This window comes from Thermonema lapsum (assembly GCF_011761635.1).
In the GTDB taxonomy this organism is placed as follows: Bacteria; Bacteroidota; Bacteroidia; order Cytophagales; family Thermonemataceae; genus Thermonema; species Thermonema lapsum.
This window is the reverse complement of record NZ_JAASRN010000001.1, coordinates 928489-984928: the sequence shown is the minus strand read 5'-3', so window position 1 is coordinate 984928 and position 56440 is coordinate 928489. Positions and strand designations below refer to the sequence as shown.

Genomic DNA, 56440 nt, shown 5'->3' with positions numbered 1-56440 from the left:
CTGCACACGGCTTACCAAGAGAGGTTGTTCATTGCCGGGACCAAAAGGTGCCAACTCGCTCATGATGCGCTCGGTGGTTTGGTCTAAGTCGCTTAAAGACACAAAAGCGTCCACTTCCAGTGTGGGCTCGGCTTGCACTTGTTTCAGTTGTTCGCGGGCTACCTGTTCAAAGCGTTCTCGGAAGGCAGCTATTTTGTCTAAGCTGAGGGTCAAGCCGGCAGCATGGGCATGCCCTCCGTAGCTATCGAGTAAGTCGCTGCAGGCATCGATGGCGCGATACAGGTCGAAGCCTTCGATAGAGCGTGCCGAGCCGGTGGCTTTGCCGTTGGATTCGGTCAGGATGACCGTGGGGCGATAAACACGCTCAACACAGCGAGAAGCCACAATGCCTATGATGCCTTTGTGCCAATGTTTATGAAAGAGCACATGACTTTCATAGCCCTGCATGCGTAGTTTCTCTATCATGTGCAGCGCTTCTTCGGTTACTTTTTCATCCAGCTGTTTACGCTCTTGGTTGAGGCGGTGAATATAAAGTGCTTTATCGTAGGCATCGGTAGGCTCATTGCTCAAAAGCAGCTCGATGGCGAGGCGTGCATGTTCCAGCCGCCCGGCAGCATTGATGCGTGGACCGACACCAAACACCAAGTCGCTGATGGTGTAGTCGCGGTCTGTGGCAAAGCCGGCTATTTGAAGCAGCTCTTTGATGCCCGGCAATGGGTTTCTTTTTAGTTTTTTTAAACCGAAATATGCCAGCATGCGATTTTCGCCTCTGATGGGCACGATATCACAAGCAATGCTCAGGGTTACCAAGTCTAAGCTGGCATAGAGGTGTTGTTCATCTATGCCGTAAGCTTGCGCATATGCCTGCATAAGTTTGAATGCTACGCCACAGCCCGACAGTTCTTTGTAAGGATAATGGCAATCGCTTCGCTTGGGGTTGAGGATGGCTTTGGCTGTTGGCAGGCGTTCGTCCGGCAGGTGGTGGTCGCAAACAATCACGTCGATGCCTTTTTTACGGGCATACTCTATAGCTTTGAAGTCTTTAATGCCACAATCGAGTGTAATCATGAGCTTGCAGCTGTGTTTGCTGGCGTAATCGACGCCCTGCAGAGAGACACCGTAGCCTTCTGCGTGCCGGTCGGGTGTATAGTAGTGAAGCGCCTTGTGAAAGAGCTTTAAAAAACGGTACATCATAGCAGTGGCGGTGGTGCCATCCACGTCGTAGTCGCCATAAAGCAAAATAGGTTCTTGGTGGCGTATAGCCCAGTGCAGGCGCTCCACAGCGACATACATGTCGCGCATCAGGAAGGGGTCATGCAGGTCGCTGAGCTTGGGGCGGCAAAAAGCGCGGGCTTGTGTGGGGGTTTCTATGCCTCGTTGAGCAAAAAGGATAGCCGGCAGGCGTTTGAGTTGCAATTGTTGCATGACTGCCTGCAACTGGCGGGCAGAGGGTTGGGGTTTTAATATCCACTGCATGTGTTTTTAACATTAGGGGTGTTCTACGCGACTCACCTGCACGCTGCTCTGTAGATGCCTGCTCACTTCGAAGCGCCCGTGTGTAGAAGGAGCTTGTTGGAAAGCATGCTGCAGCAAGCAAGCCACCGCTTCTTGGTCGCCTTCAAAATAGGCAGTAAGTAGGGGGATGATTTGTCGGTTGAGTACTCGCAGGAAGTTGAAGTTTTGATTGGTTTGAAGGAAAAAGGTATGTCCTATCAAAAACGCTTCTCCTTTCTTGCGCAGCAGCTCCTGATTGAGCGCCCACAGGAAATCGTTGTATGCCACGCTGCTCAAATCGTAACGGGGGGTAAGCTCTACCAATTCGAAATAGCGGGCATACAAAGCCATTTGTTGCCATGCTTTGCGCATGTCTTCGATGGTGGCAACCAAATAGAGGTTAGGGGGCAGTCCTACATATTCTCCTGAGGGAAGAGCTATCTTCAGCGGATTGGCTTGCCCGATACGTTTGTCCGGGTCGAAAAGCAGCAGCATCTCTCCAAACAAATCTTCTATGGGTGCGCGCTCAATGCCCTCTAAAAGCAAAACAAATGATTTATTGGGCTCTTTCTCTGCTCGGCGAGCCAGCCGCAGCAAAAAGCCGTCTTCCCACGATTGGGTGTGGGTTGAAAAACGAATGACCATTTGCGCGTAACCAATGCCTTTGTGTAGTGCCAAAAATTCTATCTGTTCACCTAAAAAGTGTTGCAACTGCATTTGTTCCCTTTCGCTTTTGCTCAGGTGCTTGCCCGCCAGCTCTACTGCCAACTTGATGGCTTCTCTGGTCTTGCCGGTGGCTATGGCACCATAGAAGAGGGTGTTGAGGTTGTGCATACTGGGCAGGCGAGGGCTTAAACGGCGCACTACCTTCGGTTTGTTGGGTATGAGCTGCCCTTCTGGGCTCACGCCAACAGAACCAAGCTCTTGTCGCCGGCTGCGTAGTGCCAAACGCACCTTTTGAATCAAAGCACTGCTGTCTTCTTTGAAGCCTTCCCCTTTGGGTGTAAGCATCCATTGTGGCAATACGTGGGTGGTGCGTTGCGCCAGCTCTGCTATGCACAGGTGTGCGAAGGCTTTGCGTATTTTGTTCTTTACTTGAAGGCGTAAACCGTGGTTCCACCATTCCGGCGCTACCGAGTCGGCAATATGCATGCGACTGATGACCTGCTGCACAATCACCGAGGGGCGTTGCAAAGAACGCCTGTCTTGCATGATGCGAAGAATCGGATAGTAAAAGTCTTCGATTTTATAGCCGGTGTTCATCTCCATGGCACCACTTGTCTTCCTATGAGTTTAAAAATAGCTAAATATTTTGAAGTTGTCATGTGCGGATTCTCAGAATTATGGAAACAAATTGGCAATACGGCGTAGGATGCGCTCTTCTTTTTCCTTTTGTCGTTCGTAGTGTTCCAATGGAAAAGGCAGCTGTTTGCCCTCTTCAGCCGAGCGTAAGTCGTTACAAGTACGTCGGTAACACTCTATCCTCCATTGCCATTCTTGCTGCACAGCGCGCAGCATCTGCAGCTGCTTTTTCTTCTGGGCGGCGTCTATTGAGGCTTCTAAAAGCTGCCGGCGAGCGGCTTCTATTTTAGCACTTATCTCTTGTATGAGTGATTGCATTTCATCCATAGTCTTCTTTTTGTTTGTCCTAATGAGTCGGAAAATACAACATAGGCACCGTTTTTAATAACGGCATTGATGAAAATCATTGGCTGGTGGTTTCCTTTCGCCTACCTTTGAGATAGACTAACACAATAAGCATGGCAAAGCTACGATTTTTAGTTGCAACAGATTTTTCTGCCGTAGCACAGAACGCCCTGCGCTATGCCTTGGAGCTGGCTAAGTTCTTGCGGGCAGAGGTGAGTGTGCTCCATGTTTGGCATGTGCCAGTGGCGGCATTGAGCGAGGGCATGGCTTTTGACCCGATGACCATAGACGAGCTGCAAGAAACAGCCCGGCAGAAAATGGAGCAAGAGGTGAAACGTATGTGTGCTGAATATCCGACAGTCAATACATCTTTCGTTGTGTGGCGTGGCTTTGTGGTAGAGGCAGTCAAAGACTTTGTTTTGGAACAACCCCACGACCTCTTGATTGTAGGCACGCGCAGCGGCAGTGCTTTAGAGCGCTGGCTGGGAAGCGTAACCACCGCTCTCATCGAAGAAATTCAAGACATGCCGGTCTTGGCTGTTCCGCCTGATGCCTCTTTCCATGGTATTTTTCATATCGCCTTTGCCACGGATTGTCGTTCAGTGGATATCAACAAAGCAGGCATGCGGCTGATAAAATACATAGCTGAGCGTTTCGACGCCTCTATTCACATCATTCACGTAAAAAAAGCCGAAAAAGCACTGGAACCCGAAAAGGAGGAGGTACTCTTGTCGTTGGACCGTTACTTTCAGAAGTACCGCCACGACTACCATTTAGAAGAAGCAGCGTCGCCCGAAGACGCTATCGAAAGTTATGTGCTGGCACATAATATAGACTGGCTGGTGATGATTCCGCATCAACAATCTGTGTTTAAACGCTTATTCGATAAAAGTCATACGCGTCGGATGCTCTTCAAAACACGCGTGCCTTTACTGAGCATTCATGCGTAGGGCAAAGACTCAATAGCACTTTCCATATAGTGAGGATACATGAAACAACGGAGGCACTTTGTGCTTCTGCTGTTTTTTTATTGGGTATTGAACCACTGCTCGAAGTCCGCCACCGGAGGGGTAGGGTCAAAATGGGCATATAGCTGTCCTGTATGGATTTCCAAAGGCAAGGGCAAGTTGTTGTGATAAAGCTGTCCGGTGCCCAGCCCTTGCGGAAGTTTCGGTGCCCAAGTAGCCGTCCACTGACTGATGGCGTTGAGTCCTACGTTGGACTCTAAGGCAGAAGTAGCCCACCAACCAATATCCATGCTTTCGGCAAGGCGTATCCATTCGTTGGCAGCTTCAAGCCCTCCGGTCAGTGTGGGCTTCAGTATGATGTAGTGCGGATGTATGTGCTCTAACAGCTGGCGTTTCTCTTCCCGGGTATGTATGCCAATCAACTCTTCATCTAAGGCTATAGGCGTGGGACTTTCTTGACACAGCCGCGCCATGGCATCCCACTGACCGGGGCGAATCGGCTGTTCTATAGAGTGCACCTCCAGCTGGGCTAACGCTTCCAACACAGGCATGGCTTGTTTTGAATCAAAGGCACCGTTGGCATCGACACGCAGCGTAAGGGCGTCGGCAGAGAAGCGCTGCCGCAACTTGCGTAGCAAATCCAATTCTTTTTCCACTTCCAAGGCGCCTATTTTCATTTTAATACAGCGGAAGCCCTGTTGTAGCTTCTCCTCTATTTGTTCTTGCATGAAATCGAGGTTGCCCATCCATACCAAGCCGTTGATAGGAATTCCCTGTTTGCCTTGCACAAAGGGGCTGTCGAACAGTACCAAAGGGTGTGAAGCCCAAAAGCTGCGCAAGGCAGTTTCCACCCCAAAGCGCAAAGAAGGAAAGCCGTGGGGACAGTGGGCAGCTACCCACTGCAGCGCCTCATCGAGGCTGTCGAAAGTCTGACGACATAGCTCGCCCAGCAGTTGATGTGCCTGTTTGGGCAAATGGGGGTGGTCATCGGGGCTCAATCCCGGCACAGGCGCAGCCTCACCAATGCCCTGGCGTCCGTGTGCATCGTTAAGTATGATGAAGTAGGATGTTTTTTGGGTGAGATAGCCGCGCGAGGTGCCCGCTTTGAATTTGAAATGCAGCGTGTAGGGAATAAGTCGGTAGTTCATGAGTGTGTTTTTTGAACGAAAGCAAAGTTGCGAAATGATAAAAAAACAGCCAAGGGAGGAAAGAAAGCATGAAAAAATTGATTTTTTTTAATAAAACTTTGCATATTAGCCCTATTAAAACAAGCAAGCATCATGATAGACAAAACCGTACACGATTTAGATGCCCTGATTGCGCAAATTCCCAATGGAGCCACTATCATGTTAGGTGGCTTTGGCTTGTGTGGTATCCCAGAGCATTGTATTGCTGCTTTGGCGCGTAGTGGAGTGAAAGACTTGGTTTGCATATCGAACAACGCCGGCGTAGATGACTTTGGCATAGGTATCCTGCTGAAAAACAGGCAGGTACGTAAAATGATTTCTTCCTATGTGGGTGAAAACAAAGAGTTTGAACGCCAACTGTTGAGTGGCGAGCTCGAAGTGGAGTTGATTCCACAAGGCACCTTAGCAGAGCGCATTCGCGCTGGGGGGGCGGGCATCCCTGCTTTCTTTACCCCCGCAGGGGTGGGCACCGAAGTGGCAGAAGGGAAGGAGGTGCGCGAGTTCGACGGCAAGCTCTATTTGATGGAGCGCTGGCTGCGTGCCGACTATGCGCTGGTCAAGGCTTGGAAGGGCGATACCATGGGGAACCTCATTTATCGGGGCACTGCCCGCAACTTTAACCCCATGATGGCGGCAGCAGGCAAAATCACCATTGCCGAAGTGGAAGAGTTGGTGCCTGCCGGTGAATTAGACCCCAACGAAATACATACCCCCGGCATCTATGTTCAACATATCTATCACGGTAAGCACTACGAAAAGCGTATCGAGCGCCGAACAGTACGTCCGCGCAATGCATAAACCCAAAAATCAGTGAAATTATGGCTCTGACAAAAGAACAAATAGCTCAAAGAATAGCCCGAGAACTACAAGACGGTTTTTACGTGAATTTAGGCATTGGCATTCCTACTCTGGTTGCCAATTACATTCCCGAAGGCATCCACGTGGTACTGCAATCAGAAAATGGCTTGCTGGGGATGGGACCCTATCCCTATGAAGGAGAAGAAGACCCCGACCTTATCAATGCCGGTAAAGAGACGGTTACTATGGAACCCGGTGCTGCCCTGTTCAGCTCGGCAGAGAGTTTTGCTATGATTCGAGGGGGACATATCGACTTGACCGTACTGGGAGCCATGGAGGTATCTGAAAATGGTGATATTGCCAACTGGAAGATTCCCGGCAAAATGGTGAAGGGCATGGGGGGCGCTATGGACTTGGTCGCTTCTGCCAAAAACATCATCGTAGCCATGCAGCACACTACCAAAACCGGCGAGTCGAAGCTGTTGAAAAAATGTACCTTGCCACTCACCGGTGTGCGCTGCGTGAAAAAGGTGGTAACTGACCTTGCCGTATTGGATATTCTACCTGAGGGGGGCTTCCTTTTGAAGGAGCGTGCCCCCGGAGTAAGCGTCGATTACATACGACAAGCCACCGAAGGAAAGCTTATCGTAGAGGGAGAAGTACCAGAAATGCAGTTTTAAAGGAAGCAGTATGCTTTGCTGAAAGAAAAACTTACATGCCGGTGACTTCTTCACCGGCTTAGTTTTTATCAGCTGCTTGCTACGGTTGTCATCATCTTGTCAGGCGAAAGGGGCTTGGCTATGTATCCTTTTACCCGCTTATACGTTTCGGCTTTGCGTTGGTCTTCTATGTCTATGGAAGAACTCAACATATAAATTTGAAGCATGTCCTTGATGGCGTCGGGCAGTGTTTCGAGGGCTTCTAAAAATTCCCAGCCGTTCATTTCGGGCATATTGATGTCCAGAAAAATGGCGTCGGGCAGCCGTTCGGTGTGCTGCAAGTACTCAAGGGCTTCGCTTGCACGGGTGAAGGTAACTACTTGGGCATTGGTTACTTTTTGGATAATGGTAGCGCTAATCAGATTGCTGATTTCGTCGTCATCAATAAGGCAATACAAAGGAAATGAGCTCATAGAAGTGAGGTTTTTGAGTCATGAGTGATTGGTTTTCAAAAAAACAAAATTTTTACTTCATTTATCCTGAAAAAACCATGTGAAATATTACAGAAGTAATTGGGTTTTTTAAAAAAATTTGAAAATGTCATGGAAGATAGGTTCCTCCAAGGGCGGGGCGGGGTAAAGCCATCGGCGTGGTTCCCAACTGTCTTTAAGGCGGCTGAGGTCTAAGTCGGGAGGAAAATAGAGGGTGCTGGGGCGCCCATTGAGGGTTACATACACCTCGGCGCGTATGATGGGGTCGCTAATGCCTTGCTTTTCATAGTAATCATGGAGGTAATGAGCATATTCAAGGATTAAGTCAGGCTGCATAGCCATCTGCTTTTCTTGGTGGGTATTTAGAAACTCCCGATTGTCAACCACCCATTCGTGCCCACTTTGCCTATCTTTGACAAAAAAAGTAGCACTGCCTGCCTTTTCTATGAGCATGACCCGCCAAGAGAAACGAAAGCCGTCTTCAGTCCAAAATAAATTACCGGGATAGAACAGGTAGCGCCAAGGGAACAGTATCTGAAAAGCCAAAAACAAAGCCCAGAAAGCGTACTGAATGTGCGGATAGGAAGCCGGTCGGAAGTCATGGACGGGCACATGCCAGCCGGCTAACCATTGCTTCCAGCGTCTTTCGTGCCATTCAGAAGAGAAGAATACCAGCACCGAAGCGCTCATGATGAGTGGGAACATGCCTATCTGAAACAGGTAGCCGGTGACGCCATGAAAGAACAATACTACCCCGTAAGCAAAAGGGCGTGTGCGTCTGTGAAGCAAAAAGAAAGGAATGAGTGTATCATACACCATACCTGCCCAGCTGAACAGATAAGCAGTGAGTGGATAGTTGAATGCCGGACCCAACAAGGGCATGTCGTTATGGGCTGGCAACCAAATACGTAGCGGAAGAGCATGTAACAGCCACTCATCGTTTATCTTGGCAATGCCGGCATAGAAGTACACGATTGCCAGCAGCAAACGAATAATGCCCACTTGCCAGCGCTCCACATACTGTGCGGCTTGTACAATGCCCCAGCGTGCGTCCAAAGAATAGTTGACATGCGCCGGCAGGAATATCATCACAAAAGAAACGATGCTGACAAAGTAGTAATGATTTAGGTAGTAGGTGATGTCGATGAGCTCGGTATAAGTGAAGCAGAGAAAAAACAAAAGGGCAGACAGCCGGTAGCGATAGCCGGCAGCAATACCCAAAGACGCCGCCAACATGAGCCCATGGATGGCATACAGTGCCCAAGCAGGGGCAGGTTCTATCCACTCAAAACCAAAATAGTGAAAATGAAGCTTGGGCGCTATGTAGTGGTCCTGCACCCAGCCCATCCATAAAAAACGCAGGGTGCTTATGAACATGGCAATGCCAAAGATGAAACGGAAAGTAGCCAAGGGGGCTACCGACACAGGTTTGGTAATAGAATACATCAGCTGTTTTAGATGCATAGCGTGCTTGCTTTTATTCCACACAAGGTTCTGCCAGTGCAGCAGCCAAGCTGTCGAGTTTGCGGTAAGCGTCTGGGTTCAAGGCTTCGCTGCCCAAGCTATTTTGCAGCTCTATGGCATGGTCCAAGCGTTCTTCTTCCAAGACTTGCAATACTTGCCACAAACTGTCGGCTTGCTGGGGTGGGGCAGCAGCAAATAATTTGAGTGTGCGGCTGTAGCGGCACTGCCAGTCTGCCCATGCCTCGGCAGCATGTTGCTGCGAAGAACAGGCACAAAGTAGGGAAATCAACACCAAGCTGCCAATGACTTTTATCATGTGGTTATTCATTTTCTTCTTGCAAAAAGCTGCGTATTTTTTTTACCAACGCTTCGTTGATACGTACATAAGACTCGCGGGTCCACCCGGCTACATGGGGGGTAAATAAAACCTGCGGCATGGAAAAAAGCAATTCAAGCGTTTGGCTTTGCTCTGGCTGGAGGCGTTCGAACTTTTCGCACTCTAATACATCAAGACAGGCGCCCTTTACGATGCCTTCTTGCAGGGCTTTGAGTAAATCTTTCAGCACTACGATTTCACCTCGCGCACTATTTACAAAGTAAATGGGCTTGCGGAAGCGCTTCAGGTAATCGTAGGTTATCAGTTGTCGGGTTTTGGGCGTCAGAGGTAAATGGATACTCACGATGTCGGCTTGGTCCCATACCTCTTCCATGCTTACTTCCATGGCATACTTGTCGGCATAGGCGGTGAGTTTGTGGTCATAGCAGATAACCCGGCACTCAAAACCACTTAGCTTTTTGGCAAGGGCTCGTCCGGTATTGCCATAGCCGATGATAGCAACGGTTTTGCCGCGTATTTCTTCGCCACGGTTGGCTTCCCGTTGCCATATCCATTGCCTTACTTCTTGGTTGGCTTGGCATACTTTATTCATCAAAGCCAAGAGCATACCTATGACATGCTCGGCAACGGCGTCGCGATTGCCTTCTGGCGCATTGATGACTTGTATATTGCGGCGGCGGGCAGCCACCAGGTCTATGTTGTCCAAGCCCGAGCCTGCACGTGCAATGAGGCGCAGTCGTGTGCTGGCTTCGAGAAAGCCCGCATCTACGAAGAATTTACTGCGTATAATCAAACCCTCATAAGCACTAATGAGGGCTTTGGCTTGGCGGTAATCTATGTTCGGTTGATAATCTGCTTCTATGCCCAAGTCGGCAAGTAGGGGCAGAATAGAAGGGTGCATCTCATCCACAATCAAAAAGCGCATAAAAAATCTTTTTTGAGAATAGGGAGCAGTGCAGCTCTTGTGTGATTGAGATGCAAATTACAAACTTTTGACCACCTTTGCCTAAAAGGCGGGCTTAAACTTCCTGACCACCCAGAAAGGGCATCCATGCATCGACGACCCCTCCCGAAAGATTGCGTAGAAACACAACAAAGGAAGGACGATAGGGGCGGCGGCGCAAAGGCATGCCGGCTTCTTCGGGGGTGAGGTCGCCTTTTTTGCTGTTACAGCGTTTGCAGGCTGTTACCAAGTTGGTCCAAGAAGATTTGCCGCCTCGGGAGCGGGGCAATACGTGGTCGAGCGTCAGGTCGTGTTTTGAGCCACAGTACTGACAGCTATAGCCATCGCGGCGGAAAATATTTTGCCGGCTGAGCATCACCCCTTTGTAAGGGATGTTTACATAACGATGCAGCCGTATGACCAACGGCATGGGGTAAGCTTGGTTTACAGTACATAACTTTTGGCGTGGGTTTTCTTTTACCAGTTCGGCTTTTTGTAAATACAACAAGATGAATGCCTTTTGTGCCGAACAGACGGTCAATGCACTGTAGTCTTGGTTCAAAATGAGTACTTTGCCCATGGCTTTGCGTTTTTAGGTGCTCACTATCCGGCTTATATGGGATAAGCGGTGTGAGTAGGTTTGGGTTTGTATGTCCAGAATACCTGTGTTGTCGAGTAGGTCGATGCGCACACAGCCGCGTGCATGAATGATTTTATGGTCTTCGAGCAGGATGCCTACGTGTACAATGCGCTTGTTGCGCTCAAAGAAGGCTAAGTCGCCGGGCTCGGCTTGTGATAAACCGTCGAGCATACGTCCTTGTTCGGCTTGTTGGTAGGCATCGCGCAGCAAACGATAACCTGCCATCTTGAACACCATCTGCACAAAGCCTGAACAGTCAATACCAAAGGGGCTGCGTCCGCCCCATTGGTAGGGGGCATGAAGCCACTGGCGGGCAGCTTGCAGAACAAAGCCGCGACTTTTAGGATAGCGGGTATCGTAAATTTCACCTTGAAAATGATAATATTCGCCGGCGAGTTGAAGTTTGCCATGTTCATAGAAAGGCAAGGAGCTGCCCATAGTGATGGGCTGCCGGCGCTGGCTATTATGCAGGAAATGGCTGATATTGGCTACTACGGGGGCTTGGTGCAATTGCAGTTGCAGGTACTCTTCTTCGGAGATGGCAGACAGTTGCAGTAAGTCTATCCATCCCTCATAGCTGTCAAAGGCATGTTGGACGTAGAGCCACTTCTCGTCTTCCGACAGTTCCAACACAGAGACAAAATCACCAAACAACAGCTGCGATACTTGTTCGCTTCTGTCAGAAGGCTCAGCTCTTAGAGGCACCACGCTGAGCGTGCAAGCTCCATATTTGAAAGGTGGCGTCTTGAATCTTTCTTCGGTTTAAAGCTTTATGAATCAAGTATAAAACTATTTTGCGAATGCTGCAAGTTCCTAATGTAAATTTTTTGTTAGCACAGGGTGAAGACAAAGACTTTTTTGAGATAGGGGAAAGGGAAATAATTTCTTGCATTGCTGGCTTTTTGTTTGCCTTTCTTTTTCCTTGCTCATTTTGGGAACCACGCTTTCCCCGTGCTATGTGAGAAGCAGCAAGCTTTGAAAATAAAAAGCTGCAAGGTCGCAACGACCTTGCAGGCGGGAGTAAAGGGTAGTGTCAAAGAAAGAGCTACTTACCACCCCAGCACATAAGCAAAGATGAGCGGGGCTACGATGGTAGCATCCGACTCTATCATGAAACGGGGGGTATCTACTGCCAATTTGCCCCAAGTGATTTTTTCGTTGGGCACAGCTCCCGAGTAGGAGCCGTAGCTGGTAGTAGAATCAGAAATCTGGCAGAAATACGACCATACCGGTATGTTTTCCATTTGCAGGTCTTGATGCAGCATAGGCACCACGCAAATGGGGAAGTCTCCGGCAATGCCACCGCCTATTTGGAAGAAGCCTACGCCCTTGCCACTACTGTTCTTTTGGTACCAGTCAGCCAAGAACATCATATACTCAATGCCCGACTTCACCACATCGGGGCGTACATCGCCTTGAATACAGTGGGCTGCAAAGATATTGCCGAGGGTAGAGTCTTCCCAACCGGGCACTACGATGGGCAGGTTCTTTTCGGCAGCTGCCACCATCCAACTGTCTTTGGGGTCTATTTCATAGTCGGCTTTCAGGTCGCCGCTCAAAATCAGCTGGTAAAAGTATTCGTGAGGGAAGTAGCGTTTGCCTTCGGCTTGTGCCTTTTGCCACAGCTTCAAAATACGGTGCTCTAACTTACGGAAAGCTTCTTCTTCGGGAATGCAGGTGTCGGTTACGCGGTTCATGCCTCTTTCAAGCAAGGCTTGTTCTTCTTGTGGGGTGAGGTCGCGCCAGTTGGGTATGCGCTCATAGTGGTTATGAGCTACCAAGTTCATTACGTCTTCTTCGAGGTTGGCGCCAGTGCAGGAGATAATGGCTACTTTGTCTTGCCGTATCATTTCAGCCAAAGACTTGCCCAACTCTGCCGTACTCATGGCACCGGCAAGGGAAATGAGCATTTTGCCGCCCTCTTCGATATGTTTCTTGTATGCGCGGGCAGCATCTTTTAAAGCTGCGGCATTGAAATGCAAATAGTGCTTTTCGATAAAATCGGTAATTGCTCCCATAGTGTTTCTTTTTTTAGGTAAAGTATGTATTTGTTAAAAGCAAAGATTGAGCTAAGCAGACAGAGAAAGCAAGAAACGCATGGTGTCCACACCGTCGGCGTAGTCATTCAGTTTTGGGGTTTGGGCTTGCCCAAAAGGAATGCTTGCGTGAAAAGTGCCCTCTCGGCTTACAATACACTGGATAGCTTGAGCATTTTTTTGCAGTTCATTCTGCAAAGCGTTTTTGTCGTCATAATATTCATAATGCAGGACAGCTACGGGCGAGGCTATTTCGGGCGCTTCGCGCAGCAACAAAAAGCCATTGTCCAGATGAGCTACGGGCTTTACCAAAAAAACTGCTTTGTTGTATTCGTAGTTGTTGGCGTATTTGTGGTGATTGATGATGTCGCCGTAAGGCGCTATGCCCTCGAAGAAGGCTTGAAAATCATAACCCTTTGGCACATACAGCTTCGATACGTTGCGGCACCCTAAGCCGAAGTAGCGGAAGATGTCTTTGCCCAATTCGAGGAAATCCCTGTCGGTTTCTTTACCATCGAGCACGGCTACGGCGTTGCGGTGTCCGCGCAAGATGTGTGGTTTTTTGCCAAAGTAATGTTTAAAATAACGATTAGAGTGGTTGCTGCCAGTGGCGATGTAGGCAGCCGCCTGATTGATGAACTCGGGCAGTTCTATAAAATCTTTGAAAGCGGGCTCTATGTGGCACAGTTGGTCGATAAGGTAGCGCATGAGTACTTCGTCATCACTGCTAAGCTTAGCCAGCAGCTTATGCCCACTTATCAATACACACAGCAAATCATGGAAGCCTACAGCCGGTATGTTGCCTGCCATTACCACGCCTACGGGCAGGACAGCACGTGCCTCTTCAAGCTGCGACACATAGGGGTGTAGCCACTGTTGTAAACTATCGGCATCAAGATATTGCCCCAAGGCATCCAAAGCAAAAGATAAATTTTCGGTAGTGAACCAAGGGTTGCGGGCTTCTGCGCTTTGAAACAGCATGTTTTTCTCGTGCTCGGGCAGGTTTTTTAGCTTTTGCCCCAACTGCACGAAGGCTTCTATCCGGTGATGTAGGCTAAGGGTTGCTTCTTTTGTATTCATGCTCATGAAAAGATAGGTGAGGTATTGTCAACGACAAAGTTACAGCATTCTTCTTAGAAAAAGCGTGTTTGATGTATTGAAAAAAGCATTTACAAACAAAAAGCGCTCTCCTTTTGTAAGGAGAGCGCTGGCTTTGGTGACCCGTACGGGACTCGAACCCGTGTTTCCACCGTGAAAGGGTGGCGTCCTAGACCGCTAGACGAACGGGCCATTGCCCTGATTGACGATGCAAATATACGGCAGGCAGTTTCAATAATCCAAACAAAAAAGCAAAAAATTTTTTATGCCTGCATTCTGTTTGAGCAGTATTTGGTAGATTATCAGCTAATTGTGCGAGTAAAAGTGAAGGGGTGCGAGAATGGGCAATGAATTTCAGCAGTGAGAAATTGATTTGATGAAATAGAGGGAAAGCACTTTCCTTTTATTCAAAGGGAGCAGTAGGCTCCTTTTTTTCTATTGTTTTTCCTCCACAACCCCTTCAATACATAGCAGTTGTTCAGGCGGAAAGGCATCGCTTATTACAAGCAAATGGCGGCGGAAAGGACCTGTTGGCAGCCCTTCACTTTGTATGCTTACCTGTATGTAAGCGCTGTCGCCGGGGGCTATGGCTTGTGTCGGTTTTTTGCTTACAACACAATAGCAGCTACTTTGCACCTGCCAGATGACGACGGGCGCATCGCCTGTGTTGGTGCATTGCAGCAATACCTCTGCTGTTTGCCCTTTTTTCAGTGGGTGGGGTAGCTGGTAGGTACTGTCAGAGAAGACCAGCCGCCCTTGTGCTTTTGCATGGAACAACAAGCCCCACAAACCTCCTATGGCAAGCAATAAAATTCTCATACGTTTATAGTCGTTTGATTTTAGCACCTATGGCATTGAGGCGTCCGTCTATATTTTCGTAGCCGCGGTCTATCTGTTCCACGTTGTCTATGATGCTTGTACCTTCGGCAGAAAGAGCTGCGATGAGCAGCGCTACGCCTGCCCGTATGTCGGGGGAGGTCATACGTATGCCTCGCAGGGGCATTTTTTTGTCTAAACCAATGACTGTGGCGCGGTGTGGGTCGCACAAGATGATTTGTGCCCCCATGTCGATGAGTTTGTCCACGAAGAATAAGCGGCTTTCAAACATCTTTTGATGCACCAGTAGGGTACCCCTTGCTTGTATAGCCGTAACCAGCACGATACTGAGCAGGTCGGGCGTAAAGCCGGGCCAAGGCGCATCCGAGATGGTCAAGATGGAGCCATCCATGAAGGTGTCTATTTCATAATGTGATTGGGCAGGGATATAGATATCATCGCCGCGAAATTCCATTGCTATGCCCATGCGCTGGAAGGTGCGCGGGATGCAGCCCAACTGGTCGATATGGCAATTGGGAATGGTGATTTCAGAGCCGGTCATGGCTGCTAAGCCTATAAAACTACCGATTTCTATCATATCGGGCAGAATGCTGTGCTCTGTGCCACCCAGCGCTTCCACTCCTTCGATGGTGAGTAGGTTGGAGCCGATGCCAGAGATGCGTGCGCCCATGCGTACGAGCATATGGCACAGCTGTTGGATATAAGGCTCGCAGGCAGCGTGATAGATGGTAGTGGTGCCTTTGGCTAAAACTGCCGCCATAATAATGTTGGCGGTGCCAGTTACCGAGGCTTCGTCTAAGAGCATATAGGTGCCCCGTAGGTTCCGTGCTTGTATGCTGTAGTAACCGGTGGCAGGGTCATATTGAAAATCGGCACCTAAGTTCTGTAGCCCTAAGAAGTGGGTATCGAGGCGGCGGCGTCCGATTTTGTCGCCTCCGGGCTTAGGGATGCGTGCATACCCGAAGCGCGCCAATAGCGGTCCCAAAATCATTACCGAGCCACGAAGGGCTGCTGCTTTTTGCGCAAAGGCGGGGGTTTCTAAATATTCAAGATTGATATTCTTGGCTTGGAAGCGGTAACTCCCCTTGGCAAGCCGTTCCACGCGCACGCCCAAGTCTTGCAGTATTTCAATTAGCTTGTTGACGTCGCGTATGTTGGGTATATTGTGGATGGTTACTTCTTCTTCGGTAAGCAAAGTAGCGCAAAGCACCTGCAATGCTTCGTTTTTTGCCCCTTGGGGGCGCAGTGTTCCTTTCAGGGGATGTCCTCCTTCTACTTGTATGGATGCCATAGTGTAAAAAGTTTCGCCATGTTTTGCTTTGAAAGCCTAAAAATAGGGATTCCTTGCCGATGGTGCACGGGCGCAGGACAAAGAACCCCCTTAAGGTTTGTTGGTAGATGTGTTTATTCTTTGTCTCTTTTGTTTTTATCGTTTGTAGCGTTTTTTTCTTCGCGGCAATGCTCTAGGTCTTCCTGTAAACGGGCAATGCGCATCTCATAGACTTCTTCGCGCAGTACAAAGGCAGTAATATCCATTGCCATCTGCACGATGCGCTCTACTTTGCCTGCCTCGTTTTTTACTGGTATGTACGTCGATATCAGATAAATAGGCTCGCCATAGCGGGTGATGCGCTTGTATTGCCCGTGCTGACTGATGCCTTTGCGCAAGTTGCGCCAGAGGTTGAGGTATTCTATTGAATTTTGTGTTTCGGCATCGACCAGTTTATTGTGGTGCATATGTAGCAGCTCTTCTTTTTCGTATTGAAAAAGGTTGCAGAAGGTCTGGTTGGCTTCGAGTATGTTGCCTTCAATATCCATTTCTATTTTGGCAATGGCGCTGCTGTCGATGGCTGCTTCTTTGGCTTCGAGTTCTTCTTGTTTTTCTTTGATGGCTTGTTGGGCTTGGGTCAGCTCTTCGAGGCGACGTTGCAGCTCCCTGTCTTTTTCTATGATGGTGCGGTTGGTTTCTTTTAGCTCTTGCTCTTGCAATACCTTTTCGGTGATGTTGCGGGCAAACATGGACACACCAGCGGGCTTGTCGTCTTTGCTTTTGATGGGGTTAAAGGTATATTCCCAGTATTCAGTAGTGCCTGCCGGGGTTTGTATGGGTTCCGTCTCCGAAAAACGCTCACCCAGCAGCGCACGGTCAAAGTATTCTTTAAACTTCTCGCTTTGTTCTACGGTCAACATGTTGATGACGTTGGCGCCGTTGCTGAGGTGTACGCCGTTTTGCTCAAAGAACCAGTCTTTGGCTGCTTTGTTAAATATAGTAATGGTGTACTTGTCATCAATAGCCACGATAAGGTCTTGGGTGTTGTTGATGAGTGAGCTGAGCAACTCCTCTTTTCGCTGCGCCTCACTAACAATGACTTGCAGTTGCTTCTGGCTGCGCTCCATCTCTTCTTGGGTGGCTTGCAGCTCTTCGAGGTTCTGTCGCATTTCTTCTTCTTGGGCGCGCAGTTGCTCTGTGAGCTCCTGCTGTTCTTGCAGAAGCTTTTGTGTACGGGTGGTGTTTTTTACTGTAAAGAAAGTAGCAGCAATACTTTGGGCTACCTTCTCAGCCAGGGCTATTTGCTCTTCGCTGAAGGGCGTGAGGCTTGCCAGCTCCAGCACACCAATGGTGATGTCGTTGGTTTTGAGTGGTACGATGAGTATGTTGCGAGCTTCTGTTTCGCCCCATCCAGAAGACAACAGCAGGTAGTTTTCTGGTATTTCCCGTAGGTTGACGGTGTCGCCTTCCAGATACACCTGCCCAACAAGCCCTTCGCCGGGGCGTACTTCTCGCTGCAAGCGCTTGTGCCGATTATAGGCATAGCAGGCAACCATTTCGAGCTTTTGTTGTTCGACAGGCAGGGTTTCGTCATTGAGTAGGAACATGCCGCCTTGGATGGCACCCAACTCATGCACCACTTCTGCCAGTAGGCGGGAAGCAAAATCTTCTATGTTTTCGAACTGCTGGCGCAATACCTCGTTGAAGTGGTTGAGGTGTTCGTTCATCCACTCTTCTTTTTGTTTGCGCTGGTTGGCTTCTTTAATGCTGTCGCGCATGTCGAGCAAGGCTTTTCCCAGTATGTCTTCATCACTGAGCGGGGTGAATGAGGCATCGAGATTTCCTTTTTCTATTTCTTGGGCAAAGCGGGAATAGCGATTGAAGCCCTGGATGAGTCGATTGGCAGAGTTGGCAATGGCGCCTATTTCATCGTTTTGATGAAAAGAGACGGACTCTGCCGGGCGTCCCAGGGCAAGGTCTGAAATTACATCTGCTAAGCGCTGAATGGGCTTGAGTATATTGTCGCGTACTAACAGGGAAATACCTACGGAGCCGATAATAAGAGCAAGCAAGAAACTAACACCTAAGGACCGTCGCAGGTCTTTTAGTGGGAGTTCTATGGCTTCGGCACGGTCTATGTAAGCCCCTATGACCAAGTTGTAGGGGTCGTAGTAGGAGAAGTAAAGCAGTTGTTCCATGCCGTTTTGTTCGCGGCTATAGCGCCCACGTTCTTTTTGCTGCACAAACTCCAGAAAGTTGAGGTCTTTCTCCTGTTTGCTTTCGGCATAAGGGTGAACGATATACTCGCCGTCGTAGGTCATTACAAAGGGGTAGCCTGTATTGAAGTATTGAATGCTTTTGAGCTCTTGGCGCAAGTAACTGAGGTCTTTTTCGGGAAGGGCTACTGCCAACATTCCTTTGACTTCGTCAAAGAGCACCAGCGGCTGGTAGTAGGCAATGTACCACTCATCGAAGCGCTTGACTCTGGTTAAGTAAGATTTGCCCTGTTCTATGTTCAGGGCTATGGGCGATTCCGATGGTAGGTAATAGCCCTCCATACGTTTGCCGTCGGGGGTGCGCTCGGTGGTGCTGATGCGGACAAAGCCGAGTTTGGTTTTTTGGTAAATAGATATTTCGGCACCAGTTAAGTTATGTATGCTGTCGACAATGGCAATACTTCCTTGCACTTGTTGCCCGCCAATTTCCCAACGCGGCAGGTTAACAAGCGTTTTGGCTTGGGTTTGTTCGTTGGTGAGTGCCAGTGGTAAAGTTTCTTTCAGTTCCTGGAAGCGTCCTGCTTGTTGCATATGGAAGCGAAATACATCCATGCTTCGTTTTACGATTTCTTCGCGATAGCGAAATTCAAGCTTTACCAAGCGGCTGAGGTCATCCAGATGCTGATACATCTCGGCATCGGTGCGCTGTTCATAATAGCCCTGCTGATATTCATAGATATACACCGCCAGCCCCAAGAAAATAATCAACAGGGTGGATATGGTGAACAGCACAAATTTGGTATTAAGGCTAAGATTGGCAAAAAAGCGTTTCATGGGCTTTAGAGATATTAAGCTTCATGGTAAAACTAATGATTTTTTGTAAGAAATGGTAATGCCTTAATAGAATGAAAAAGCATCAAGAGGGGAAGGGGGGAAACTCATCGAGCGCTTCCACATTTTGTGTTTCTGTATTTACTGAAAAGAGATAAACTTCTTCGCCATTGGTAATTGCCCAATAGGGGGCTTTGAGCAGGGCATTATAACGTAAGACTTGCATCAGCGTATAGCGAGAAAGCGTAATGGTATGGCGCTTACATTCTACCACAAGGAACGGCTGCCCTTGACGGTCATATACCACCAGGTCGGCGCGCCACTTGCCCACGCTTTGCTCTACGGCGATGAGAGCGGCAGGGTAGTGTTGTTCTTCTATGAGCCAGCGTATGAATTGCTGACGTACCCACTCTTCGGGTAGTAAGCGCACCCACTTTTTGCGTATGGTATCGAAGATAAAAAGGGCACCTTTTGCACCTTTGCGAATGCGGTGCTGGTACTGCGGAATGCTCGTCTGCATTTGGCTTGCTTAGTTGTATTGCCTTTTGCCAAAAATGGCGCTACCAATGCGCACCATCGTAGAGCCTTCCTCTACGGCTATGGGATAGTCGCCACTCATCCCCATCGAGAGCTCTTGCATTTTTACGTTTTCCCGCTCGCAGCTTTTGTGCTCGTCGAAGAACTGTTTGAGTGTTCTGAACTCGCGCCGTATTTGCTCTTGGTCGTCGGTGAAGGTAGCCATGCCCATCAGACCCAACACACGCAAGTGGGGCAGTCCTTCCCAAATAGAAGAAGAGAGCAGCGCGTGTGCTTCTTCATAGCTTAAGCCATATTTGCTCTCTTCTTGGGCTATGTGTATTTGCAGCAGACAGTCGATAACCCTTTGGTTTTGTGCTGCTCGTTTGTTGATTTCCTGTAATAAGGCTTCGCTGTCCACCGAGTGGATGAGGTGCACGAAGGGGGCAATGTACTTTACTTTGTTGCGCTGAAGATGTCCAATCAAGTGCCAGCGGATGTCTTTGGGTAGGGCTTCGTATTTGGGCAGCATCTCTTGCACTTTGTTTTCTCCAAAATCACGGCAACCAGCTTCATAAGCTTGCATAATGACCTCGGGCGGATAGGTCTTGCTTACTGCAATTAAACGCACATGCTCACCTAACTCCCTTTTGATTTTATCTATTGTGTTTTTCATAGTTTTAATCTTCAAAACTCCCTTAATTGTTGTATTTTACAAATAAATGCGTATTTTGTTCGTGTAATCTGTGTTAGGAACAAAGGAAAAATTTAACTTTGCATAGTTAAACAAAGAGGAGGTAATTATGGCTATTTTAGGTACATTGCTCAAGCAGGGTATAAAGTTACGAAAAAGCATAGAGCAAGAGAAACATGCGCCCTTTGCTTTGCAAAAGCGTGAGCTTTTGAAGTTGCTGTCGGCTGCCCGGCATACTGCTTTTGGCTTGCGCTACAACTTCGAAGACCTGATTCGCCAGATTCAACACCAGCCGCGTGAAAGCCGCGACTTCTATGAGTCATACAAAGAGCAGGTACCTGTATTTGATTACAACAAAATGTATAAAGAGTGGTGGCATCGTACCAAAGAAGGGGAGAAAGATGTGGCTTGGCGGGGATACGTCAAATACTTTGCGCTGAGCTCCGGCACTTCGGAAGCCTCTTCTAAGTACATTCCCGTTACCAAAGAAATGATTAAAGCCATTCAGCGTACTAGTATAAGGCAAATATTGACGCTTTCGGATTATCCCAACCTGCCTGCCAAGCTCTTCGAAACGGGTATGCTTATGCTGGGTGGCAGCACTCACCTTAACCATCGAGGCACCTACTTCGAAGGCGACCTGAGTGGCATCACCGCCAGTCAGATACCTTTTTGGTTTCAGCATTTTTATAAACCGGGCAAGCGCATTGCCAAACACACCGATTGGAACCAAAAGTTGGACGAAATCGCCGAAAAAGCGCCTAAATGGGACATTGGCTTTATTGTAGGTGTGCCGGCTTGGATTCAGATTTTGCTCGAAAAAATTATTGCCCGCTACAATCTATCTCATATCCATGAAATATGGCCCAACTTACATATTTATGTGCACGGAGGGGTGTCGTTTGAGCCTTACAAAAAAGGCTTTGAGAAGTTGCTGGGCAAGTCACTGATTTATATCGAAACCTATTTGGCATCGGAAGGCTTTATTGCTTATCAATCGCGTCCTGGCGGCGATTTGAAGATGGTGCTCAATAACGGGCTTTTCTTCGAGTTTGTACCTTTCGATGATAAAAACTTCACCCCCGACGGACAAATCATAGATAAGCCTCAGGCGTATATGATTGATGAAATAGAAGAAGGAAAAGATTATGCACTACTGCTTTCTACCTGTGCCGGGGCGTGGCGCTACTTAATTGGCGATGTGGTGCGTCTGGTAGACCGAGAGCGCTCCGAAATTATCATCACTGGGCGAACCAAGCATTTCTTGAGTCTTTGCGGCGAGCACCTTTCGGTGGATAATATGAATAAAGCCATAGAGCTTGTGTCCGAAGAGCTGAACATACGGGTGAAAGAGTTTACCGTAGCCGGCGTGCCTCACGGTTCTCTGTTTGCACACCGCTGGTACGTAGGCACCGACGACCCCGTAGACGCCCATTTGCTGAAAGAGCGCCTCGATGAACACCTCAAGGTGCTCAACGACGACTACCGTGTGGAGCGAAGCGCTGCCTTGAAAGAAATCTATGTGCACGTATTACCCAATGAAGTGTTTTATGACTTTATGCGTATGAAAGGAAAAGAGGGAGGGCAACACAAATTCCCTCGCGTCATCAAAGGGGCGCTGCTCGAAGAATGGGAAAATTTTGTACAAGCGCGAGTCAGTCAATAGATTTAAACCAATTCAAAAATATACATACACCATTCGCAGAGACTATGGCAAAAGTCCTGATTGTTGACGACGAACAAATGATTAGAGAAGCGCTGCGCGACGCTTTGGAGTTTGAAGGTTATGAGGTAGAGGAGGCTGCCAACGGCGTAGAAGCGCTCGATAAAATAGAAAAAGAAGATTTTGATGTCGTGCTCTGCGACATCAAAATGCCCAAAATGGATGGCATGGAATTGCTCGAAAAAGCCATGGGTTTGGGCAAAGACACTCAGTTTATCATGATTTCGGCGCACGGAAGTATAGACACAGCCGTAGAGGCAACCAAAAAAGGCGCTTTTGATTTTATTACCAAGCCACCGGATTTGGCGCGCCTGTTGGTAAGTGTGCGCAATGCCATCGACAAAACCAACTTGGTGCAAGAAACCAAGGTCTTGAAGAAGAAAATAAGCAAGAAATATCAAATCATCGGAGAGTCGCCGGCTATTAAGCGGGTGCTCGAGGATATTGACAAGGTGGCGCCTACCGATGCCCGGGTGCTCATCACGGGACCTAATGGGGTGGGCAAAGAGTTGGTTTGTCGCCAAATTCATGAAAAGAGCCAACGTGCCAAAGGTCCTTTTGTGGAGGTAAACTGCGCGGCTATTCCCAGTGAGCTGATAGAGAGCGAGCTGTTTGGGCATGAAAAGGGCGCCTTTACTTCTGCTATCAAGCAGCGTATAGGCAAATTCGAACAAGCCAACGGAGGAACGCTTTTCCTCGATGAAATCGGAGACATGAGCTTGTCGGCGCAAGCCAAAGTATTGCGTGCCTTGCAAGAGCAGGTGATTACGCGTGTAGGGGGCGACAAGCAAATAAAAGTGGATGTGCGCGTGATTGCTGCTACCAACAAGGACTTGCGTGAAGAAATTAAAAAAGGCAATTTTCGCGAAGACCTTTACCATCGCCTGAGTGTCATAGTCATTCACGTGCCCAGCTTGGATGAAAGAAAAGAAGACATTCCTTTGCTTGTAGAGCACTTTCTACTGTCTATTGCCGATGAGTACGGAACCAAGAAAAAAGAAATAGAGCCAGAAGCGGTGAAGCTGCTGCAGTCGCGCAGTTGGTCAGGCAACATACGCGAGTTGCGCAATGTAGTAGAGCGTTTGGTGATTATGGCTGCTGGCGACACCATCACCGCCAGTGATGTACAGCGCTACGGCATGAACTGAATGGTAATACTAAAAACAGCACCATACGAACAGCGGCGGAGCTTGATTGCCCCGCCGCTGCTTTTTTTGTTTACTCATTGCCTACGCCTTGTCCTATTGTTGAACGATGAGCTTCTCTATGCGTGGATTACTGCCTCGTTCTTTTATTTCGACTAAATAAACGCCCGATGCAAGCCCTTGCAGTGTCAGGTGGCATTTCTCGCCATTGCTTAGCTGTTGTTGTATGAGCTGCCCATTGCTGCTGCGCAAGTTGATTTCTGCGCCGGGACTTACTCCCTGCACTGTTATCCACGAAGTGGCAGGGTTAGGATAAATCTGTATAGTTGGGGTGGTTTCATTCCACCAAACAGCAATGACCGCAGAGTGCTCGTTTTGTTCACTGCCCCGGATAAACAGACGATAGTAGTTGTAGCCTGCTTGTGGGTGGGTGTCTATATAGCGACTTTTACCCAGATGGGCAGGCATTTCGGCTATTGGACTGAAGTGCAGCGCATCACTGGAGCGCTCTATGTATATCACTTCTTTGGGAATGCCGTCAAGTGTCCATGTCAGCTCAATGCCTTCGGCTGTAGCCTCGCCCGTGAATTGAGTCAATTGTACAGGCAAGGGGGCAAAGGCAGAAGTAAGCGCAAAGTCGGAAAAAGAACTGATACCAGTAACCCATATTTTCTTGGGGTCAGGCAGGTAGTTCTTTTGGCTTTGCAGGGGACCAGTACCGGCAAAGAAAGGTACCCAAACCCCCGCATCGTGTTTGGTAAGAATAGCTGTAGTACTTGGATTGGCGATGGTACCGGTCTCGTGTGGTCCAAAGCTGATTTGAATGGTATATAAACCAGAGAAGCTGCCGTTCTTGGGGGCTACGTGCCAATAGCCATCGCTATATTCTGCGCCGGGTATGGGATTGGGTGGAGTTTCGCCCGAATAGTATTGCACCCACATCTCGGTAGGTAAAGTAGTACCACTCCAAGTGATGCGCGCTACTTCTTTCTGTGCCCAATAGAAAACGGTAGTACTGCCGTTGCTAATGCTGCCACTTTGAATATAAGCATTGGGTGGGGCAACAGCCAAGTTCATATCAAACTCATCGGCACCGATATCGGTAGTTCCCGTAGTTACGGAAGTGGAGCGAAGGTTCCCGTCCAAGTCAGTAATCACTCCTGGGTGGTTGATTTGCGTACCTTTGCCATTTACAAACCATGCGCTTTCATGGTTGGGGTTGATGTGTAAGTCACCGTTATCGGGGTCGATAAACAGGTCGGCAGGGTCGGGAACATAGGAGGTAAGTGCCGAGCCGCTGCCGCGTTCTGCCCAGCTGTAGGCGTCTTTGCCTGTTTCGTTGCGCCAAGTGCTCATTTGTGTGAAAACATAGGGGAAGGTATAGCCATTATTGTCTAAATAACCCAGGGTCAGCGCTCCGAAGTTGGGGTCCTTAGCCAAATAAACGTTAAAATCGGTATTCACCGAAGCTACATCGGCAGCGTTGAATATGCTTAGTGCTACGTTGATGCCGCTGGAACCGCCGGTAGTAGTGCGAGCATTGAAGAACAGGTTGTTGTATGCTTCAAAATTGTTTTGGATGAAAATGGCAGCATGAGTTCGGTTGTTGGCTGAGCCGTTGGAATTGCCTTGCACTAAAAGGCTGTTGTTCCAGAGTCGCAGCCTTGCCGGTGTGTTGGCATAAAAGCCCAAAATACGGTAATTGCGCGTAACATTTTGCCCTATGCTAATCATGTTGTTTGCTAAAGTCCACTCATCAGAGGCGTTGTTGTTGTTCACACCCATGGCCATTATTATGGAAGAAAGGTCGCTGCTGTTCATCCATAGATTGTATATCTTGTTGCGAGCCACGTAGGAGTCACTGCCACCTTTACCAAGCATCAAGCCCACTGTACATAACTGAGCCGAGGGGTGGTAGTTGTAAAGATTGTATATTTCATTGTCTATGATGGCTTGCCCGGTGCCGGCTGTGTTATAAATTCCAAATAGCTGCACATTGACATTGGTGCCGGTGGTGGGGTCAGTAAAGCTGAAGAAACCACCATCGTTGTATGCACGGATGTCATGGATGCGGTTGCCGATGAATGTGTTGGTACCGTAGTAGCAATAAATGCCTCCATTGGTAGAGCCTGTGCTACTAGTGCTGCCGTTGCCATAAGAAGTCATGTTGGCAATGACGTTGTAGTTGTAGGTATTATTGCCCCATGCATCGGCATAGATTCCGTCCACAAATGTATCTTCGGTAGTGAAGTTCGGCATTCCTGTTTTGATATTGTTCGCTGTGGTTTCGCTACCAATCAGATTGTAGTTTACGTTTTTATTTCCGCTGCCGTCCACATCAATACCTACAAAGTTAGAGCCATTAGTCGTGCCTACTCCATATGCCCATATGCCACCGATTTTGTTGTTTTCTATAATGCAATTCCCGTTGAAGTGGGCATAAATTCCCTTTGTCATACTTTGGTCACTGCTACCTCCATTGACCGTTATAATTACATCATTGGTGGTACTGCTGCCTATGATGTTGTTTCGAATAATGGCAGAGTAATTATCGTCGAAATTGTCATTAGAGGTGTAATGCCCCACGACAATAGCACACCATATGCCTATTTCATTGCCACCAGCAGCGTTGTTCTCACTTGAGGTGGTTTCAAAATAAAAGTTGGAGATGGTGTTGCTTTCTATGAGGTGAGTGCCTACGTTGTCAAGGTCGCGCATCTCTATGGCGCGATAGAGCAATTTACTATTGGTAGTAGTCATTTGATAGGTTCCCATGCCATTGCCGCTGGAAAAACCGATAACATTGTTACTTACTGTATAGCTGCCGCCACCTTGCAGGTAGATGCCGCGATGTGTATCATTGGAAGAGTAGTCGCGTGAGGAAGTTTGGTAAATACGGTTATTTAAGATTTGGTTGCCGTAACTCAAGTTCGGAGAAGCAGCGCTAAAGTTGAAGCGTATGCCGGCAGTGGGCTTGTTGGGAGAGTAGAAGTTGTAGATGTAGTTGTGTTGGATTTTGTTGTTGCGCACTTTGCCGTTAGCGTCGGTGGCTATTGCTACAATGCCATTTGTAGGAAAATAGCTTGGAGCATGATAGACCGCGTTGTATTCTATGATGTTGTTTTGTATAGCGTTGCTGTTATTGGCAAGCAAAGTTATTACGCCTCTGTCTATATGTGATTGCCCAGCCCGGAAGTTGCAGTAGCGTACTATATTGTTGGAAGCACCATTGGTGAATAATAAGGCGTAATCATAAGTTCCACCGAAATTGTGAGAAAAGATTAAGCCTCGTCCTCCATTGTACTGCCCATCGATGGTGACGTTTTGGCAACCGTTTAAGGTCAGCAATGGACCATTAAAACTGGCAGCAATGGTGCGTACCCCACCCTGTGGACGTATGGTGATGGAGATGTAATTGGCGCTTCCATTGCCAGAAGCATTGATGCTAATCCCCGCTGTTTCGGTGGTATTGCCTGTGATTTGAATGTTGATATTACCCTTGTGTGTGCCAGCGTTGATGGCATCGATGGCTGCCTTTAAGGTTGTATAAGACCCATTGCTCGTCCCTGCTGTTGCTGTTACACTTACTTGTGCATGTAATGATATGTTGAATAAAGTAATTAAAATAAGCGTATTTATGTGTTTCATAAGCACCTGTTTTTAAAGCTATGTTTTTGCAAATATAAGAAAAACAGTATTTTAATCCAATTTTTTTAAAATCAAATTTGTGATGAATGTGTTTTCAATTCATGTTATTCTTATCATTAAAAAGAAAAAAAGTAGTAGCAAATGTTTTTTATATAAATCTTTGTTTCTTGCATTAGGTAACCTGAGATTGAGTAAAATTATGGGAGTGCGCAAGAGTGGTACACTATAAAAGTCATTTATTTGGTTATATTGTCCAAGTTTTCAATAAAAAGAATAGAGCCTATGAATGCAGCGCATTTACATCTTGTAGTGAACCACCTGCCTATAGCAGGCATGTTTTTTGGTAGTCTGGTTCTTCTCACTTCCCTGTTTCTTCGGAAGAAGGAGGTAGCGATGACCGGTTTGGGGCTGATGATACTGGCGGCGGTATTGGCTGTGCCGGCACTGTTGACAGGCGAAGGCGCCGAAGAGGTAGTAGAGAAGCTACCGGAAGTAAACCATCGCCTCATTCATGCCCATGAGGAAGCCGCCGAGACTGCTTTTTGGCTTGTAGAAATTGTGGGTCTCTTTGCCCTTTTTTCTTTTTGGTGGCTTTTGAAGAAAGATAACTATCCGTTTTATCTGTTACTTGCCAACACACTGATTGCCTTGGGAGCACTGTTTATGTTGGCGCAGGTGGGAAATAGCGGCGGCAAAATAAGACACCCTGAAATTGTTTATGGAGTAGGGTGCGGTTTTCGAGTGTCCGACTCTTGGGGAACAGGCATGCCTACCACCCACAAGTCTATGTAGCTGCCTTTCTCTACCCGATGGTAGTGTTTTTTGCCCTCTTTCCAATCATAGGGAAGAGGGTTTTGTTTTACCACCAAGCCTAAGGGCAGCTGGGGTTGGTCAAAAATGTATTCGATATTGCCCACGCGTAAGCCCAAAGCACGAAGCACGAACCGGGCTTCTTCTTCGCTTAAGCCCATGAGTTGGGGTACCTCTATGGTAGGCTCTGGTGATTCACTGACTACCATTACCAAGGTGTCGGTGATGGTAAATAGACTATGAGGACTTAGCTGCTTGCCCTGCTTGTCTTCAAGACTTATGATATTGTTGGGCGGAAGCTCCGTAGCGGGCGAGTATCGCAACTGGATGTGTTGAAAGCCGGCTTGTTGTAGGCGGCGCAAGCCATGTTCCACACTTAGTCCCCGGAGCTCTGGCAGGGGTAGCCGTGGGGGAGAGGGAGGCGATACCCGCAAGTATATTTTGCGTCCCGGTTTGGCAAGCTGTCCGTAAGAAGGGTATTGCTCCACAATGCTATTGAGTGGTTTACCTACTACAAATATTGTGTCTTGAATCACAGAGCGGAAGCCTGCATCTTGTAATCTTTGAATGCCTTTTTCCGGCGATAAGCCCACGATATTAGGAATACTGCGTAGCTGTCCTTGGCGGGTATAAAACGGCAAGGCAAGCAGAAAGAAAAAAAGCAGCAACAGCAGTGCCGTAAGCAAAGCTGCTACTGCATGAAGCCATACATATATTTTCTTGTCGGTAGGAATGCGAATATGGAAGCGTGGAGCCATGCTGGCAAAACTAAGGAGTGCTTTATTTCTTCCGATTACCGCCTTTCTTTATGAGTGAGTCGATAGGCTGCATTTCGTTCATCATGACGGAAATGGTGTCGTTGAATACCGAATACGTTGGGTTATTCGAAACCCATACGTCTATCATCTCACCTGGGCGTATTTTGTTGCGTGGCACTTTGCTTAGGTTCAAACTCTTGCTATGGCTTCCGTCTGCAAAAAGGCTGTCGCTGCGCACTTTAATGGGGCGATAAATAGGTTTGCCGTGTTTATCATAACCGGCAAGCTCATATTGCGACAAGTCAACAAATGCCGCTGGATTTTGTTTGAATATGCGTCGGTAGGGCGCTTGGGCATTTTCGTCATAGCGCACAATGCCCAAGCGCAGCGAACGCTCCTTCAATACAGTTTCTGCTTCTTCGAGGGTTAAGCCGGTGAGGTCGGGCACGTCAAATTCTTCTTCTCCAATGCCGCTGCCCACCACCAAGTCCACTTTGGTGCCCATTTTGATAGGAGTACCGGGCGGGACAGGCTTGCCGTCTATTTCTTGTTCAAGTACAATATCAATAGCTATGTCGGGCTCAAAGCGGATACGCCCCAGTTGTAACTGGCTACTTTTGAGCTTGGCAATGGCGGTGGGGTAAGAAATGCCCGTAAGCTTGGGCATCTCGGTCATCGGGGGCTCTTTGGGGCAAATGGTCAAATAGACCTTACGCCCAGGTTTTACCTGTGTGCCGGGCAAGGGGTATTGGCTTAAGATAGTACCCGGTTTGTAATCGGTGGAGAAGCTGCTGTCTTGAATGATGATTTCCACGGGCAGAGCATCAGAAATGGCAAGCACCGAGTCTATGGAGGCACCTGTCAGACGGGGTACCTCGGTTACTTCGTCTTGCCGTGCGATGTAGGGTATAAAGTAAAAGAAGAAAAGTACCAACAGCAGTATGAATGAAATGGCTGCCAGTAGCAAATGTATAACTACTTGCTTGACGGAATTGGTTTTTATCCAGAACTTCATGCGTGTTTTAGCTTTGTATTTTTTGATTTTTTCAGAGCATAGCTCAAAATCTTATCTATAAAATCATAAGGGGTATAGTGGTGCAAGGCTGCTTGGTGAAATATACAAGTGGCAGGCGTCATGCCGGGCAGTGAGTTGACTTCTACGATGATGGTTTCTACTTCCTCAGGAGAGTACACGCGCACGAAAGCATCGATACGGGCATAGCCCTCTACGTCCAGGATTTCAGCTACTTTTTGCAGCTGCTGTTTTACGATTTCGGTAATGCGTCGGTTCTCTTCTGGGTCTTCAGAGAAGCGTGCGGGGGTAATATTTTGTCCTTCACCTGCCAAGAATTTCTCTTCAAGCGACAACACTTCGCCCAGAGCGGGGGTTTCCGAAGGACTGAATACCTCATACTGCCGGTTGCCTTCAGCATCGATATGGGTAAGCAAGCCACCGGTGATTTCTAGAAAACGGCGTGCACCACGGGCTGTGATGAGCTCTTCTATAAGGAAGGAATCACGGGGCGGGAAGGGGGCGCCCGGTTTCAAGCCTAAACGCTGCATAAGCATCGGGTCCAGCGTTTCTTCTGCGCGGAACGATGCTTCGATATATGCCAGCAGCTCTTCTCGGTTTTTTACTTTCTTTACTGCCGAGCTGCAGCCATCGTCGGTGGGCTTAGCTATGAAAGGATAGGCAAAAGTTGCCTCAATGGCTTCAATTAGCTTTTGTCCTTCTTGTTCCCACTCTTTTTTGTGTACCAAACGATGCTCTGCTACTGCTATGCCGTGTTTTTTCAGTATTTCGTTGGTTTCGTATTTGTTGATGGTGATTTGAGAGCTTGCCACCCCCGAGCCGTTGTAGGGGATACTATACTTTTCCAGCTCGGCTTGCAGAGAACCGTCTTCGCCGGGGCGTCCGTGTAAGGCAATGAAAACCACGTCCACCATCTCAGGCAGCTCTTCGAAATGGACGGCTTGGGGTTCAAAGAAAGCATCGGGGGCATAGTGAGCAGTGAGACCTTGTGCTTCTTGCTTTATCTTTTCTATGATAGGGTGCTTTTTGTACTGCTCTATCTTTTCTTTGATGTCGTCGGCGTTGTCTTTTAGCATCAAATGGATGGGCAGGCGATACAACTGCCAATGCTTGGCATTGCCGGTCAAGAAAAGCGGAATAGGAGAGTATTTAGTCGAAGCCGATAGCTTTTCATAGACATTGCGCCCACTTTCTACTGAAATATGTCTTTCAGAAGAATAGCCGCCCATGATGACCCCCACGCGTATAGTGTCTTGTTTCTGTTTGTGTAGCTTGTCTTTCAGGGCATGCAGGCGTTCAAGTAGTTGCAGGCTTTTGAAATGCAGGTTGGGTTGCGAGGCACGCACCTGCAGCGAACGTTCAATGATATAAGTAAGGAAACGACTGGGGTCGAAGCCGATTTCGGCTGCTTGATGGAAGAAGAAAGAAGAAGGCATCATGCCCGAAGTAGTGTTGGGGTCGTTGAGATAAATCTTACCTTGCGGGGTTATGAAACCGTCGATGCGGGCATACACTTCGCCTTCCATAGCTTCGTACAACGACACGCAGGCTTCTCTGATGGCTTCTATTTGTGCCTCGGGTAGTTCGATAGGGGTTATTTTACGGCTGATGCCGGGAAGGTATTTGGCACGATAATCAAATACTTCATTTTGTTTGATGATTTGCGTGGGCGGCAGCGCTATAGGTTTGCCATTTAGGTCTTCTATTACGATGCACGAAAATTCTTGCCCTTCGATGAAAGCCTCTATGAGTACTTCCGTTTCCGTGTTTTGCAGTGCGTAGAGTGTTACTTCCCCGCTGGTGTGTCGGTCAAGCCACTCACGCAATTGATGCGGATGATAGAGCGTAGTCTGTTCGTCTTGGTATTCCACAAGCATGGGGAAGCCCAGCCCTTCACGGATGTCTATCCATTCGATGATTTGTGTACGTTGCTGTTCTGCATTCAGGCGGTGCCAGTGTTCCAGTGCAAGGCGTCGGATAAAGAAAGCTTTATCCAGGGCTTTTTTCCAGTCATCGAGGGAAGGGTTACGCAACACACTCACACCTATCGAGGACCCTTGATGTGCCGATTTTATCACTAGGCGATTGCCCAGAGTATGCAGGCAGTCGTGCAGTAATTGTTGTAGTGCCGTGCTGTCCATACGCAGATAGTCGCTGCGATGAAGCAGCTGGTAAGCTGGGCGCTCGAAGCCCATCTTTTGAAACAGGCGTTGTTGGGTGGCTTTGTCTATGCCGATGGCTGAAGGCAAGATGCCCGAGCCTGTATAGGGGATGCCATGCCATTCCAGCAAACCCTGAATAGTGCCGTCTTCACCATAGGAGCCATGCAGGGTTAAGAAAGCTACATCGAAAAGTTCGGAGAAGTCGGCAGGACTAATCGGGCGTCCTACCTCGGCGGCAATTTGCTCGATTGTTGCGCGGGGCATATGCCCAAGCGACTCTATATAAATTTGAAAGTCTTTGGGTTGATATTGTGCAGGAGGGTAAAAATCGCGGATGGTGCCTTTGTACAAGTACTCCCATTCCAGGAGTATGAATCTGCCCAAGCTGTCCACAAAGATGGGAATAGCTTCAAAAAGCGACTTATCCAAGTTGTCATAGACGGTGCGCCCGCCGGCAAACGCTACCTCACGCTCACGTGAGTTGCCACCAAGAAATATCCCGATTCGTATCATGAAATGAAAACTATAGGTTTCGCAGACTAATTAGTTGCTCAAAAATAAGAATTCCGCTTTAATTGCGAAGCCAATGCCACAGAGGAGGCTCTTTTTGCAAAAGAAAATGCGATTTGCTCAAAGTCAATTGGAAAAAATCCAAATAGAATTGCATATATTTGAACACTTTACTATAATTAAACTGCGACTATTCAAAAACAGTAAAAATAGATTGCAATGGGAAAGTTTAGTTTTTTTAATCACTACCAGGACCTGTCAAGCAAAGAAATATTGGTATCGTATAAAGGTCCAATGTCCGACGTGATTATATACGAGATAAGTAAGGAGTTAAAAAACAAATTGGCACAAGACCCCAAATCCGGTAAAAAAGTATATTCTATATTCATGGAGTTGGCACAGAATATCTTTTTTTATTCTTCTGAAGTCAGTAAAATTGGGGATAAAGAGTACCGGGTAGGCACCATTGTGATTACCGAAGATGAGGAATTCTATACCTTGATGGCAGGTAACTTGGTTGAAAAAAAATGGATACCTACCTTGTGGGACAAATGCGAGTTGATTAACACACTTGACAGGGAAGCACTGCGCCGCTTGAAATTTGAACAGCGCATCAACCCCAACGAAGATGAGCGAAGCAAAGGGGCAGGTATCGGGCTCATTCAAATAGCCTTAACTTCGGCACAGCCTATATCGGTAGAGTTTCGTGATGTGGACGACAAGCTTTCGTTTTTTGCGCTGGCTGTGAATGTGAAGAAAAACCTTTAACAATTTTAGGATATAGAAAATAAAGCGAGCATATGGAAAACTTAGAGATTGAAGGCGTAAAAAGTACCTATTTTACCCCACACGTTAAGTTTGATGCCTCCACTGGAAAGTGCCTGATTGAAGGAGAATCGTACTTGGAAGATACTTGGGAGTTTTATCGCCCTATTTTGGATTGGTTGAAGAAATACACCGAAGAAAAGAGAGGACCTATCGATTTTACTTTTAACCTTACTTATTACAATACCAGTTCTTCCAAGTGTTTTTTGGACATCGTGCGCATCTTGAAGGAATATCAAGATGCAGGTGGAGATGTGAAAATCACTTGGTACTATCCCGAAGATGACGAAGACATTCGTGAAGAAGCCGAGGACTACGAAAACTTTTTGGGGATTCAAATAAACATCATTCCGGTGGAAGAATAAGAAAAAAGGGTGAGCTACTCACCCTTTTTATTTTTTTGCCACGACAAACAAGTCCAGCGCTTGCTTGCTGTCTTTTACCAACAAATAATCATCCAGTGTGATGTTGCGGGTGCTCTCCTCCTGCTGCATTAACCTGTTGCGGTTCATGCGATTCAGTATTTCGTAGGGGATACGCAGCATCCATGATGGAAGGCGATATTCGAGCTTCAGCAAGTCCCATTGCTTCCATTTAGCTACTGAAACGGCATTGGCTTGTTGGTAGCGCTCTACTTTTTCATTGCCGGCTACGCCTCGCATATCTACCTCTTTGAAAAAAGGCAGCAACAGGGCAACGAGTTCTTCGGCGGTATATTCGCGCACATGCCAAGGGTTGCGTGTAAGCGAGCGCAGACGGTTGGGCGTGGTGAGCATAAGCATGCCGCCCGGTTTCAATACCCTGTGCAGTTCTTTTACAAACAACTTGTCGTCGGCGATGTGCTCTATCACCTGAAAGCTGAGCACATAATCAAAGGCATTGTCGGGTATTTGTGTGAGGGGGGGCACTCGCCCGCTGATAAAGGTAGCTTGAGGATATTGCTCCCGTAGGCTTTCGAGCAGTCGGCGGTTTTTGTCTATTGCTTGATATTCCGACACCTTGGGCAGGAGGAAAGGGATGCCTCTGCCTATACCACAACCTACCTCAAGCAACTTTCCTCCTTGTAAGAAACTGGCAGCCGCCTTGTAGGCAAACAAGAGGCGGTAATGTAAGGGAGCGTCTGAGGTCAGGTGTCCTGAGGTGATTTCCGTAGTGCTAAACAATAAGTTCATGACGGTAACCCAAAAACTTTCGAAAAACAAAGTTAGCAAAAGTTATGCTTACCTTTGGGCGGGTTTGTGTAAACTTATCGATACAAATTTTGTAATTTGCTGCCATAGCATCTTGCAGAATCTTTGTTTGGGTCTATGCAATGGCAGACTGTATATCAAACGCCGTACCCGCACAGAGCTGGTATCGTGCAGCAAATCCTGCTTGAACGGGGCATTCAATCCGTTATTTTAGACAAAAAAGACTCAATGTATGGCTTGTGGGGCGAGCTGGAAGTCCAGGTTCACCCTATGGATGTAATTCGTGCACTAAAAATCGTTCGATATGAAATCAGCTTCGAGCAATCCGACGAAGAAAGCCTCTAATCTGAAATTGCGTATAGTTTCGGGTGTAATAGGCGGTGCGTTGCTGTTGGGCAGTGTGTGGTGGGGGGGCGAAAGTTTTGTGTTGTTGTTTTCGCTTATTGCCCTGCTTTCGGCGCATGAGTTGTTGAAGCTGGCACAGACACACATCAAACACCCAGCTAAAAACTTCGGTGTGTTGTCGGCGGCGGTCATTTTGTTGTTGCATGGGCTGCATTTGATAGGCATATGGCAAACGTGGGCATGGCTGTGGGCAGTGGTTTTTTTATTCTTTTTCCTATGTATTGCTCTGCTTTATGACCGTCATCAAGGGCAGCCTTTGGAAGTGATGGCACTGCACTGCGCCGTTTGGTTTTATGTACTTTTGCCCTTTATGCTCTATATGCGCTCCGCTTATTTGTTTGGTAGTTTTTACCAATACTATGTAGCCCTTGGCTTCTTGTTGTTGCTATGGGCAAACGACACAGGAGCTTACTTTGTGGGCAAGGCTTTGGGCAAAAACAAGTTGTTTCCTCGCATATCCCCCGGCAAAACATGGGAAGGCGCCATCGGGGGTGCCGTGCTTTCCATGTTTGTGGCATTGTGGCTTTCTTCCGTTTTCAAGTCGCTAAGTGTAGAGCAATGGGTAGGTATGTCGTTTCTTATCACTCTTGGAGGGATTTACGGCGACTTGACGGAATCCATGATTAAGCGCAGCTTAGGCGTGAAAGACTCTGGCACGTTGATACCCGGGCATGGCGGTCTTCTTGACCGTTTTGATGGTTTGCTACTGGCATCGCCCTTAGTAGCCGCATGGCTTTTTTGGACCACACAGGTGAGTACTTAATTGCGTATATCCAAGCCCCAATTGAGCTTGGTGCGCAGTGTCTCCATAAAACTGTGCTCTTTCATTTGTACCAAGCGGGCGCAAAACTGCTCCCGGCTGATGGCTATCTGCACCGATGAGTCGATGATTTCGGAGCGGGAATCGAGCGATGCTAAAAAGTAGCGGTTTCTGCCTTCCACCTGCAATGAAATGACGCTTTGGTCTGAGATGATTAAAGGGCGTACACTCAAATTGTGTGGACTGACCGGCGTGACGATGAAATTTTTTGACCGTGGAAACACAATGGGTCCTCCACAACTGAGCGAATAACCTGTAGAGCCGGTAGGAGTAGAGATAATCAAACCGTCTGCCCAGTAGGAGTTCAGATATTCCCCATCTACATAGGCATGCACAATAATCATGGAAGCTGTATCGCGCTTGGTTACGGTGAATTCATTCAGGGCAAAGTTTAAATCACCAAACAAATTACAGTTGGAATCAAGGTGAATAAGCGAGCGGTCATCGAAGTGATAGTAGCCCTTATAGAGGTTGTGCACGGCATCTTCGAGTTCGTGTGGGGCAATGGTTGCCAAAAAACCTAACCGCCCCGTATTGATACCTACAATAGGGATTTGACGGGCACCCACATGCGTAACAGATTCCAGCATGGTGCCATCGCCCCCTACACTGAAAAAGAAATCTACTTCGGGCAGGTCGCTATGATTGGTGTAGTAGAGCTGTTGGTCGTAGTCTTGCAGTTCGTGTTTTTGCACCAAGCGGGCAAAGTCGTTAGAGAAAAAAATCTTGGCATGGTATTGATGGGTAAGCAAATGTAGCATCCGTTCAATATACGAGCGCACCTCTGTGCGAAAATTATGACCGTGAATAGCAATGACCATAAAGCGTGGATTGAAATTTTTTTCAAAAAGTTTTGGTAAGTTTACAACAAAGCTGTTATCTTTGCAACAGCAAAACGCAATCGGGATGTGGCGCAGTTGGTAGCGCACTAGCATGGGGTGCTAGGGGTCGCTGGTTCGAGTCCAGTCATCCCGACAGCAAAAACATGAAGGCGGCTTTCAACAAAGGGTCGCCTTCTCCTGTTTATCGGGATGTAGCGCAGATGGTAGCGCACCACGTTCGGGACGTGGGGGTCGCTGGTTCGAGTCCAGTCATCCCGACTACGCAAAAGGCAACTACCATTCGAGTTGCCTTTTGCTTTTTTTGAATATGTGATGGCAGGCAGCTGACAGCTTTGAGCCGGCGTAGACTTTTTCGATACTCAATCTTTGACTGAACCCATAGGCTGCCCACGCCGCTACGATGGGGGGTGCCCGTATGCCTGAAAATTCGCACTTCCTTCGATATTTATTTTTGAAATCAACGGCAGTATAACCGACAGCCCTCCATCTATCAGCGGATTATGACTGCTGAGATACGCACGCTTTTGAGAGCCGTGCTCACCCCCTCGCTGTTATGGCATTGGAGCACTTTATAGCAAAATCAGAGATTGCAATCGAATACGGGAAGCTTGCAACACTTATTGATTTGGCACATACAGTGAGCGGTACCATGCCAGCGACAATGCCAAACCTTCTTCGAGATAGTGCTCCGGTTCGTAGCCAAGCAATTGCCGGGCAGCACTGATGTCGGCAAGGCTGTGGCGCACATCGCCCGGGCGGGGCGCCGTATACCGTGCCTGTGCCGAGGTGCCTGTGAGGCGGGCAATGTGCTGCCAAATTTCCTGCACGGTGTATTGCCTGCCACAAGCCACATTATACACCCTGTTAACAGCCGCTTTGTCTTCACACAAGGCAGCCAGTAGGTTGGCTTTCACTGCGTTGCTTACAAAGGTGAAATCGCGTGATTGCTGCCCGTCGCCATGAATGGTGGGCATTTCTTTGAGCAGTGCCGCTTTCATGAAAAGAGGAATCACCGCAGCGTAAGGACCTTCCGGGTTTTGACGAGGACCAAACACATTGAAATAGCGCAGCCCTATGTATTCCAAGCCGTAGGTTTTTGCAAATACTTCGGCATATTGTTCGTTGATAAGCTTGGTCAGGGCATAGGGGGAAAGGGGCTTCCCGATGACTTCTTCTTGCTTGGGCAAGTGCGGGCTGTCGCCATATACCGAAGAAGAAGAGGCAAACACAAAACGGCGTACGCCTTTTTCTTTGGCAGCATAAAGCATATTTAAGAAGCCATCTACGTTGGTGGCATGACTCTGCAAGGGATGGGTGATGCTACGGGGCACAGAGCCCAAAGCGGCTTGATGCAGTACAAAATCTACCCCTTCGCATGCTTGCATGCAGGTGTTGAGGTCGCAGATGTCGCCTTCTATCCATTCCACACCGGGCATACGAAGAAAGGGTTCTATGTTATCGAGCTTTCCGGTACAGAGGTTGTCTATGATGCGCACCAAGCCAGCACCGTGTACGCATAAATACTCTACAAGGTGGGAGCCGATAAAGCCGGCACCGCCTGTAATCAGAAAGCGTTTGTTTTTCAATGTGCCTGAATGAAAAGCCTTTGTATAAAGACTATGGCTCATTTTATTGGCGGTTTTCGTACTGTATGCGGTAATATTCGCGGTAAGCCCCGCTGCTTACCCTTTCGAGCCATTCTTCGTTGGCTAAGTACCAGTCGATGGTTTGGCTGAGCCCTTCTTCGAAGCGCACGGAGGGCGTCCATCCCAGTTCTTTTTGTATCTTACTTGCGTCGATGGCGTAGCGCAAATCGTGTCCGGCGCGGTCTTTTACAAAGGTAATCAACTGTTCGGCGCTGCCTTCGGGGCGTCCCAGCTTTTGGTCCATCAGACGACAGATGAGCCGCACTACATCTATATTTTTCCACTCGTTGTGCCCACCAATATTATAGGTTTCACCTGTTTTGCCTTGGTGATACACCAAGTCGATGGCACGTGCATGGTCCACCACATACAACCAGTCGCGTATGTTTTCGCCTTTGCCATATATGGGAATAGGACGCTTGTTTTTGATATTCAGGATGCAGAGAGGTATGAGTTTTTCGGGGAACTGGTTGGGACCGTAATTGTTGGAGCAGTTGGAAAGCACCACCGGCAGCCCATAGGTATTGTGGTAGGCACGCACGAAGTGGTCCGACGACGCCTTCGAAGCCGAATAGGGGGAACGTGGGTCGTAAGGGGTATTTTCGGTGAAAAACTCGTTTGTATTTTCAAGCGAGCCATATACTTCGTCGGTAGATACGTGGTAGAAGCGTTTTCGTTCGTAGTCTTCTTTCCACACATGCCGTGCGGCATTGAGCAAGTTTACCGTGCCCACTACATTGGTCATGACGAAATCGATGGGGTTGAGGATGGAGCGGTCCACGTGCGACTCGGCAGCCAGATGAATCACCCCGTCGAAAGCGTATTTTTGAAAAAGAGCATGCAGAAAGTTGGCATCTACAATATCCCCCTTCACAAAAGTGTAATTGGGCATTCCCTCTATGTCTTTCAGGTTTTCAAGATTGCCGGCGTAAGTCAGCTTATCGAGGTTTACGATATGATAGTGCGGATATTTTTTTACAAAGAGGCGCACCACGTGCGAGCCGATGAAACCGGCACCTCCAGTAATCAATATGGTTTTGTTTTCCATTTTTTGCTTGTATTGCTTAGGTTGAACCCTGTAAAAATAAAAAAGAAAGGGGAGAACCCCCTTCGTTTTTTCTATATTATGAATTGGTTTCAGCCTTTTGCATCTTTTCCAAGATGCCTTTTTCTTTCAACGCCACTTGCCATTGCCATGCATCGCGCAGGGCTTGGTCGAGGCTGCGGCTTGCTTTCCAGCCCAGCAGTTGGCACGCTTTGTCGGCTTTGGCATAAATTTGTTCTACATCACCCGGGCGTCGTGGAGCAAACTTATAAGGCAGTTTGATGCGGTTGACCCGCTCGAATGTTTGTACTACTTCTAATACGGAATGTCCTTTGCCCGTGCCTATGTTTACGTAGTCGTAAAGCGAAGGGGCATCTTGCCGTAGCAGGTAGTCCAGTGCTTTGACATGCGCCTCTGCCAAGTCCATTACATGAATGAAGTCTCGGATGCAGGTGCCGTCTGGGGTATTGTAGTCTTTACCGAAGATAGAAAGTTCGGGGCGAATGCCCGCAGCCGTTTGGGTAATGTAGGGTACCAAGTTATTAGGAACGCCTATAGGTAGCTCGCCTATATGGGCACTTGGGTGCGCTCCTATGGGATTAAAATAACGCAAGGCAAGTACTTTGATGGGTATGCCTGCCTGTACGCTGTCGCGGATGATTTCTTCGCTCACCTGTTTGGTGTTGCCATAAGGAGACTGTGCCGGCAGTATGGGTGCCGATTCATCGACGGGCAACTGCTCGGGTTGTCCATATACAGTGCAGGACGAAGAAAAAACCAAGTGTGCCACTTTGTATTGTTGCATGAGCTCAAGCAGCACAATCAACGATAAAAGATTGTTGTGATAGTATTTCAAGGGGTAGGCAACTGACTCGCCCACAGCCTTGTAGGCGGCAAAGTGGATGACGCCCACTATTTTTTCCTTGTCGAACAGCTGCTGCATGAATGCCCGGTCGTTGCAATCACCTTCATAGAAGCGAGGCATAACGCCGCTGATTGAACAGATGCCGTCCAATACAAAGGCAAAGGAATTGCTCAGGTTATCTACAATGACCACTTCGTAGCCGGCTTCTTGTAGCGCCACCACTGTGTGAGAGCCAATAAAGCCCAAGCCGCCGGTAACCAATATTGTTTTTTGCATAAAACTGTGGGTTGTGTTTTGATTGCATCTGTCTTTAGCAAACAAAGTGCCTAAGCATAAGTGAATTCACCATGAGGCGAGCGAATGGTGAGTTTTTTCCCTGAAGCTGAAGGTTCTACACGTCCGATGATTTGTGCCTCTACATCAAAACTGTGTGCTGCCTCGATGACCACTTGCGCATAATCTTCGGGCAGATATACTTCCATCCGGTGCCCCATATTAAACACTTGATACATTTCTTGCCATGCCATGCCGGTTTGTTCCTGTATGATACGGAATAAGAGCGGGGTGTCGAACAAGTGGTCTTTGATTATATGTACATCTTCCACAAAATGCAGCACTTTGGTTTGACCGCCACCGCTGCAGTGCACCATGCCGTGAATATGAGGACGAATTTTGTCAAATACCTTTTTGAGTATGGGGGCGTAGGTGCGTGTGGGCGAGAGGACAAACTTGCCCATGGGTATTTGCTGCCCGGCTATGTCGATGGTATCGGTGAGCCGATATTTGCCACTGTACACCAGTTGGTCAGGGATTGCCGGGTCATAGGTTTCGGGGTATTTGCGTCCTACACTCTGATGAAAGACCTCATGACGGGCAGCCGTGAGTCCGTTGCTTCCCATACCACTGTTGTAGGCATCTTCGTAAGTAGCCTGCCCGAAGCTTGCTAAGCCTACAATTACATCGCCGGCTTGAATGCGGCTGTTGTCGATGACTTCGCTGCGTTTCATGCGGGCAATTACGGTGCTGTCCACAATGATGGTACGCACCAAGTCGCCTACGTCGGCTGTTTCGCCGCCGGTAGTGTACATTTCAATGCCATACTGCCGCATCTTTTCCACGAAACGCTCGGTGCCGTTGATGATGGCAGCAACGACCTCGCCCGGTATCAAGTTTTTATTTCTGCCTATAGTGGATGACACAAGTATATGGTTGGTAGCACCTACACATAACAAATCGTCGAGGTTCATCACCAGCGCATCTTGAGCTATGCCTTCCCATACAGATAAATCACCTGTTTCGCGCCAATAGACATAAGCCAAGGCTGACTTGGTGCCGGCACCGTCGGCGTGCATGATGAGGCAATAATCCTTGTCATGGCTGAGGTGGTCAGCTATGATTTTGCAGAATGCTTTGGGAAAAAGCCCTTTGTCTATCTTTTCAATGGCTTTGTGCACATCTTCTTTGGAGGCAGACACCCCCCGTTGGTCGTATTTGCTCATGACTTTTGGAAAGTTCTGTGCTTTGTCTATTTTGAGGCTGCAAATTACGAAAAAGCCATGAAAAGCCTGGATGCCTCTGCCTCTTTGTGGTTGGAAAAAAGAGGGGCAGCTTTTGCCTTGTTGCTTTGGTTTGTCTTGCTGTGGCTTTTCTTTGACGGCTTTTATTTTTACGACGACATCTACTATGTGCGCAAGGCGGTGGAGCTGCTACAAGGCAAGCTACATTTGCATTATCTCATGGACCACCGTGTGGGATTGTATGTACCGGTGGCATTTTTTATTGCTTTGGGTGGCATCCACGAGTGGACTGCCTTGGCATACCCTGTGATATGTGTGCTTTTGCTTTGTGTGTTGTTGTGGCGTTACGATAGTTGGGGATGGGTGGCAGTGCTCTTTTTGATTACTGACTACTACGTATTTTACTTTGCGGCAAAACTCTATCCCGACACTGTGCTGATGCTGTGGGTGAGTGTGGTATGTATGGCATTGGAAAGAAGGTCGGGCGGCAGCAAGCCGGCTTTAACTATGGTAGGGGCGCTTTTTATAGCTTTTCTTACCAAAGAAACTGTCATTTGGCTTTTGCCGGCTTTGTTGTGGATTTTGGCTCAAGACTTGCTCCGGAGGCAACACCTGCTTTTTTGGCGCTATGCCTGTCTATTGGGTGGAGTGCTCTTAGCGCTTTACTTCGGTGGGAGCATGGGGAGGGCTGCTGTGGGCTGCCTCTCTGTGGTGTTTTTATGGGGGAAATTATCCCTTGGCGACGCTCTACTTTTTAGAAGGGGGAGTACTTTGTTTGGGCGCCTTTTATGAGCCTTTGCGTCGTTTCGCATTGCCAGCACTGGTGGCATTGGGCTTTGTTCATCCGGCGTATGCAGCTTATAAAACGCAAACGCAGGGGACTTATAAAGACGAGAAGTATTTATTGCAAAAATACTTCTCAAAAGCAGGAAATGAGCACTGTATTATGACGGACAACCGGTTGGCTACGGGGGGAGCTTTTTACTTTGCTTTCCAGCAAGATGCCCCACGTCTGCAGGATTTGCTGCTTGCCGACAGCACTGCCACACAAGACTGTGCTACAGTGTGGCTGCTTAAAAACGAGCAGGCATGGCATGAGTATGCTCTTTTGGGAGCTGATTATGCTGCAGCTTTCGAGCCGCAGGCTTGGCAGCTGGTGGAGTGCCGAGGGCGCGTTTGTTTGTACCGCAAGCGCCCCTAAGTTTTTTCACACTTTTGCCTGTTCTTTGAGCTCTTTGGCTTTGCGATGGTAATTCTTGGGTAGTCGCACCCGGAACAAAGAGCCTCTACCTTCTTCACTTTCACATTCAATGGTGCCATGCAGCGCTTCTACCAATTGTTTGCAGATGATAAGCCCCATGCCAGCAGCCGATTCTGCGCCTGTAGGTTTGTTCCTAAATGGATTGTGTTCGCCTGTTTGGAATAAACGCTCGCGATCTTCTTTGCAGATGCCGGGACCTTCATCCTCCACCTCTATGACAACCTCATCGCCGTGGTCAAGTAGGCGCACAAAAATCTCGGAATGCTTGTGCGAAAACTTAATGGCGTTGGACAGCAACTGAGCGATGATACGTCGCACCAAGAAAGAGTCGCTGCGCATCTCTATTTCTTCGCGGTTACGCTCTATTTGTATGACCTGCTCTTTGGCATAGGCATAGCCGCGGTAGGCGCGGAGCAGCTCGTTGACTACTTCCACCAAGTCGAAGGTTTCTACCCGTATTTCTTCTCTGTATTTCTCTATGTCGCGGATGTCTATGAGATTCTGGAGGGTATTGAGCCCGTCCATAGCTACCTGCAAAATGTTTTGGATGTATTCTTTTTGATTGGGAGTCAGGCGTTCATATCCTTCATCCAAGCGCAGCAGGTCAACCAAAGAGATGATGCGGTTGAAAGGCATGCGTAGGTCTTTGCTGACCGTCTTGGCAATTTGGTTGCGCTCGTAGCTAAGCTGACTCAGGCGCAGATTTTGCTGAATGAGCGCATTTTCGGAACGCTCTAACTCGGATTTTTTAGTTTCAAGTTCTCTTTTGTTTTTTTCTAAGCCTGCCTTAATCTTTTGATATTGTATGAAGAAGAGAAGAAGCACTAAAAGAAGTCCTATCATAAGCACCAAGCCCAAGCGCATGGCTTGTTTTTCTTTTTCTACGGCTTTTAGTATTTCTTGCTGCGCCTGTTGGGTAGCCTGCAATAGGCTGTCTTGCTGCGCAATTTCTTTTTTTGCATAGCTTAGTGCTTCTTTGTATTCCTGCCTTTGCTCTTTCTGTTGCATCCATTGTCTAAGGCTGTCGCTGTAAGTAGTGCTCTGTTGAGCATAGCTTTCGAAAAGAAAACATAGACAAAAAAGAAAGTATAAGGCAGGCTTCATGGTGTATCAATTACTTTTCCCTGACACTAATTTAGGGAAAAAATAAAATATCAAAGCAGTTTGTTTCGAAAGAAATGCTTTGCATTAACATTAACCTGCTATCTTAAGTATTTGCTTGGCACTTTCTACGGCTTCTTTATATTCATCTTCGGGGCTCATGTGCTCAATGACAGCTTCCATCATGATGAACATCACCTTTCGCATAGCGAGGTCGGTAGTTTCGGTCCATCGGCTGCCCATAGCTTCTGCTAACACCGACAGCAACAAGTTGATGAACGGCAGGTAATACTCCGGCTTTACGTTGTATTGCTTGTGCCTTTCGGCTAAGGCTTTCACTTCTTGGCGTATCTGGTCTATTTTATCCAGCTTGCTGGCTATCAAAGTAAGCACATTGACCAGCTTTTGCCCCTGCTCTTCTGTATCGCCTTTAAAGAGCTGTTTCATGTGTGGATAAAGGGCAAAGAGGCGCTCATAGAAACACATGCCCCATTCTTTTTTGTGTACGAGCATTTGCACCCACACCTCTTTTACGGCGGCTTTTTCTTCGGCAGACAACTGAATGGAATGGGTAGTCATAATATTTGATGATTTGATGAGGTTTACAACAAGATAAAGTTATAAAAACTTTTAGAACTTAACAAGCGACTAAGATATGATTCTAATGTTTTTTGTATAAAAATTGCTATTGTATCTTTATTTTTTACAAACTTTGCACTCAGATTCCATCTGTATTTTAAACCTAAATTGTCTATGAATAAGATAGCAGATCAGGGCACCAAGTTTATGAATGATGTGCTGTATTACTTTGACAAAGCAGCACGTCATACCAAATGGGATAAGGGTTTGATTCAGCAAATCCGTGTTGCCAACAGTGTGTACAAGGTTCAGTTCCCTGTAGAAATCAACGGAAAAGTAGAAGTCATTGAGGGCATTAGGGTACAGCACAGCCACCACAAGCTGCCCACCAAAGGTGGTATTCGTTACAGCAGCTATGTGTCGGAAGACGAAGTGAAAGCATTGGCTACTTTGATGACCTTCAAATGTGCCGTAGTGAATGTGCCTTTTGGAGGTGCCAAGGGTGGGGTGAAAATAAGCCCTACGAAATATAGCGAGAAAGATTTGGAGAAAATTACCCGCCGTTTTACGGTAGAGCTCATTCAAAAAAACCTGATTGGTCCCTCTTTGGATGTGCCAGCTCCCGATTATGGCACCGGCAGCCGCGAAATGGCTTGGATTATGGATACCTATTTGACTTTCAAACACGGCGATACCGATGCCCAAGGTTGCGTAACCGGTAAGCCCATTGGGGCAGGCGGGATTCGTGGACGTACCGAAGCCACTGGATTGGGCGTGTTTTTTGGTATTCGCGAATTTTTGGACATAGAAGAAGAGGTAACCAAGTTGGGCTTATCTCGCGGGATTGAAGGTAAGCGCATCATTGTGCAAGGCTTGGGCAATGTGGGCTACCACGCTGCCAAGTTTTGCCAGGAAGCCGGGGCTATCATTGTGGGTATTGCTGAGCGTGAAGGGGGCATCTATTCCAAAAAGGGCTTGAACGTCGATGATGTATTCCAATTCAGAAAAAGCGGCAACCTCATTACCCAATATCCTGATGTGGAGTGCTACGATGAGCCCGAGGCTTTGCTCGAGATGGAGTGTGATATCTTGATTCCAGCAGCTTTGGAAAATCAAATTCATGCCGAAAATGCTCCACGCGTCAAAGCGAAGATAGTAGCAGAAGCTGCCAATGGTCCAGTAACGCGCGAAGGTGAGGAAATCCTACACCAGAAGGGCGTGGTGATTTTACCCGATTTGTGGCTGAATGCCGGCGGGGTAACGGTATCTTACTTCGAATGGCTGAAAAACTTAGCCAATGTGCGTTTCGGTCGTATGGCGAAGCGCGCCGAAGAACGTAAATATTCTATGATAGTGAGTACCATAGAAAAACTCACCGGCAAGAGCCTTACGCCCGAGGAGAAAGCCATGCTCATTCAAGGAGCAGATGAAAAAACTTTGGTGCACTCTGGCTTGGAAGACACCATGATTGAAGCCTTCCACGAAATGCGTGAAACTCTACTGACCGTGCCCGGCATTACTGACTATCGTACGGCTGCTTTCTTCAACGGCATCAACAAGGTAGCCCTCAGCTACCAGATGATGGGCTTGTTCCCCTGATGTGTAGAAATTGCCAACATAGTAAATACCAAAGCCCCTTTTTAAAGGGGCTTTGTGTTTTGAGCGTGCTGTCCAAAGACAGGGTATGCATCAGCATTCTATTGATGTGGCTGCCATTTCGAACGAGCAAAGCGAGTGAGAGCGCTCAATCCTGCCAAGCCATAGGAAGCTTTCTCACTTGCACTCGAAAGGACGAAGAAGAAAAGCATCACAAGCAGAAAGGTTGCTCGAGTTTAGGTTGCAAGCTCTTGGCTTTTACTATTCAGAAGGCTTTTCCTTATCATCTTTTTCTTTGAAGTCCATGGCAACGGAATTGATGCAGTAGCGTTTGCCTGTGGGGGCGGGTCCGTCATCGAAGATATGCCCCAAGTGGCTTTTACAACGTGCGCAGAGCACCTCTATGCGATACATGCCATAGCTGTAGTCGTCTTGGAAAATAACGGCACCCGGAAGGGCGTCATAGAAGGCGGGCCATCCGCAGCCAGAGTCGTATTTGAAATCTGAAGGAAACAGTTGGTTACCACAGGCGGCACACACATAAACACCTTTCTCTTTGTGCTTATAGAATTTGCCGCTGAAGGGCGGCTCGGTACCTTTTTGGCGCAACACTCGGTATTGCTCGGGCGTAAGTATGCGGCGCCATTCCTCTTCGGACTGAGGGAGTGCGTGCTTGTCTTTTTCCATAGATGCTTCTTTTTTAGCAGGTGAATGTTTTGTGTTGTCTGTTGGCTTTTGACTGCAAGCGGCAAGGGGGCTTGCCAATAGTAGAAAGACAACCATCAGAAGGCGATACCACATGACAGTTTTTATTATGAAAACAAAGGTAAGCGGTCATTTGTTTGCTCTTGTGGGCACAGTACTGGTATAGCTTGCTTTTTGATGCGTATTACTACTTTCTTATGTTTACCCATGGGTTCGCCATCCACCTGCAAAGCTTCGGCTTTTTTCAGATACAATTCGGCGTAGTCGGTCTGCCATATTTTACTTAATCCTTTTTGCAGGTGCTTATCGGAGAAAAACAGAGGCAAAGCCAACAGCAACCGCCACCATGGAATGGGGCGCACGAGCACCAGCTCGAATTTACCGTCGTTGGCGCGCCCCAAAGGGTTGATGAGCGCTTCGGTGCCATAACGCTGCATGTTGGCAATTACCAATATGTATGCTCGAGCATTGAACCATTTACGCTTAGGGGCATGCGGCAGATGAAAGCGTATCTTGAACGATTTCAGGGAGCGGCGCTCTTGCAGATAGAGTTTCATATAGCCCCACCAGCCACGTGTTTTTTCTTCTTGAAAGCGGTGAATAACTTTAGCATTGAAGCCGAGGTCTGCAAGATGCAAGCTCAGCGCTTTGTTTACATAAAGCGCATCTAAGCGCTGTATGGTCATGTGGGGTAGTTGTTGCAGCGCTTCCAGGGGGGTAGCGGGTATATGCAGCGAAGTAGCCAAGCCGTTGGCAGAACCAAAGGGGATGATGCCCATCACTGCTTGGCTTCCTTGCAGGCTCTCTGCAACCAACTTGCAGGTACCGTCGCCACCCACAGCTACGACTACTTGCGGGTTCCAGTTTTTTATTGTTTCTTCTATCTTGCTTTTGTCATCATTGCCAGTGGTTTTGTAAATATGTACTTCATAGTGGTGTTTATCTGCCCATTGCGGAATTTGTCTTATGAAAGCTTCTTTGTCGTGCCCGCCGGAAATGGGATTTACTACGAACAAGATACGTGTGAAATCGTGAGGCATATATGTTTTTGGCTTTAGTAAAAAAACTGTTGAAAATACAGCCGCATCCTTGTTTTCAGGCTTGTGTGGCATATGCCAATAATAAAAAAATTTGTGTGAAGGGGCATGTGGTTGAGCGCAGCAGTAATATTTCTTCCACAAGCAAAAGTCTAAGTTTTTGGCGTCCTTTGCGTCGTTTGTTGCGCCACTATTTGGCAAAAGGCATAGAAGGGATACCCGTTGTCTTGTATGATGGTCATAGTCGTTATGTGCAATTTACGGGGAGGGGTGGTTACTTTTGCTTCGAGATAGAGCGTCGTGAGGAGCAGCGCCCTTTCGTTCGTTTGGGCATAGAAGCGTGTGCCTTGTACGTTCATGTGCCGCTATGCTTCTCCCACGAAAAAATGCCTTACGTGGTGGTGTCCGATGTAGACGATACTGTTTTGAAAACCCACGCTACCCGTTGGTGGCAGCGCCTGAAATACCTGCTTTTTTATGATGTGCACGAACGAAAAGCTATCCCCGGTATGCAGGCGCTATATACCTTTTTGAATGCAGCAGGAGAATGCCCCCCTTTGTTTTTTTATGTTTCCAACAGCGAATGGAATCTCTTTGATTTGATTCGTGATTTTTTGAAAATCAACCACTTCCCGGACGGCTGTTTGCTGCTGCGCGAGCGGGTGCACCACTGGCGTGAGCTCTTTCGGAAAAAGGAGTCTCATAAATATGCTACCATCGAGCACCTCATGGATATGTACGCCTTGCCTTTCCTGCTCATAGGAGATAGTGGGCAACAAGACCCACTCATTTATGCGCGTTTGGTAGAGCATCATCCCGGGCGGATAAAGGGAGTTTATTTGCGTCTGATAAAAGAAAAACACCGCCATACCCCACGTCTGAAATATCTCGAGGCGGTGTGTAATGCTCGAGGGGTGTTTTGCCGCGTATTTACCGACCCAGAGGCTTGTTTGTAATCTTGTGCCCTTTGGTTACAATTCACGGTCTATGAGCAAGGCTAATTGAGCCAAGTATTGCACCACCTTTAAATAAAAATCCTTGTCTATGTTTTCGTAGTCGTCGGTAGGGCGGTGATAATCCGGATGGTCTTCCACACCAAAATAAAGGAAAGGAATGCCTTTTTTATGAAAAGCGTAGTGGTCAGAAGCAGCGGTCCAGTCTTGCATACCCAAATGAGCCGTGTCATGCCCGAAAATGACCCGTAAGCCTACAGGCGGTACACAACGTTTTACCAAGGGGCGCAGCTTGGGATAGTGGGCAGTGCCACACACATACAATTCTTTCTTTTGGCTGCGGCTAAGCATATCGAAATTGAGGTTAAGCACGATGTTTTTCAATGGCACCGGCGGTTGACTCACAAAAGCCCATGCGCCCAACAAGCCGGCTTCTTCGGCGTCTAAAAATACAAATAGCCAAGAGTAGCGTGGCGACTGCTGCTGTTTGATGAGGGTAGCCAGCTGCAAGGCGGCAGCCACGCCGGAGGCATTGTCATCGGCACCGTTGTATATCTGCCCGTCTTTTACGCCCAAGTGGTCATAGTGGGCACTCACCACAATATAACGCTCGCTTTGCCCTTTGACATAAGCTATCACATTGCTGCCTTGCACCTGCCCTTGTGTGAAAGGGTGGGTATAATCCGGACGGAAGCCGTTTAAGCCTATCTCTTTCAGGCGACGGATAAGATAAGCCCGCGCTTGACGATTGCCTTCCGTGCCGGTTTTTCTGCCTTGCATAGTATCAGCAGCAAGCACCTTCAGGTCGTGAAAAAGCACAGCTGCCTGTACCTCTTGGGCAAGGGCAGCCGTCGGCTTAACCAAAAAGAAGAGCAACCACAAGCAGAGAGTGTATAGCAGGCTATGGCACTTAAAGCGTAATGGCATAGCGGGTGCTGTATGGTTTGAAGCCTTTTTGCTCAGCCCACGCTTTAGCTTTCTGGTCCATCATCACAAAATCGAGAAATATTTTGCTGCACTTCTTGGTTTTGGCATAATCTGTCAGCCAGTCGATGATGGCAGAAGCCAAGCCTTGATGGCGGTATTTAGGGGCGGTTGCCAGTTCGTCGATGAAGATGTATTTGCCCCATGCCAAGTTTTCACCTACGCGGAAGCCTACCAGCGAGGCAGCTGTGCCATTTTTTTCGATGTAAGCCAAGTTGTAGCCTTCGACCTGTAGCTTGCGGATGGTGAACAAAAAGGCTTCGTCTTCTTGCGGTATATGCGGGTACAAGTCGCACAGTATGTGCTTGCAGCGCAAAACAGCCTCATCAGACAGCGCCAGTTGAATGGTCTCAACAGAAGAGTTTGCTTCCATGATTGTGAACGTTTAGATATATTTTTTCTTAGCTAAAAATATAAAATTTTTGAAAAATCTACGCTTCGGGGAAGAGCAAATAAAAAGTAGTGCCCTTGCCTTCCTTGCTTTTAAAACTCAATCTACCGCCCATTTGTTCAGTGAGGTTTTTGGCAATGAACAAGCCCAGCCCGCTGCTGTCTTCGCCTTGGGTAGGGCGGGGGCTCAACTTTTGAAAACGCTTGAACAGTAGTTGCTGTTCTTCTTGGGGGATACCGGGTCCTTCGTCGCGGATGCCTATGATGACCTGCCCACCCTCGCTATGGCTGCTGATGCTTATGCTTTTGCCCGGAGGGGAGTATTTTATGGCATTGGACAACAGGTTTTCAATGACCTGCATCAGCAATTTACGGTCGGCTTGTATGTAAAGAGAGCGCCGGTCAAAGTCCATAAAAGGGCGCAACTTCTTCTTTTTCAAAGAGGGCATTTGCAATTCCACACATTCATGCAACAACTCATGGACCGCAATCCTTTGGTTTTGTATGTCTATTTGTCCGGTATGCCTTGCCCGCTCGCTCAGTATTTTGTGGATGCGTTCTTGTTGCTGCTCTACTACTTTCATAATGCGGTAGTACGCCTCTTGTTGTGCTTGGTTGAGCGTACCATCCAGCCGGATGACCTCTAGCAAGCCCATGATGTTGTGCAGTGGGTTTTTCATATCGTGGGCAATGGTCTGCATTAAGTGTATTTGCTTATGGGTGAGTGCCTCCAGTTCTTCTTTTTGTTGCTGCAGCACTTGTGCCTGCTGCTCTATGGCTATCCGTGCTTTTTTGAGTGAAGAAGACTGACGGTAGGCTTGGTAGCCGAAGGCAATACAATAGAAGCTCGACACCACGGAGCAAATCACCGCATTCAGGTAATTGGGGGGGCTGATGTAGAGATGTCCTCCTTCGAGCAGCACCGCCATGCCAAAGCCCAGCAGTTCGGCAAGCGCCAATACCCATAGGTGTTGCTTGCCGCGCAGAGCAATGTGGCTTCCGAACAACATGGCATTCAGGGTAATGGATATGACCGGCGGCAAGCCAAATACATGAAGGGTATAGCCCAGCAAAAGGGCATCGGGCAACAGGAAATGTTGCCGCCACCATGTATTTTTTTCTAAGTAGGCAAAAAGCCAATGCATGAGGTGCGGGTAAAGTATCGCAAGGGTTATGAGGAAATAAAGCTGCGCGCGGTGTACGCTGGCATATTGCTCAAAGTTAACGACACTTAGCACCCATATCAGGCTGTAGGCAATCATCCGGAAAGGATAGGCTATGCGGGCAGTGGCGCTTTGTGGCAGTCGAAGCATCTTCATGAGGCAATTCGTTCATAAAAATCAATTCTTGACACAGGAGTTTTTTCATCAGGCAATTCATGGGCTCTATACAGTAGGGCAGACATGAGCGAACCCAAGATAAAAATCTTTTTGTATTATTACCACTACCTGCAGTATCTAAACATCTATTTCACGATGAGCAACCAACCACAAACAGCCTTGATTACCGGTGCTACTTCGGGCATTGGTTTGGCTACTGCCCGTCTGATGGCAGCCTATGGGGTACGTCTTATTTTGTGTGGGCGCAGGAAAGAGCGCCTCGACTCCCTGAAACAGGAACTGAGTACCCAGACCGAAGTACTTACCCTGCGCTTTGACGTACGTGAACGGGCTGCCGTGGCACAAGCCTTGGAAAATCTGCCCGTCGGGTGGCAGTCGATAGACGTGCTTGTGAACAATGCCGGCAATGCGCATGGCTTGGCACCCATTCAAGAGGGCAGCCTCGACGACTGGGACGCCATGATAGACGGCAATGTAAAAGGCTTGTTGTATGTAACCAAGGCAGTGTTGCCTTATATGCTCAAGCAAAAAAAGGGGCACATTGTCAACATAGGGTCTATTGCAGGCAAGGAGGTGTATCCGGGCGGCAATGTGTACTGTGCTTCTAAATTTGCAGTGGATGCCCTCTCCAAAGCTATGCGCATCGATTTGTACAAGGAAGGGGTACGTGTGTCGGAGGTGAACCCTGGCTTGGTGGAGACAGAGTTCTCTTTGGTGCGCTTCAAAGGCGATGTCGAACGGGCTAAAAAGGTGTATGAGGGCTACCGCCCCTTGCGCCCCGAAGACATTGCCGAGGTGATATGGTTCATTGTAACACGCCCCGCGCATGTGAACCTTGCAGAAGTATTAGTGCTTTCTGCCGACCAAGCTACTTCTACGCTGGTCAACAGGCGCGAGTCGTGAATCAGCCCTTGCTCGATACCTGTTCCAGCACACGCATGTAAAGCTCCTTGCTGAAGCTCAATCCCAAGCGCGAAAGCATGGCATACAGCTGCTCTTCTTCTATGTGGTCGCTGCCTATGTTTTTCAGCAAGATGATGAGCAGCGTTTCGGTAATGGTTTCGGCAAGGGGTTTGAGTTCGGGCACATACTGTCGCACCAGCGGGTCGAGGCGCAGCACTGCCTTGAGGGCGTCGGCGAAGGCTTCGTACCACTTGTCGGTGTGGGCAGCCAAATAGCGCAGCTCATTGAAAAGCACTTCCGGAAAGCGCCGGTCGTCGAGCATATTGTCGGGGGCAGGCAATTCTTCAAAGAGACTCTGCAGTTCGGGCGTAAACTGCTCATTGAAAAAGAGCGACACGCTCTGGGCTGCATATTGCATGATTTGTTTTTCTACCTCATCGACCTGTTCATCCCAAGATGTGGCAAAAGCAATGGGACTGGCAATGACAAGTTCGAACAGCTGCTCGGCATTGAGCGATAAGCGCCGTTCTTTGGTATAGTGGCGCAGTGCATAACGCATCTGGGTGATGGCTTCCTGTAAGCTGCGTAGGTGTAGTTCTCTTTCGGGCACAGAAGGGTTGGGCATACGAAACAAAGTAAGTTGGTTTATCTTGTTTAAGATAAGCAAAAGAACGGAAATGCACCTGCTTTGTCAATGGCATTTTTGGGGGCAAAAGGTAAAAATGCTTATATTAAATCCAATGCCTGATTACCTTCATTTTGCTTTGCTTATGGATGTTAAATTGAAAGACCATACTACCAAGCCGCCCGCAGGGCTAAATAAAGAAGAAGTCAAGCGCAAGAGCAAAGCACTCAAAAAGCGCATGCTCGAGCTACAAAAGATGCTTTATGCCCAACAACGCTGTAGCCTGTTGGTTATCTTTCAAGGCTTGGATGCCGCCGGTAAAGACGGCGCCATTCGCAAGGTGTTTTCGGGTTTAAATCCACTGGGCGTGTATGTAAAAGCCTTCAAAGCACCCACCGAAGAAGAAAAAGCCCATGATTTCTTGTGGCGGGTGCACCCTCATGTGCCGCCCAAGGGGATGATTCATATTTTCAACCGCTCGCATTACGAAGACGTTTTGGTGCCAGTGGTAGAAGGAATCATCGATGAGCAGCAAACCCGCAGGCGTTATGAGTTTATCAACTGCTTCGAAGCCCTGCTTCATGAAGAAAACGATACCCACCTATTGAAGTTCTTTCTGCATGTGTCGCCCGAGGAGCAGCTGCGCCGCCTCAAAGAGCGCAAAACCAATCCCGAAAAGTTTTGGAAACACAACGACCAAGACTGGGAGGTAGCCGGCAAAAGGAAGCAATATTACCGGGCATACGAGCAAATATTTAAGCATTGCAGTCGCATACCCTGGCACATTGTACCTGCTGACGAAAATTGGTACAAAAACTACTATGTGTTGTCGAAGGTGGTAGAGACGCTCGAAGCCCTGCCTTTGAAATATCCGTCTTTGTCATAGGGTTGCCTTTGCCCTATAAGGTTCAACACCATTTCGCCTTTTTTTCTTTCAAATTTTGGTTAGTTATGGAACAGCAGCACAGCATACAGATGCGTTTTTTGGCAGAGCCGCAAGATGTGAACTTTGGTGGTAAAGTGCACGGTGGTGCGGTCATGAAATGGATAGACCAAGCAGGCTATGCCTGTGCCGTCAATTGGTCGCGCCGCTACTGCGTAACCGTTTACGTGGGGGGGATTCGCTTCATGAAACCTATTCATATTGGCGATTTCGTGGAAATAAACGCACAGGTCATCTATACCGGGCACACCAGCATGCACATTGCTGTGGACGTGTGGGCTCAAAATCTGCGCAAAGGCTATCGTCATAAGACCACCCATTGCATCATTGTGTTTGTAGCGGTGGACGAAGAGGGAAGAAGTGTGGAAGTGCCCCGCTGGATACCTCAAACCGAAGAACAAAAAGCCTATGAGCAATATGCCATGAAGCTCATGGAGCGGCGCAAAAGTATCGAAGAAATCATGGCGCCCTTTTGGAACAAAGAACAAGAGTTATGATTTGAGGAAATGACATGGTGAGCTTGAGGTTTTTCGCTTTGCTTCTGCTCTCTTTTCAAAGTGAAAGGTTTTGCAGAGTTTGAGATAACAGGAATGGAAGGCGGGTATAACGGAAACAGAACAACCATTTTTTGAGCACTGCCCTCATGGTTCAATTGCGCCTTTCCTCGCCGGCAAGGAAGTAGCCTTCCAGGCGGAATAAGTTGCCCGTAAATATCAGCTTGTAGGCAGCCATGTTGTGATGCTCAAACACATCCATGTATGCCAGAGGATAACGCAGCAGTTGGGTGAGCATGATGCGCATGGCACGCCCATGCATGCAAACAAGCACGTGCTTTTCTTCGCCACTGCGCAGTCGCTTTATCAGCAGCTCTATGAAAGGGCGTTGGCGTGCGGCTACCTCTTCGGGACTTTCGCCGCCTTCTATGCGGCGGTGGGTTTCCCCGCTTTGCCATGCCGACACCACCTGCAGGTACTCTCGATGCCGGGCGGGGTCGAAAGGCTGCCCTTCATGTACTCCCCAGCTGATTTCGTTGAGTGCCGCGTGGCGTTCGTAGGGTAACTTTGCCCGGATGAAAGGTTCCATTGACTCGTAGGTGCGGCGCAGCTCTGAAATATAGACCTTGTCGAAGGGGTGATCCCGGAAGTGCTCATAAAAACGCCAAGCCTGTTGGCGTCCTGTTGGATTGAGTGGAGCATCTACACCGCTGCCTTGCACTATGCGCCTTTTGTTGTAGTCGGTTTCGCCATGGCGCACCAAATAAACCACGGCGGGCTCTTTCAGCGGAGGATGTGTCTGTAGGTTTGTCATTTATTCAGTGAAGCTGTATTTTTAACCGCAAAGATAAAACGAATTTGACGGATGAGCGCAAAACTGAACCAACAAGCTACCTTAGAGGCACTGCACGAACGCAACAAGGGCACCATGTCCGATTTTTTGGGTATTGAATTCACCGAAATAGGTGAAAATTATTTATGCGGCAAAATGCCCGTAACCGAGCGCAGCATACAACCGCTGGGTATTTTGCATGGAGGTGCCAATGTGGTATTTGCCGAAACGCTGGGAAGTGTGGCGGCTAACTTTGCTGTAGACCGTGAAAAATATTATTGTGTGGGTTTGGAAGTCAACGCCAACCACCTGCGCCCGGTGCCCAAAGGACAGTGGATTTACGGGCGTGCCGAAGCCATCCACTTAGGAAACACCACGCAGGTATGGGAAATACGCATTACCAACGAAGAAGGAAAACTTACTTGCATCAGCCGCCTGACTATGGCAGTAAAAAAACGTTGACGCACTTCTGATGCCTACTTTCAAAGAAAAACTTTCAGGCAGGGCAAAGCGTTGATTCCTTGCTGACTTTATTTTACCGACGATGAACTTTAGTTCTGTGCATACATTGGGTAGGGTGGCATGGCTCGAAGCTGCCTTTTATGCGGCTTATCGTATGCAGCTACCCGTAGTGCTGTGGCGTTTGCCGCACCGAAATGAACAATATTGCCTTGTTGACATGAGCGGAGGCAAACGCAGTGTGCCCCCTTCTGTACTCGACCCACAACCTTCGTTTTTGGTGAGTCCTTTCGTGAATGCTCCGGACCTATCCGATACAATTTGCCTGCGCCCTACTTGTTTGTTTTCTACACGCACGCCCGTTCAAGACATCGAGGCACAACTGGCAGCCTTGCCCGGCGATTTTCGGGCGTTGTTTTATGAGTATCTGCACGGCAAAGAGCCTCTGCCGGCTGGCTGCCTACCTTCCTGGCAAGAGGACACCCCCCAAGAACAAAACCGCTTTGAAGCGCTGGTGCAGCGTGCGGTAAACGAAATCGCCGCTGGTAAGCTGCAAAAGGTAGTGCTTTCACGACGCAAGTCTTTGCCTGTGGAGTCTATGCCCCCACTTAGTCGCTGGTTTGCTTCCTTGGCAGCCTGCTATCCTCATGCCATGGTTACGCTGCTTTACTTGCCGGCTTATGGTTGCTGGCTGGGAGCCACCCCCGAAGTGCTGGCTGCACAAGATGCACAAGGTATTTTTCATACGATGGCACTTGCCGGTACCCAAGCCTACGACCCCGCAGTGCCTTTGCAGGAAGTAGCTTGGCGACAAAAAGAGATTGAAGAGCAGGCGCTCGTCAGTCGATACATCATCAACTGTTTTAAGACCCTACGCCTGCGCGAGTTTGAAGAATACGGACCGCGCACCGTGCGTGCTGCCAATCTCATCCATTTGCGCACCGATTTTAAAGTAGATACCCGCAGCCTTGCCTACCCGCAGCTGCTGGACCGCATGCTGCCGCTTTTGCACCCTACCTCTGCGGTGTGTGGTATGCCCAAAGACGCCGCAATGGACTTTTTGCACAGACATGAAAACTATGACCGCCAGTTGTATAGCGGCTTCTTAGGTCCTCTCGGTGTGGAAGGGGAAAGCGCTTTTTTTGTGAACCTGCGCTGCCTGCAATAT

55 protein-coding genes and 3 tRNA genes (2 of these 58 running past the window's edge) are annotated in these 56440 nt (G+C 48.2%); 21 read left to right on the top strand and 37 right to left on the bottom strand.

The annotated features are described in order from the left end of the window. The 3 genes from recJ to FHS56_RS04355 all read right to left on the bottom strand — a co-directional run. Positions 1 to 1476: the 5' portion of a single-stranded-DNA-specific exonuclease RecJ gene (gene recJ / locus FHS56_RS04365; RefSeq protein WP_166918634.1), read on the bottom strand. Its footprint begins 258 nt before the window's first position; only the first 1476 of its 1734 coding nucleotides appear in the window; the start codon lies at positions 1474 to 1476; its stop codon lies beyond the left edge, outside the window. A 12-nt stretch (positions 1477 to 1488) separates the two neighbouring features. Further along, entirely contained in the window at positions 1489 to 2763 is a 1275-nt protein-coding gene (locus FHS56_RS04360; RefSeq protein ID WP_166918633.1) for a 5-methylcytosine-specific restriction endonuclease subunit McrB, read from the bottom strand. 72 nt (positions 2764 to 2835) lie between these two features. Continuing rightward, positions 2836 to 3123, bottom strand: coding sequence for a hypothetical protein (locus tag FHS56_RS04355; RefSeq protein ID WP_166918632.1), 288 nt, complete (start codon positions 3121 to 3123; stop codon positions 2836 to 2838). A gap of 131 nt (positions 3124 to 3254) precedes the next feature. Between FHS56_RS04355 and FHS56_RS04350 the strand changes: the two genes are divergently transcribed. Further along, on the top strand, positions 3255 to 4091 hold the full coding sequence (locus tag FHS56_RS04350) for a universal stress protein (protein ID WP_166918631.1): 837 nt from the start codon (positions 3255 to 3257) through the stop codon (positions 4089 to 4091). 77 nt (positions 4092 to 4168) lie between these two features. Here the strand turns inward: FHS56_RS04350 and menC are convergent, their stop codons facing one another. After that, entirely contained in the window at positions 4169 to 5257 is a 1089-nt protein-coding gene (menC, locus tag FHS56_RS04345; RefSeq protein WP_166918630.1) for an o-succinylbenzoate synthase, read from the bottom strand. Between the two features lie 132 nt (positions 5258 to 5389). Between menC and FHS56_RS04340 the strand changes: the two genes are divergently transcribed. Both FHS56_RS04340 and FHS56_RS04335 read left to right on the top strand, forming a co-directional pair. After that, entirely contained in the window at positions 5390 to 6094 is a 705-nt protein-coding gene (locus FHS56_RS04340; RefSeq protein WP_166918629.1) for a CoA transferase subunit A, read from the top strand. A 20-nt stretch (positions 6095 to 6114) separates the two neighbouring features. After that, positions 6115 to 6774 carry a CoA transferase subunit B gene (locus tag FHS56_RS04335; protein ID WP_166918628.1) on the top strand — a complete coding sequence of 220 codons (660 nt, stop codon included), beginning with the start codon at positions 6115 to 6117 and terminating at the stop codon, positions 6772 to 6774. 68 nt (positions 6775 to 6842) lie between these two features. Here the strand turns inward: FHS56_RS04335 and FHS56_RS04330 are convergent, their stop codons facing one another. The 14 genes from FHS56_RS04330 to FHS56_RS04265 form a co-directional block, all read right to left on the bottom strand. Continuing rightward, positions 6843 to 7226, bottom strand: a complete 384-nt coding sequence (locus tag FHS56_RS04330; RefSeq protein WP_166918627.1) for a response regulator — start codon at positions 7224 to 7226, stop codon at positions 6843 to 6845. A 108-nt stretch (positions 7227 to 7334) separates the two neighbouring features. After that, the gene (locus FHS56_RS04325) at positions 7335 to 8708 is read right to left on the bottom strand and encodes an HTTM domain-containing protein (protein WP_243844140.1); all 1374 of its coding nucleotides are present in this window, start codon (positions 8706 to 8708) and stop codon (positions 7335 to 7337) included. A 13-nt stretch (positions 8709 to 8721) separates the two neighbouring features. Further along, complete coding sequence (locus FHS56_RS04320) at positions 8722 to 9024, bottom strand: hypothetical protein (RefSeq protein ID WP_166918626.1); 303 nt, start codon at positions 9022 to 9024, stop codon at positions 8722 to 8724. 4 nt (positions 9025 to 9028) lie between these two features. Then, positions 9029 to 9970, bottom strand: a complete 942-nt coding sequence (locus FHS56_RS04315; RefSeq protein ID WP_166918625.1) for an NAD(P)-dependent oxidoreductase — start codon at positions 9968 to 9970, stop codon at positions 9029 to 9031. Positions 9971 to 10064: 94 nt separating this feature from the next. Continuing rightward, positions 10065 to 10568, bottom strand: a complete 504-nt coding sequence (locus FHS56_RS04310; RefSeq protein ID WP_166918624.1) for an HNH endonuclease — start codon at positions 10566 to 10568, stop codon at positions 10065 to 10067. Between the two features lie 12 nt (positions 10569 to 10580). Further along, entirely contained in the window at positions 10581 to 11333 is a 753-nt protein-coding gene (locus tag FHS56_RS12035; RefSeq protein ID WP_166918623.1) for a C40 family peptidase, read from the bottom strand. Positions 11334 to 11677: 344 nt separating this feature from the next. Continuing rightward, positions 11678 to 12646 (bottom strand): deoxyhypusine synthase family protein, encoded by a 969-nt coding sequence (locus FHS56_RS04300; RefSeq protein ID WP_166918622.1) that lies wholly within the window; start codon positions 12644 to 12646, stop codon positions 11678 to 11680. A gap of 51 nt (positions 12647 to 12697) precedes the next feature. After that, the gene (locus FHS56_RS04295; RefSeq protein ID WP_243844139.1) at positions 12698 to 13750 is read right to left on the bottom strand and encodes an acyl-CoA reductase; all 1053 of its coding nucleotides are present in this window, start codon (positions 13748 to 13750) and stop codon (positions 12698 to 12700) included. Between the two features lie 128 nt (positions 13751 to 13878). Continuing rightward, positions 13879 to 13954, bottom strand: a tRNA-Glu gene (locus FHS56_RS04290). 243 nt (positions 13955 to 14197) lie between these two features. Beyond that, positions 14198 to 14581 (bottom strand): DUF1573 domain-containing protein, encoded by a 384-nt coding sequence (locus FHS56_RS04285; RefSeq protein ID WP_166918621.1) that lies wholly within the window; start codon positions 14579 to 14581, stop codon positions 14198 to 14200. Between the two features lie 4 nt (positions 14582 to 14585). Further along, positions 14586 to 15890, bottom strand: a complete 1305-nt coding sequence (gene murA / locus FHS56_RS04280; RefSeq protein ID WP_166918620.1) for a UDP-N-acetylglucosamine 1-carboxyvinyltransferase — start codon at positions 15888 to 15890, stop codon at positions 14586 to 14588. Between the two features lie 113 nt (positions 15891 to 16003). After that, positions 16004 to 18919: a Cache 3/Cache 2 fusion domain-containing protein gene (locus FHS56_RS04275; RefSeq protein WP_166918619.1), complete on the bottom strand. Its 2916-nt coding sequence runs from the start codon at positions 18917 to 18919 to the stop codon at positions 16004 to 16006. 82 nt (positions 18920 to 19001) lie between these two features. Beyond that, complete coding sequence (locus tag FHS56_RS04270) at positions 19002 to 19436, bottom strand: type I restriction enzyme HsdR N-terminal domain-containing protein (protein WP_166918618.1); 435 nt, start codon at positions 19434 to 19436, stop codon at positions 19002 to 19004. A gap of 9 nt (positions 19437 to 19445) precedes the next feature. Continuing rightward, positions 19446 to 20108, bottom strand: coding sequence for a YggS family pyridoxal phosphate-dependent enzyme (locus tag FHS56_RS04265; RefSeq protein ID WP_166918617.1), 663 nt, complete (start codon positions 20106 to 20108; stop codon positions 19446 to 19448). Between the two features lie 127 nt (positions 20109 to 20235). Here FHS56_RS04265 and FHS56_RS04260 point away from each other — a divergent pair, with 127 nt between their 5' ends. Together FHS56_RS04260 and FHS56_RS04255 are read left to right on the top strand one after the other, a co-directional pair. Beyond that, a complete protein-coding gene (locus tag FHS56_RS04260; RefSeq protein ID WP_166918616.1) occupies positions 20236 to 21792 on the top strand; it encodes a GH3 family domain-containing protein in 1557 nt (518 codons plus the stop codon). 44 nt (positions 21793 to 21836) lie between these two features. Continuing rightward, positions 21837 to 22997, top strand: coding sequence for a sigma-54-dependent transcriptional regulator (locus FHS56_RS04255; RefSeq protein ID WP_166918615.1), 1161 nt, complete (start codon positions 21837 to 21839; stop codon positions 22995 to 22997). A 93-nt stretch (positions 22998 to 23090) separates the two neighbouring features. On the opposite strand, the gene FHS56_RS04250 is transcribed toward FHS56_RS04255, so the two are convergent. Continuing rightward, positions 23091 to 26642, bottom strand: coding sequence for a T9SS type A sorting domain-containing protein (locus FHS56_RS04250; RefSeq protein ID WP_166918614.1), 3552 nt, complete (start codon positions 26640 to 26642; stop codon positions 23091 to 23093). Between the two features lie 282 nt (positions 26643 to 26924). On the opposite strand from FHS56_RS04250, the gene FHS56_RS04245 reads away from it, so the two are divergent. After that, positions 26925 to 27434: a hypothetical protein gene (locus tag FHS56_RS04245; protein ID WP_166918613.1), complete on the top strand. Its 510-nt coding sequence runs from the start codon at positions 26925 to 26927 to the stop codon at positions 27432 to 27434. Here FHS56_RS04245 and FHS56_RS04240 read toward each other — a convergent pair. Genes FHS56_RS04240 through FHS56_RS04230 form a run of 3 tightly spaced genes read right to left on the bottom strand, consistent with a single transcriptional unit; the run spans position 27359 to position 31918 of the window. Next, the gene (locus FHS56_RS04240) at positions 27359 to 28210 is read right to left on the bottom strand and encodes a PASTA domain-containing protein (RefSeq protein WP_166918612.1); all 852 of its coding nucleotides are present in this window, start codon (positions 28208 to 28210) and stop codon (positions 27359 to 27361) included. The two genes, FHS56_RS04245 and FHS56_RS04240, sit on opposite strands and share 76 nt — an antisense overlap. A 22-nt stretch (positions 28211 to 28232) precedes the next feature. After that, positions 28233 to 29225 (bottom strand): PASTA domain-containing protein, encoded by a 993-nt coding sequence (locus FHS56_RS04235; RefSeq protein WP_166918611.1) that lies wholly within the window; start codon positions 29223 to 29225, stop codon positions 28233 to 28235. Beyond that, the gene (locus FHS56_RS04230) at positions 29222 to 31918 is read right to left on the bottom strand and encodes a D-alanine--D-alanine ligase family protein (RefSeq protein WP_166918610.1); all 2697 of its coding nucleotides are present in this window, start codon (positions 31916 to 31918) and stop codon (positions 29222 to 29224) included. Before FHS56_RS04230 ends, FHS56_RS04235 begins: the two co-directional genes overlap by 4 nt. A 216-nt stretch (positions 31919 to 32134) precedes the next feature. On the opposite strand from FHS56_RS04230, the gene FHS56_RS04225 reads away from it, so the two are divergent. Continuing rightward, entirely contained in the window at positions 32135 to 32683 is a 549-nt protein-coding gene (locus FHS56_RS04225) for a SiaB family protein kinase (RefSeq protein ID WP_166918609.1), read from the top strand. Between the two features lie 32 nt (positions 32684 to 32715). Continuing rightward, positions 32716 to 33105 (top strand): DUF1987 domain-containing protein, encoded by a 390-nt coding sequence (locus FHS56_RS04220; RefSeq protein ID WP_166918608.1) that lies wholly within the window; start codon positions 32716 to 32718, stop codon positions 33103 to 33105. A 27-nt stretch (positions 33106 to 33132) separates the two neighbouring features. Here the strand turns inward: FHS56_RS04220 and FHS56_RS04215 are convergent, their stop codons facing one another. Then, entirely contained in the window at positions 33133 to 33912 is a 780-nt protein-coding gene (locus FHS56_RS04215) for a class I SAM-dependent methyltransferase (RefSeq protein ID WP_317165653.1), read from the bottom strand. Between the two features lie 135 nt (positions 33913 to 34047). On the opposite strand from FHS56_RS04215, the gene FHS56_RS04210 reads away from it, so the two are divergent. Both FHS56_RS04210 and FHS56_RS04205 read left to right on the top strand, forming a co-directional pair. Beyond that, positions 34048 to 34275, top strand: a complete 228-nt coding sequence (locus tag FHS56_RS04210) for a putative signal transducing protein (RefSeq protein WP_166918607.1) — start codon at positions 34048 to 34050, stop codon at positions 34273 to 34275. Further along, positions 34235 to 35098 (top strand): phosphatidate cytidylyltransferase, encoded by an 864-nt coding sequence (locus FHS56_RS04205; RefSeq protein ID WP_166918606.1) that lies wholly within the window; start codon positions 34235 to 34237, stop codon positions 35096 to 35098. Before FHS56_RS04210 ends, FHS56_RS04205 begins: the two co-directional genes overlap by 41 nt. On the opposite strand, the gene FHS56_RS04200 is transcribed toward FHS56_RS04205, so the two are convergent. Beyond that, positions 35095 to 35976: an NAD kinase gene (locus FHS56_RS04200; protein WP_166918605.1), complete on the bottom strand. Its 882-nt coding sequence runs from the start codon at positions 35974 to 35976 to the stop codon at positions 35095 to 35097. The genes FHS56_RS04205 and FHS56_RS04200 overlap by 4 nt on opposite strands. Before the next feature lie 81 nt (positions 35977 to 36057). Between FHS56_RS04200 and FHS56_RS04195 the strand changes: the two genes are divergently transcribed. Together FHS56_RS04195 and FHS56_RS04190 are read left to right on the top strand one after the other, a co-directional pair. Continuing rightward, positions 36058 to 36130 (top strand) — tRNA-Pro (locus FHS56_RS04195). Positions 36131 to 36182: 52 nt separating this feature from the next. Beyond that, positions 36183 to 36255, top strand: a tRNA-Pro gene (locus FHS56_RS04190). Between the two features lie 359 nt (positions 36256 to 36614). Here FHS56_RS04190 and FHS56_RS04185 read toward each other — a convergent pair. From FHS56_RS04185 to FHS56_RS04170, 4 genes are all read right to left on the bottom strand, one after another. Next, positions 36615 to 37625, bottom strand: coding sequence for an SDR family oxidoreductase (locus tag FHS56_RS04185; RefSeq protein ID WP_166918604.1), 1011 nt, complete (start codon positions 37623 to 37625; stop codon positions 36615 to 36617). 1 nt (position 37626) lies between these two features. Further along, positions 37627 to 38691 carry a dTDP-glucose 4,6-dehydratase gene (gene rfbB / locus FHS56_RS04180; protein ID WP_166918603.1) on the bottom strand — a complete coding sequence of 355 codons (1065 nt, stop codon included), beginning with the start codon at positions 38689 to 38691 and terminating at the stop codon, positions 37627 to 37629. Positions 38692 to 38767: 76 nt separating this feature from the next. After that, a complete protein-coding gene (gene galE, locus FHS56_RS04175) occupies positions 38768 to 39829 on the bottom strand; it encodes a UDP-glucose 4-epimerase GalE (RefSeq protein WP_166918602.1) in 1062 nt (353 codons plus the stop codon). Between the two features lie 50 nt (positions 39830 to 39879). After that, positions 39880 to 41052, bottom strand: a complete 1173-nt coding sequence (locus FHS56_RS04170) for an AIR synthase related protein (protein ID WP_166918601.1) — start codon at positions 41050 to 41052, stop codon at positions 39880 to 39882. 57 nt (positions 41053 to 41109) lie between these two features. Here FHS56_RS04170 and FHS56_RS04165 point away from each other — a divergent pair, with 57 nt between their 5' ends. Together FHS56_RS04165 and FHS56_RS04160 are read left to right on the top strand one after the other, a co-directional pair. After that, a complete protein-coding gene (locus tag FHS56_RS04165; protein WP_166918600.1) occupies positions 41110 to 41862 on the top strand; it encodes a hypothetical protein in 753 nt (250 codons plus the stop codon). Then, positions 41807 to 42271 (top strand): hypothetical protein, encoded by a 465-nt coding sequence (locus FHS56_RS04160; protein WP_166918599.1) that lies wholly within the window; start codon positions 41807 to 41809, stop codon positions 42269 to 42271. The genes FHS56_RS04165 and FHS56_RS04160 overlap by 56 nt, the downstream gene beginning before the upstream one ends. A 6-nt stretch (positions 42272 to 42277) precedes the next feature. Here FHS56_RS04160 and FHS56_RS04155 read toward each other — a convergent pair whose 3' ends face one another. Further along, positions 42278 to 43435, bottom strand: coding sequence for a sensor histidine kinase (locus FHS56_RS04155; RefSeq protein ID WP_166918598.1), 1158 nt, complete (start codon positions 43433 to 43435; stop codon positions 42278 to 42280). Positions 43436 to 43525: 90 nt separating this feature from the next. Next, positions 43526 to 44011 carry a globin domain-containing protein gene (locus tag FHS56_RS04150; protein WP_166918597.1) on the bottom strand — a complete coding sequence of 162 codons (486 nt, stop codon included), beginning with the start codon at positions 44009 to 44011 and terminating at the stop codon, positions 43526 to 43528. 174 nt (positions 44012 to 44185) lie between these two features. On the opposite strand from FHS56_RS04150, the gene FHS56_RS04145 reads away from it, so the two are divergent. Then, the gene (locus tag FHS56_RS04145; protein ID WP_166918596.1) at positions 44186 to 45610 is read left to right on the top strand and encodes a Glu/Leu/Phe/Val family dehydrogenase; all 1425 of its coding nucleotides are present in this window, start codon (positions 44186 to 44188) and stop codon (positions 45608 to 45610) included. 258 nt (positions 45611 to 45868) lie between these two features. Here FHS56_RS04145 and msrB read toward each other — a convergent pair whose 3' ends face one another. Further along, the gene (gene msrB, locus FHS56_RS04140; RefSeq protein WP_208409623.1) at positions 45869 to 46408 is read right to left on the bottom strand and encodes a peptide-methionine (R)-S-oxide reductase MsrB; all 540 of its coding nucleotides are present in this window, start codon (positions 46406 to 46408) and stop codon (positions 45869 to 45871) included. 11 nt (positions 46409 to 46419) lie between these two features. Continuing rightward, positions 46420 to 47352, bottom strand: coding sequence for a diacylglycerol/lipid kinase family protein (locus tag FHS56_RS04135; RefSeq protein ID WP_166918595.1), 933 nt, complete (start codon positions 47350 to 47352; stop codon positions 46420 to 46422). A gap of 2 nt (positions 47353 to 47354) precedes the next feature. Here FHS56_RS04135 and FHS56_RS04130 point away from each other — a divergent pair, with 2 nt between their 5' ends. Then, positions 47355 to 48305 carry a phosphatase domain-containing protein gene (locus tag FHS56_RS04130; protein ID WP_166918594.1) on the top strand — a complete coding sequence of 317 codons (951 nt, stop codon included), beginning with the start codon at positions 47355 to 47357 and terminating at the stop codon, positions 48303 to 48305. A gap of 15 nt (positions 48306 to 48320) precedes the next feature. Here the strand turns inward: FHS56_RS04130 and FHS56_RS04125 are convergent, their stop codons facing one another. Genes FHS56_RS04125 through FHS56_RS04115 form a run of 3 tightly spaced genes read right to left on the bottom strand, consistent with a single transcriptional unit; the run spans position 48321 to position 50995 of the window. After that, the gene (locus FHS56_RS04125; RefSeq protein ID WP_166918593.1) at positions 48321 to 49229 is read right to left on the bottom strand and encodes a M28 family peptidase; all 909 of its coding nucleotides are present in this window, start codon (positions 49227 to 49229) and stop codon (positions 48321 to 48323) included. Beyond that, a complete protein-coding gene (locus FHS56_RS04120) occupies positions 49213 to 49659 on the bottom strand; it encodes a GNAT family N-acetyltransferase (RefSeq protein ID WP_166918592.1) in 447 nt (148 codons plus the stop codon). Before FHS56_RS04120 ends, FHS56_RS04125 begins: the two co-directional genes overlap by 17 nt. Before the next feature lie 58 nt (positions 49660 to 49717). After that, positions 49718 to 50995 carry a sensor histidine kinase gene (locus tag FHS56_RS04115; protein ID WP_166918591.1) on the bottom strand — a complete coding sequence of 426 codons (1278 nt, stop codon included), beginning with the start codon at positions 50993 to 50995 and terminating at the stop codon, positions 49718 to 49720. A gap of 156 nt (positions 50996 to 51151) precedes the next feature. On the opposite strand from FHS56_RS04115, the gene FHS56_RS04110 reads away from it, so the two are divergent. Further along, complete coding sequence (locus FHS56_RS04110; protein WP_166918868.1) at positions 51152 to 51919, top strand: SDR family NAD(P)-dependent oxidoreductase; 768 nt, start codon at positions 51152 to 51154, stop codon at positions 51917 to 51919. A 1-nt stretch (position 51920) separates the two neighbouring features. Here FHS56_RS04110 and FHS56_RS04105 read toward each other — a convergent pair whose 3' ends face one another. Further along, positions 51921 to 52544, bottom strand: a complete 624-nt coding sequence (locus tag FHS56_RS04105; protein WP_166918590.1) for a hypothetical protein — start codon at positions 52542 to 52544, stop codon at positions 51921 to 51923. A 97-nt stretch (positions 52545 to 52641) separates the two neighbouring features. On the opposite strand from FHS56_RS04105, the gene FHS56_RS04100 reads away from it, so the two are divergent. Together FHS56_RS04100 and FHS56_RS04095 are read left to right on the top strand one after the other, a co-directional pair. Further along, positions 52642 to 53430, top strand: a complete 789-nt coding sequence (locus FHS56_RS04100; RefSeq protein ID WP_243844138.1) for a polyphosphate kinase 2 family protein — start codon at positions 52642 to 52644, stop codon at positions 53428 to 53430. A 65-nt stretch (positions 53431 to 53495) separates the two neighbouring features. After that, on the top strand, positions 53496 to 53984 hold the full coding sequence (locus FHS56_RS04095; RefSeq protein ID WP_166918589.1) for an acyl-CoA thioesterase: 489 nt from the start codon (positions 53496 to 53498) through the stop codon (positions 53982 to 53984). A 151-nt stretch (positions 53985 to 54135) separates the two neighbouring features. Here FHS56_RS04095 and FHS56_RS04090 read toward each other — a convergent pair whose 3' ends face one another. Then, positions 54136 to 54795, bottom strand: coding sequence for a histidine phosphatase family protein (locus tag FHS56_RS04090; RefSeq protein WP_166918588.1), 660 nt, complete (start codon positions 54793 to 54795; stop codon positions 54136 to 54138). Between the two features lie 51 nt (positions 54796 to 54846). Between FHS56_RS04090 and FHS56_RS04085 the strand changes: the two genes are divergently transcribed. Together FHS56_RS04085 and FHS56_RS04080 are read left to right on the top strand one after the other, a co-directional pair. Next, positions 54847 to 55275: a PaaI family thioesterase gene (locus tag FHS56_RS04085; protein WP_166918587.1), complete on the top strand. Its 429-nt coding sequence runs from the start codon at positions 54847 to 54849 to the stop codon at positions 55273 to 55275. Positions 55276 to 55357: 82 nt separating this feature from the next. Then, positions 55358 to 56440, top strand: the 5' portion of a protein-coding gene (locus FHS56_RS04080) for a chorismate-binding protein (RefSeq protein WP_166918586.1). The gene runs 120 nt beyond the window's last position; 1083 of the gene's 1203 nt are visible here — the first part of the coding sequence; it begins with the start codon at positions 55358 to 55360; its stop codon lies off the right edge, out of view.

Coding starts and splice junctions, on each gene's coding strand:
- FHS56_RS04300 (WP_166918622.1), bottom strand. CDS start 12,646: ATGGGAGCAATTACCGATTTTATCGAAAAGCACTATTTGCATTTCAAT.
- FHS56_RS04240 (WP_166918612.1), bottom strand. CDS start 28,210: ATGGCTCCACGCTTCCATATTCGCATTCCTACCGACAAGAAAATATAT.
- FHS56_RS04320 (WP_166918626.1), bottom strand. CDS start 9,024: ATGATAAAAGTCATTGGCAGCTTGGTGTTGATTTCCCTACTTTGTGCC.
- FHS56_RS04125 (WP_166918593.1), bottom strand. CDS start 49,229: ATGCCATTACGCTTTAAGTGCCATAGCCTGCTATACACTCTCTGCTTG.
- FHS56_RS04315 (WP_166918625.1), bottom strand. CDS start 9,970: ATGCGCTTTTTGATTGTGGATGAGATGCACCCTTCTATTCTGCCCCTA.
- FHS56_RS04215 (WP_317165653.1), bottom strand. CDS start 33,912: ATGAACTTATTGTTTAGCACTACGGAAATCACCTCAGGACACCTGACC.
- FHS56_RS04355 (WP_166918632.1), bottom strand. CDS start 3,123: ATGGATGAAATGCAATCACTCATACAAGAGATAAGTGCTAAAATAGAA.
- FHS56_RS04165 (WP_166918600.1), top strand. CDS start 41,110: ATGAAAAGCCTGGATGCCTCTGCCTCTTTGTGGTTGGAAAAAAGAGGG.
- FHS56_RS04135 (WP_166918595.1), bottom strand. CDS start 47,352: ATGCCTCACGATTTCACACGTATCTTGTTCGTAGTAAATCCCATTTCC.
- FHS56_RS04200 (WP_166918605.1), bottom strand. CDS start 35,976: ATGGTCATTGCTATTCACGGTCATAATTTTCGCACAGAGGTGCGCTCG.
- FHS56_RS04115 (WP_166918591.1), bottom strand. CDS start 50,995: ATGAAGATGCTTCGACTGCCACAAAGCGCCACTGCCCGCATAGCCTAT.
- FHS56_RS04120 (WP_166918592.1), bottom strand. CDS start 49,659: ATGGAAGCAAACTCTTCTGTTGAGACCATTCAACTGGCGCTGTCTGAT.
- FHS56_RS04100 (WP_243844138.1), top strand. CDS start 52,642: ATGCTTATATTAAATCCAATGCCTGATTACCTTCATTTTGCTTTGCTT.
- FHS56_RS04150 (WP_166918597.1), bottom strand. CDS start 44,011: ATGACTACCCATTCCATTCAGTTGTCTGCCGAAGAAAAAGCCGCCGTA.
- FHS56_RS04205 (WP_166918606.1), top strand. CDS start 34,235: ATGAAATCAGCTTCGAGCAATCCGACGAAGAAAGCCTCTAATCTGAAA.
- FHS56_RS04310 (WP_166918624.1), bottom strand. CDS start 10,568: ATGGGCAAAGTACTCATTTTGAACCAAGACTACAGTGCATTGACCGTC.
- FHS56_RS04265 (WP_166918617.1), bottom strand. CDS start 20,108: ATGAAAAACACAATAGATAAAATCAAAAGGGAGTTAGGTGAGCATGTG.
- galE (WP_166918602.1), bottom strand. CDS start 39,829: ATGCAAAAAACAATATTGGTTACCGGCGGCTTGGGCTTTATTGGCTCT.
- FHS56_RS04350 (WP_166918631.1), top strand. CDS start 3,255: ATGGCAAAGCTACGATTTTTAGTTGCAACAGATTTTTCTGCCGTAGCA.
- FHS56_RS04185 (WP_166918604.1), bottom strand. CDS start 37,625: ATGAGCCATAGTCTTTATACAAAGGCTTTTCATTCAGGCACATTGAAA.
- FHS56_RS04330 (WP_166918627.1), bottom strand. CDS start 7,226: ATGAGCTCATTTCCTTTGTATTGCCTTATTGATGACGACGAAATCAGC.
- FHS56_RS04255 (WP_166918615.1), top strand. CDS start 21,837: ATGGCAAAAGTCCTGATTGTTGACGACGAACAAATGATTAGAGAAGCG.
- FHS56_RS04275 (WP_166918619.1), bottom strand. CDS start 18,919: ATGAAACGCTTTTTTGCCAATCTTAGCCTTAATACCAAATTTGTGCTG.
- menC (WP_166918630.1), bottom strand. CDS start 5,257: ATGAACTACCGACTTATTCCCTACACGCTGCATTTCAAATTCAAAGCG.
- FHS56_RS04230 (WP_166918610.1), bottom strand. CDS start 31,918: ATGATACGAATCGGGATATTTCTTGGTGGCAACTCACGTGAGCGTGAG.
- FHS56_RS04155 (WP_166918598.1), bottom strand. CDS start 43,435: ATGAAGCCTGCCTTATACTTTCTTTTTTGTCTATGTTTTCTTTTCGAA.
- FHS56_RS04110 (WP_166918868.1), top strand. CDS start 51,152: ATGAGCAACCAACCACAAACAGCCTTGATTACCGGTGCTACTTCGGGC.
- FHS56_RS04250 (WP_166918614.1), bottom strand. CDS start 26,642: ATGAAACACATAAATACGCTTATTTTAATTACTTTATTCAACATATCA.
- FHS56_RS04340 (WP_166918629.1), top strand. CDS start 5,390: ATGATAGACAAAACCGTACACGATTTAGATGCCCTGATTGCGCAAATT.
- FHS56_RS04130 (WP_166918594.1), top strand. CDS start 47,355: ATGTTTTTGGCTTTAGTAAAAAAACTGTTGAAAATACAGCCGCATCCT.
- FHS56_RS04225 (WP_166918609.1), top strand. CDS start 32,135: ATGGGAAAGTTTAGTTTTTTTAATCACTACCAGGACCTGTCAAGCAAA.
- FHS56_RS04105 (WP_166918590.1), bottom strand. CDS start 52,544: ATGCCCAACCCTTCTGTGCCCGAAAGAGAACTACACCTACGCAGCTTA.
- FHS56_RS04090 (WP_166918588.1), bottom strand. CDS start 54,795: ATGACAAACCTACAGACACATCCTCCGCTGAAAGAGCCCGCCGTGGTT.
- murA (WP_166918620.1), bottom strand. CDS start 15,890: ATGGCATCCATACAAGTAGAAGGAGGACATCCCCTGAAAGGAACACTG.
- FHS56_RS04285 (WP_166918621.1), bottom strand. CDS start 14,581: ATGAGAATTTTATTGCTTGCCATAGGAGGTTTGTGGGGCTTGTTGTTC.
- FHS56_RS04235 (WP_166918611.1), bottom strand. CDS start 29,225: ATGAAGTTCTGGATAAAAACCAATTCCGTCAAGCAAGTAGTTATACAT.
- FHS56_RS04085 (WP_166918587.1), top strand. CDS start 54,847: ATGAGCGCAAAACTGAACCAACAAGCTACCTTAGAGGCACTGCACGAA.
- FHS56_RS04220 (WP_166918608.1), top strand. CDS start 32,716: ATGGAAAACTTAGAGATTGAAGGCGTAAAAAGTACCTATTTTACCCCA.
- FHS56_RS04210 (WP_166918607.1), top strand. CDS start 34,048: ATGCAATGGCAGACTGTATATCAAACGCCGTACCCGCACAGAGCTGGT.
- rfbB (WP_166918603.1), bottom strand. CDS start 38,691: ATGGAAAACAAAACCATATTGATTACTGGAGGTGCCGGTTTCATCGGC.
- msrB (WP_208409623.1), bottom strand. CDS start 46,408: ATGTGGTATCGCCTTCTGATGGTTGTCTTTCTACTATTGGCAAGCCCC.
- FHS56_RS04145 (WP_166918596.1), top strand. CDS start 44,186: ATGAATAAGATAGCAGATCAGGGCACCAAGTTTATGAATGATGTGCTG.
- FHS56_RS04245 (WP_166918613.1), top strand. CDS start 26,925: ATGAATGCAGCGCATTTACATCTTGTAGTGAACCACCTGCCTATAGCA.
- FHS56_RS04260 (WP_166918616.1), top strand. CDS start 20,236: ATGGCTATTTTAGGTACATTGCTCAAGCAGGGTATAAAGTTACGAAAA.
- FHS56_RS04325 (WP_243844140.1), bottom strand. CDS start 8,708: ATGCATCTAAAACAGCTGATGTATTCTATTACCAAACCTGTGTCGGTA.
- FHS56_RS04170 (WP_166918601.1), bottom strand. CDS start 41,052: ATGAGCAAATACGACCAACGGGGGGTGTCTGCCTCCAAAGAAGATGTG.
- FHS56_RS04095 (WP_166918589.1), top strand. CDS start 53,496: ATGGAACAGCAGCACAGCATACAGATGCGTTTTTTGGCAGAGCCGCAA.
- FHS56_RS04295 (WP_243844139.1), bottom strand. CDS start 13,750: ATGAGCATGAATACAAAAGAAGCAACCCTTAGCCTACATCACCGGATA.
- FHS56_RS04270 (WP_166918618.1), bottom strand. CDS start 19,436: ATGCAGACGAGCATTCCGCAGTACCAGCACCGCATTCGCAAAGGTGCA.
- FHS56_RS04360 (WP_166918633.1), bottom strand. CDS start 2,763: ATGGAGATGAACACCGGCTATAAAATCGAAGACTTTTACTATCCGATT.
- FHS56_RS04335 (WP_166918628.1), top strand. CDS start 6,115: ATGGCTCTGACAAAAGAACAAATAGCTCAAAGAATAGCCCGAGAACTA.